Consider the following 57,671-nt stretch of genomic DNA (forward strand, 5'->3'; position numbering starts at 1 on the left):
AGGTCGAAGAACAGTTCGAGTGGCGTCGATGCTCGATGGTCCTCGTCGCGGCTGCGTGCGCGCATCCGGATGATCGGCATTACGGCCCGGCCGTGGCCCGCGCCTGTACTGGTGTGTTCTGTCATCGTCCCCACCTTGCTCCGACGTCTAGTGCAGGAGCGCAGTCTAGGGCGAATTCCGTCGGGTCGACGAATGAGACATTTCGCCCCTCACCACACGAGAACGGGTTTGATGACGCGCCCCGACGCTTGATCTTCGACGGCTTTGTTGATGTCGGAGAAGGCGTAGCGCGTCACCAAGCGGTCAATCGGAAACCGGCCACCAGTGAAGAGTTCGACGAGTTCGGGGATGAACGTCGAGACTTCCGACTCTCCTTCGATGCATCCTCGAATTGTCTTTCCGCTCAGCATGATGTCGGCCATGTTCATCTCGACCGTGGACGCTCCGAGTCCGACTACCGCCAGTGTTCCCCGTGCTCGAAGTGATGTGACGGCTTGATTGATCACGGAGCCGATTCCGGTGGTGTCGAGGGAATGTGTCGAACCTCCGTCGGTGGCGGCGCGTACTGCTTCGACCGCGTCCTCGGTGGTCGGATCGACAGTGACGGCGCCGAATTCCTCGGCGAGTGCGCGCCGCTGCGCAACGGGGTCCACGGCGACCAGGGTGGAAACGCCGGCAGCCCTCGCTGCCAGTAGCGCTGCGAGTCCGACGCTGCCGGCTCCGAAGACGACAAACGTCGAGTCGGGCTCGGGGCGAAGTAGATTCAGCACGGCACCCGCGCCGGTTTGAAATCCGCAGCCGAGGGGAGCCGCGACGGTCAGGTCCACCGCAGGATCGACGACGACGGTGTTGTCGGCAGTGGCGATGACGTATTCCGCGAAGCTGGACTGGCCGAAGAATGCGGACCGTATCGGAGTTCCGCTTCGCCGGACCGGCGTCGAGCCGTCGGTGCGTGCGCCAGAGCTGTTGAGCCCGTGTGAGCTTTCGCAGTACGCCCGATGGCCGCTGAGACACTGCCTGCACACACCGCAACTGCGGTAGCTCAGCAACACGTGATCACCGGGCGCAATGCTGTCGATCGACGAGCCGACGGCCTCGACCACCCCCGCCCCTTCGTGCCCGAACACGCAGGGGCCGAGCCTTTCCGGTAGCACCGACTTCGTGAACAGATCTGTGTGGCACAGGCCGGTAGCGACGATGCGAACCAGGATCTCGTCTGCGCGGGGTTCGTCGATTTCAACGGTGTCGAGTGTGAAGGGGGAGTGCGGGCCGTGTGAGAGCGCCGCTGTCATCTGCATGGAGGATCTCGAATTCTGTTCGGCGCGAATCACGCTCGCTCGAGCAGGAAGTAGTAGTGCTGCCCACCGTCGAGAACCAGCGCCGACTTTCCGTTCATGATGCCCATCAGTGTCGAGTCGTCGACCTTCTTGAAGTGGTCGAAGATCGGCGCACCGTCGTAGACCATCGTTGCCGTGACTTCGCCACGAAACTCGATGTTCCACAGGCTTGCTTCGCCATTGCCGCCCTTGACGTCGGAATAGAGGTTGCCGTCTTCGTCTCGGCAGATCAACGGCTTGGCGTCCTCGACCGAGTTGAAGGTCTTGCCGTACCAACGGCTCGCGAACAGCTTTTCGTGAAGCCGGTGACCGGTGGCGAAGTCGTCACCCTTCCACTCGCCGAGGATTTCTTCGGCGGCGACGGTTTCCAGCGCGGCCCACACTTCGTCGAGTTCTGCTGGTGATACACCACTTTCCGCAGCACGGAGCCGGGCGAAAGCAGTTCGGGCTTCGTCGAGATTCATGTCTCTCCTCGAGTCGACGGTAAGTGGCACGACTTGTTCGCGAACCAAATTGTTCGTCAACTCTGCACGCTACGCCGAACCGGATGGTTCGGCAACGGTCGATTCGTTCTAGGCTGTCAACATGCGCTCAGCAGGGGAAGCTACGAGGGACCGCATTCTGGCGGCCGCAAAGGACGAATTTGCCACGTACGGGCTGGCCGGCGCGCGGATCAATCGGATCGCCGCGCAAGCGCGTGCCAGCAAAGACCGTCTCTATGCGTACTTCGCAAGCAAGGAAGAGTTGTTCGCTGCCGTGACCGAACAGTGGACGTCCGAAACAACAGCGGAGACAGCACTTCGAGGTGACGACTTGCCGGGCTATGCAGGTCGCCTCTTCGACAACTACGTTGCCCATCCCGAGAACGCCCGATTGCAGCAATGGGCGGATCTCGAAGCGCCGGACGTCATGAGCGAGGACGACATACGAAGCAAGACCTTCCGGCCTAAAGTTGCGGAAATCCGCAAGGGGCAGCTCGAGGGACACATCGACCCCGCGTGGAATCCCACGGAGTTGATCCTGCTGATCACGGATATCGCCCGGATGCTCGCGCTCAAGTCGTCTCGTTCCATCCCTCGACGTCGGGAGGCGGCAGTCGAGGCGGTTCGGCGTTTGATTGTGGCGTAGCGAGTCCAAACGCGAACGTCCACACCCGTCGCTGTGTGGTTGCCCGGATTTACGGATTTCTCAGTAACGGTGCGTACGTTGGGCGTCGGCTCGTTGACGCCCTCGGGATGTTGACGTGCCGCCAAAACTTTTGTCGTCGACTGTTCAGATGCTGGTGAGCAAAAGGATCGCGGCCGGCCACCCTGACTGAATATCGTCGACGCCGAGCGTGTTCCTTCGGTGCGCGCACCTGTTCAGCATCTGGAGTGGACCCGTGTCGAAGTGGCCGTGCATATGAAGATCTCGAAGAAGGTAGCGCTGGTCGTTGTGGCTGCTTGCGCCGTGACGTTGGGATCGGCGCAAGTCGGAACCGCCCGCGCGGATGCGCCGGTCAAGGTCAGCGTGGCCGGTCATGTGGTGAGCGCCGGGCACTTCGAGCAGGTGCGGCGCCCCAACCGGTGTGTGAAGGCCGGGACGGGGAAGTCGAAACCGAGCGAGCAGAAGTCCACGAATCGCAGTGGGCGTCGAGGCAGCGGGGGATGCTTCTGACGGTGGTTGCGAAGTTCCGCAATCAGCCGTCCTGGATCTGTAACACGTTCTAATCTTGCGTGATGGACGTGACCTATGAGGGGACCAAACGCGAAGTCGCTACTGACAAGGGGACTTTGCGCTATCACGAGGCGGGCGATGGTCCGCCGTTGATCCTGTTGCACGGCTCAGGGATCGGTGTGAGTGGTTGGCGGAACTATCGGGGGAACCTCGAGGTGTTCGCAAAGCACTTCCACTGCTACCTCCTGGAGTTCCCGGGGTTCGGCGTGAGCGATGCCGTCGACGGTCATCCAGCTCTCACGGCAACCTCGGCGGTGGTTCGATTCATGGATGCGCTGGGAATCGAATCCGCTGCGATGATCGGCAATTCGATGGGCGGAGTTGTCGGGGTCAACGTCGCGATGAGGTTCCCTGACCGCGTCCGCAGATTGGTCACCATCGGAGGCGTGGGCCCGAACATCTTCAGTCAGAACCCGAGCGAAGGTACGCGTCTCCTCCAGGAATTCGCCGACGCTCCCAGCCGTGAGAAGTTGGTTCGCTGGCTCGAGTGCATGGTTTACGACAGATCCGTGATCACCGAGGAGCGGATCGAGGAACGATGGCAAACGGCCAACGATCCGGCCTCGCACCAGGCATTGACCGCGATGTACGGATCCAAAGCCTTTGCCGCTCAGCAGCAGATGATGTCCAACTCGGATGTGCCGCCGTACTGGTCGATGATGCACAAGGTGCAATGCCCGACCTTGCTGACATGGGGGCTCGATGATCGGCAGTGTCCACCGGACATGCCGATGATTCCGATGCGACTGATTCCGAACGCCGAACTGCATGTATTTCCGAACTGCGGGCACTGGGTGATGATCGAAGCCAAGGAGGCATTCGAGCGCGTGACCCTCGAGTTCCTGCTTCGATGACCTGCTGTTGCATTCATGTGGCACGAATCGATGTGGCACGAATGCACAAGACCCGGCGCCTCTGAATGAGGCGCCGGGTCTGTGTTTGTGCCCCCAGTAGGACTCGAACCTACGACCTGCGGATTAAAAGTAGGTGAGGGGTGTGATTTCTGGGTTCCGGCGACCGGCGGAGATTCCCGCGAGTGAAGAGCATTGCCGCAGCTAGGCGTACGTTCTAGGGCGTTCGGGTACGCGTTGAGTACGTCGCTAGAACGATCGAACTACGCCGCACGTCACGCTAATCTCACGCTCGTTTACTCGGGCGCTCGTCTCGAGTAGGCTCGATTCGTACGTCGGATTCCCGCTAGTTAGCGACCCGACAAACACGATGCTTCATTGGCCTGTGGCCTACAGATTCCCGCGCTGAGCGCGACCCTCAATCCACATATCCGATGGAGCATTCGCATGTCTACAAATCCGCTGTCGTCCGCCCGCACACATGAGTCGTTCTATTCGTTCTGGGGTGCTGAAAGCGGCACCAACACCCTCGGTGATGTCCTTGTCAATCAGACTTCGGATGGAGTCGATCTCAATCAGGTCTGGGCTGAGTTCGCGACCACTCTGGAGTTGTACAACCAACAGCGAACCGCGCTCGCCGCATTGATCAGCTACCAGACCACACGACAGATCGACGCAGTCCCGCAGGCAGTAGCAGGTGCTCAGTTCGAGATTGCGTCGGAGTTTGGCGTGCCGCAGGGGCATCGCGTTCCCAAGGACATTCTCAAGCTCGCATATGGCTATGAGGATTACGACCTTGCCAGCCGGTTCACGTGGAAGTATCTGCGCGACGCAGATTCGCGGCAGGTCGGTGCTGTCCACAATTCGATTCTTGAGGGTGCGAATCGGGCGACGACGACGGCGGTGCTGGAGCGGTTGTTTGATCCGACTCAGAGCCAGTCGCCCGAAGGCAACACCATTTACGGGCTTTACAACGGCGACGGCATGTTCATTCCGCCCTACCTCGGCACCGAGTTCGATCCTGACACCGATACTCACTATCTCGCTAGCGGGTCGGCTGTTCTGGATCCCTCTGATGTCGAGACACTCCTCACCAAGGTCAGCGGCAAGGGCTTCAGCGCGGAGAGCGGTCGGAAGCTGCTCATCCTCGCCAACCCGATCGAAGCGAAGATGATCGCGACATTCCGCGCTGGTGAGCCGGGTACAGACGGCGTGGAAGCTCACTTCGACTTCATTCCATCCAGCGCGGCACCTCCACGACTGGTTACCGAGCAGATTATTGGTGACCAGGCTCCAGGCGAGTGGAACGGCCTCGCGATTCTCGGCAGCTATGGCGATGCGTACGTGATCCAAAGCGCGTTCATCCCCAAGGGATACGTCGCTGTAGTCGCGTCTGCTGGCCCTGGTGCAGAGGGCAACCCCGTCGGCTTCCGAGTCCACGCAGTACCGGAATACCAAGGGCTTCGCTTGATTCCTGGAGCAGACCAGCGTTACCCCCTCATCTCCAGTTACTACGCAGTGGGGTACGGCACAGGCGTTCGACATCGCGGAGGTGCAGCCGTTCTTCAGGTCACGACCAACGCGGCGTACGCCAAGCCGACCTTCCCGAAGTAGGCAACCGTGGCTATGAAGCGTGACCAAGAGCCTGGGCCCAGCGAGTTCAGTCACGGTCGCGGATTGGACCCGCTGGGCGTTCAACGGTATCGAGGTCGCGCAGCCAGTGAAACGGTGAGTGATGGCTTGTCTGCGGACGCCGTGCGCAGTATTGCGAGTGTCAGCCGGAGAGGTGAGCGATGAGTAAGCGGCAGTTCCGATCCAAGACTGCCTATCTCGGCCAACCCCGCGACAAGGGTGGGCGTTGGGCCGGGAAGGGTAGCCCGCGAGGAAAGTCGAACGTCGCAAAGATCGCGGGAACCGCAGCAAGGTCCGCGCTTGTGGGTCTTGGTGGGGTGAGTGGCGCGCAGGTTGGCGTCATTGCAGGCCTTGCAGTCACGCGCTCCGCCACAGGCGCTGCGGTCGGCGGTGCCCTCGGCCATACGCTCGGCTCCAGAGCAGGGGTCGCAGCCGGGAACTCACTCTTCAAGCCGAAGGCCACGCCACCCACTCTGACCAATTCTGCGGGGTCGAAAGCCGGAAAGGGTACGTCGGCCCGATCCTCATCTCGCAAGCCCGCTCCGGCACGCCGAGCTGCGGGCAATCGCGTTCGCTAAATCGGGGCTGAATCGACAACTCGATAGAGACCTTCGAGACGGGCACCCCCTAGCCCAAACCTCGAATTGCAGACCACGGACCTTTAGACGTGTCGAGGCGTGGACTGATCCTTCGGCTGTATCGCTTGACATGTCGGCACGGCACGGAAGGAACCAGATCGCCCCGACCTTCGGCAATGAACCTCCGGTGGTCGGGGCGATTCACATTCTGTACAATCTGAAGAGCTTCCGAGATTATCCTGGACCTGTTGACGGTAGGGTAAATCGACACTCGCGCAACACCTTTGGCGAGGGAGCTACTAGCGCGATCGAATCCGATCGAGTAGGCTCGACGTATCGGGTTCGAGCGATCGAATCCCGTGCTAGAACCGAAGTTACCACTGCTCCATCTGGACTCGGCTGGCGGAGACATGGATGATTCCATCACCGCACGGCCCCAGGGGTGTGAGGGACAGAGGGCGTCTCGATGGAGGCGTCCCAGCGTGCATCAGTGCACCTGGCCGGCGGTGGACACGACGTGGCTGAGCCACACAGTTCGGGCCTGTGGCCCAACCATCCCTTTCCCGGGGCGTGTCCCAATGCCGTTTTCCGCTGTATTTGGACTCACCCTGGGCTGCCGCAACCATGGAGAGAAACAATGGGCAAGATCATCGAGCGAGATCCTTCTATTCCAAACATGTCGGTTGACGATGCTGTCGCATTTTGTCACCGGATGGGGTTGAACTTCATCACGAGTCGTGCAATAAAGACAGCTATCTACTCAAAGTCTTTGCGTCGCCACTTGGTTGTCAACCGAGTTCGGTTGAGCGAGAACGATATCAGGACTTGGATCGCATCGACGGCTGACGCGGATTTCATTGTTCGCCATTCCGGGCGTGCATCATGAGCGCCCAGATGAGTCGTGAAGAGTTGCTTTCGCGGTTTCCTGCGTTGCGGGGTGATATCCATGCCTCCGATCCGCTGGTTGATCAGATCGAGGCTGCTGCTGCGCCTGACCGAGCGGTTTACAAGGCAGTCCGCAAGCGGGGGACGCACGAACTAATAGGTCATCGCGGATACTCGCAGTCGGCGCGCTTCCACCCCGAGATTAGCGCGGCAATTGACAGGTCGAAAGAAGTCAAAACAACTGTCCCTGAGATGGATTGGTTTGACGACAACGGCTTCGACTACGTACATAGCAACCTGCCAGATCGTCGTACTCTGCCGGAATGCAATGAGGGGCATGTACTAGATGCAGTGGGGTCTGAGCATTCCGAGCGCGTGGATGAATTCCGAGACGGTATGGCGACAGCCACCACCGGCCCGGTTGGAGTGCGTGGTGTCCTCCTGATCGACCCGCAAGCGCCTGTCCGTGCTCCGAGTCTGCCCTGGACCTTCACACAAGGCGAGGATGTGTCTCCGAGTGTAGTGGTATTCCCTGTAGCACATGGCTATTCGACTGAACGGGTTGCCCGCGCGGCAATGTGGAGGTACGCCTCGACTTGTCACTGGTGCTCTTCTGGGTCACCGGACTGGGGGCTTCTGTACTCAGCAGGAGCTACAACGTACGTCCTGCCTACATGCGGTGGGTGTAGGTGGAACCTAGATGAAGACTTGCGTCTGGACTTCATTTGCAATGACGGCTGGGACTTCCGCACAGGTTTTCCATCCGACCAACACCGCTGAAACGAATGATGCCCCGGTCCGTAGCCGGGGCATCATTCCTGCTTCATGAATCCCAATCACTTTGCCTCAGTGAGGAATCCTGTGTCCTATTCTAGTCGATCGCGGTCCGGTCCGCGAGTATCAAGCTTCAACCCTCCTCCCGTGCGACCCGATATCCACGACGTATTGACTGTTCTCGGTCACCGAGCCAATGAGCGTGTCAGCGTGAACCACAAAGCTCCAGACGGCCGGTTCGTCTCCAGACTGGTCTCGGTCGGAGAGTTGGAGTTTTGGGAAGCGCCCCACGACTGCGACGTGTGGTTTGGTATCAACCCGATCAACCGCAATGTCACTCGCGGACGTGGTACCGATGCTGACGTAACGCAAGTTCGAGCCTTGTTCGCCGACCTCGATGTGAAGCGTGGCGGTCTGGAATCTCTCGATGAATGCCGCGAGGTTGTCGACCGGCTCGCCCAGGTCGTCGGAGTGAAGCCGAGCGCCGTGGTGGAGTCCGGCCATGGCATCCAGCCCTACTGGCGGCTGTCCTCTCTTCGCGCCGCCTCCGCGCGGATCGGCGAAGAGCAGTCGGATGGCAGGCGGTGGTCTCGCCAGGAGTGGCGCGAGGTCTACGCGCGCTGGGGTGGCCTGGTGCAGCAGGTTGCGCGCGAGGTTCGTCCTGGAGCGAGGATCGACAATGTCTATGACCTGAGTCGGATTCTTCGGTGCCCTGGCTCGGTGAACTGGAAGAGCGATCCTGTGCCGGTGGTAACCCATGTCTATCCCCGCTCGGGAGCGGTTCGCCGTGATCGCCTGGTCCGAGTGTTGGATTGGCGTGATGCTCAGGCCCTCGGTGGCCCTGTCAGCTCTTTCTCCGCGCGGATACCGACGAACACAGCCGAAGCCGACGCGTGGATCGCGAGTCAGCCCGGCGCAGACGCAACCTTCGAGGAAATGGTCAAGCTCGAGCGCTATCGCTCGATGCTGGGCCACCTCGACTACGAGAGCACCGTGCGACTGTTTATGGACGGGTCGGATGACGAGTCTTCGGCCCACTCGCTGATGACGCGGAAGGTCCAACACGTCATCTTGCTTTCCACCGAAGGGCGAGCCGGATTGAAGTTGGCGCTCCTGGTGATCCGCGAGGCATACCTCGAAGTGATGAAGATGCGGAGAACCGGGGAAATCCCCGGCGAAGCGCGTTCGGAGAGTGCGGCATTGCACGACTTTCACCGCGCCGTACGCGGGTCTGTGAGTAAGGCGCGGCCTCGGGGAAACGCCCCGGAACCTCAGCGCGACACACAGGGCCGCATCGACTTTCGGCATATCAGCGAGAATGGACAATCCGCATGAGCATCACCCTCACCCCAGCGCGCCCCTACCGTGCAACTTCGCGACGATGTGGAGACCTGACGCGGTGGACCTTCACCTTGCAGGCATCGAATAGAGATTCGGTGGCAGAACAGATTCAATCGGTGCGCGATGGATACCGCGAGATAGTCGATCCGAACAACTACAGCCCCAACGATCTGGGCAATGCGAATATGTTCACCGACTACCACGGCGACAACCTTCGCGGGCTACGGGGAACCAGCTCGTGGGTGGCGTGGGACTCTAGTGAAGGTCGATACTCACAGCGCATCGCAGACCAATCTCTGTACAACGATTTCTGCGCTCCGGCGGTCGAGCGACGGTTGCGGAAAGCCGCTGAAGCAGAACGAAATCTAGCGCGAAGCACTGGCAAGGAGGACGACGCGAAGGCTGCAAACGCCCGCGCGAAGAATCTGGAGGTTCGGGCGAATGCGACCGGACAGCTGGCCGCGATGGAGAAGTACCTCAAGATCGCACACACCAACGCTGCAGTCACCCGCACGGACTTCGACGGCAACCCGAATCTGCTTGGGGTTGGCAAGGGGAAGGTGCTCGACTTCGCTGGTCTCATGGCGGGTGATGGGTGGGGTTCCGCGCTCCGGCCGGCCACTCGCGAGGATATGGTGCTCTACCACACACCCGCCGAGTTCGACCCGAACGCTCAAAGCGATTGGGTGGAAGACTATTTGGAGAAGTTCTTGCCGGATGAGGGGTATCGACGTGAGGTGTTCCGGTTTCTCGGCTACACGCTCCAACGCGGCAACCCGGCGCGGTTAGCCCTCTTCAGCAAGGGCGACACCGGCAGCGGCAAGTCGACGTTGTTGCGGTTGTTCCGCGAGGCAATTGGAGACCTCGGCGGCACAGTCAACCTGTCGGTGTTCCGCAGTAAGGCCGACGGACCTGCCCCCGAAATCCTCAGCGCGATTTACTTGTTCGTGACGTTCTCCTCCGAGTTGTCGACGCGCGCGAAGATGCACGCCGATCACGTCAAAATGATCACCGGCGCGGGAGACGAGGTTGCAGCGCGGGATATGTACCAAAGCGTCGTCCACAAGGTGCAGCCGTGGTTCACGCCGATCATCGCGACGAATGAGATGCCGACAATTGTCGATGCGGACGAGGCTCTGAAACGTCGTCTCGTGGTCTTGCCGTTCGACAAGCAGCTCCGCGACTCGGAGCAGTCCGACCACACGATCACGACCGCCGACCGCCAACACTTCCTGCGGTTGTTAGTCGAGGGTCGGTTGGACTACCTACAGAGCGGGATTGATCTCAGTAATCTCCATCCCGACATACGCACAGCCACCGAAGAAGGTCACTCGGACCTGTCGTTCTTCCAGTCGTGGCAATCTTCGGCGCTGAGGAAGGTCACGGAGACTCCGAGGCAGGGGTGGGCAGTGACTCCGGGTGACGCGTGGACCCACTTCGACAGGGAGCAAAGGGAATCGGGACTCACCCACGACAACAGGCTAGACCGAACCCAATTCACCAAACGGATGCGGGATGCGTTCGGAAAACCCCAATCGCGCAAGCGCAAAAGGGATTTGAAGAAGACGCATACTGCCGCGAACACGCAGGGAAAGAGCATCTATCTCACGCTCGAATGGGCAGATCGACTCTCCGCAAAAAACTTTGGTTGTTAACCGCGCAGGGCGAAACCGATCGACCTGCGCAATGGTTTCGCCCTGTGGTCGGAACGTCGAGCGGATTACCCTCGCGAATACCGAGGCGAAATAGGTCCGAAAACTCACCCTGACCAGCGGTTACCCCGGTACCGAGGTTACCGACCCTCCGGAAAACTCTTATAGGAGATTTTATAGGAGCCCCTATATAGATCCTTTATTACTACTTCTTCTTACTACTTTAAAGAAGAAAAGAGAGGGTAATCGGGTAAGAGGTGGTCAGGGTGGGTTTTTGGGAAAAGCTTGCTCGGGTACGTACGGGTATTCGCAGGTCCGAGAGTCGGGGAAGTCGGGTCGGTCGTCGGTAACGGAAATGCTCGGGAAATCGGGCGAAACTGAGCATTGGAGCGAGTGAACGTGTATTACGAAACCCCGACGCGTGCTGCGGAGAAGGAACGCAAAAGGCTGGCTGGAGATCGGGTGAAGTGGGAGAAGGCTGAGGCGGCGAAGTGGGCGGAAGTCGATGCGCTTGCAGAGGTGGTGGTTGTGAAGAACAAGCTGACCGATGAGAACTTCGGAGCGTTAGTGCCGTGGGATGGGGTGGACCCTGGACCTCAGGCATTCTAGAGGGTTCCCTACCTTGAAGGTAGGGATTGTATACTCATCGGCCTAGGCGGTTTTCTGCCTCGTCTCTCCGCTCAGCTCTCTCCTCGCGGAACTTCCCGATCGGGCTTGTCTTCCAACCCAAGAGATTCTGACCACCCGGCACATCGCTTTCGTCGTCGCGGAGCGCCTATCGTCCGACCCTCGCCCCGCTCGATAGCCGACGACACAAATTGCACCCACCTGATCCACAGCCTCGCCAGCTCGAACGCCCTCGGCTAGGGATCGGAGGGTACGGGACCTTCAGCTCCTTAGAAACAAAATGTGCTGTGTGGCAATGCAATTCGCAAAACCCCTTGTCGCCATTCGGTGGCGGCTGGCGTAGCTTTCGGGGAGTCGAAAGCGTCGTTACCGACCCCTTTAGACGCTTTCGACTCCCGTTCGTCGTCCCCATCGAACGGTTCAAACGAACTGAAAGGTAGTTGCAATGACTTCAAATATCCAGTCTCTCAGTGGTTTGCGGGTTGTTGGATACGCCCGAGTCTCGACACAAGCGCAGGGAGAGAAGGGTTATGGCCTCGCTGCTCAGCAGGACGTGATGGGGCAGTACTGCGCTGCGAACGGTTTGCAGCTCCTCACGATCACTTACGACGTGGTGAGTGGCGGAAGCGTGGAGAAGATGCACGGACGAGCGACAGCAATCGCAGCTATTGAGTCTGGCCTTGCTGACGCTCTCTTGGTGCGCGCTCTCGATCGCGCTACGCGGGACCAGCTCGACGCGGCATCAATATTTAAGCGCGCCAACAAGAACGGGTGGAGGCTCTTGGATTGCGACAGGGCCGATTCCGGCGACCCGAGCCAGCGTCTCCTCGCGGATATCAGGATCGCAATGGCCGCAGAGGAAAAGCGCAAGATCAGCGAACGCACCCGAGAGGGTATGCGGCGGGCCAAAGCTCAAGGCAAGCACATCGGTCGCCCATCGCGGATCGACCCTGTTGTCGTGGAGGGAATCGTGGAGATGCGGAAGCAGGAAGGGCTGAGTGCCAAGGCAATCGCGGAAGCGCTCGATGACACGAACATTCAACCGCCTGGTGGTGGTCGTGGGTGGTCGGACTCGACCATTCGGCGCGTACTCGCACGAGAGGGAGTGGCGTGATGAGCGACTTCTGGATCTGGGTGCTCGTCATCCTCAGTTTCATCGGTACCGGCGTACTCGGCTTGATCTTCGGCAACAACGGAAAGAAGTAGGCGCAATGGCATTCGTGGAGAAAGCAGCAACCAAGCGCACGAAGGACGGAAAGCCGCAGCCCAGCTATCGCGTGCGGTGGATGGAGAATGTGCGCGACGAGATGGGCCTACCGATCCCGCTCGACCCATCTCGACCAGACGGCCAAAAGAAGCAAGTCCATCGCCGAGAGACGTTCCCGTCCAAGGAACTAGCGCAGGAGCGTTGCGACGAGCTCAATGCGGCCCGACACAGAGCAGCGCCGCACACGCCCTCGGAGTTGCGGAAGCTAGGGGATCAGCCGCTCGGATACTTCGCTTCGGCATTCTTCGATGGGATGCTCGGGACGGTTAAGCCGCGCACGCTCAAAGAAACCAAGGCCGTGTACCACCGATACCTCGCGGAACCATTCGGCCCGAAAGCCGTCGCCTCGATCACTGCGGCGGACGTTCGTCGGTTCCGCGCGAGCTTGCTCAGTCCGCGACTGAAGCGGAGGTATCGCCCCGACGAGCAGCCCGAGATGGTGACGTTGGCGCGCTCGACGGTGAAGCACGCGTACGACGTCCTACGGCGGATTCTTGACGTTGCCGTTGTGGATGGGGCGATCCCCGCTAACCCATGCCACTCGGTTCGCCTCCCACGGAAGACCAGCGCTGAATCGGACAAGCCAGAGTTCGCGCCTCAACCGCTCACGTCCGAGCAGATCTCTTCCGTCACGGACCATATTGCCCGAGTCCAGGGCTACCCGATCTACGCGTTGGCCGTCACATTCAGCACTTTTACCGGCGTCCGCGCCGGTGAATTGGCCGGCCTCAACGTCGGAGACATTTTGCTCCCGGAGGTGGAGGGGAGGGGAGGCGCGGTGAGGGTGGTGCGGACTCGTCGCCCCATTCGCGGAGGTTGGGAGACGGGCACGCCCAAATCGAAACGGTCGCGCCGAACCGTGCCGATGGATGGGTGGTTGACCGACGACATTCGGCGATATCTGCTCGACGTTCACCCGCACGGCGACCCCGAATCATCGAACTTTGATCCGGAAGCCCCATTGTTCCCTGGTCGGTACGCGAAAGGGGAGGCGTTGCCGGACGGGTTGACGCGAGAAGCGATCGGCTCGGAGCGGGCGACGACGTTCAGCGCGGAGGTTCGGAGGAAAGACGGCCAGCTCGACCGCCGCAATTCCGTCGCGGACCCGACCGCGACATGTCTGCGGGTCGCTCCACCCGACGGGTACAAGTGGACCGCACCGATCAATCCGGCCAACGTCGCGGACCACTATTTCGACCCGGCGTTGAAGGCGCTTGGGCTACCCCATAGCCGCTGGCACGACCTCCGACACACCTTCGCCGTTCTGAGCTTGAGCGCCGGGGAGCACTACATGGCCGTATCGAAGTGGCTAGGACACGCGTCGTTCGTGACCACCCTCAACGTCTACGCGGACTACATCGCGGAAGACGAGGGTGGGAAGAAGGCCCCGTTGCTGCGCCCCGGTGGGGTTGCGGCCGAACCCGAAGCTACCCAGGCTCAGCCGCAACCGTCTAACGTAGTTCCGCTATTTGGTCGGAGGTCGGTCGGCTAGCGAACCAACTTCCAAGGGCCGCATTTTCTGCTTGTGAAGGCACCATCGGATTCCTCGATAGTGACGGTGATCGATTGCGAAATGCTAACCATGTTGTTGTCGATGATGTTTCCTTGTGCATCAGCGCGTTCCCAGTAGCAATCAGATACAGGCCCGGTGCTGTAGGTGCCGGGTGCTACGAGGTGAGGTCCTGACGGATTGTATCCAGTACCTACTATGTATTTACCGTCAATGAACCGCTTCATGACGGCATTACCGGAGAGCGCTTCGTCAATCAGTGGCTGCTGGTCTGGGCAAAGGATTGGGACCATCGTGACGATCCGACGTCCATTATCCGTCTGTGCAGCAACCTGCTCCCGTCCGGCAAGGCCGTATGCATCGAGAGTTCCGTCTCTCATGGATTTGCAAATGCTTTGGTCGCTGCTGAAAGCTCCAGAGCCAAGGCCCGAACCTGGCCTAAACGTGATCCCCGCAGCGGTCAGTGCGGCTGCGTACTTGTTGTACAGCGCTTGTTCGGTGCTGGCTGTGGTGGTGGGTGCGAGGGTAGTTTTGGGCGCCGCCGCGGTTGAGGAAACGTCAGCTTTGGTCTCTTCGTAGAAACGATCCCACACTGGGCCTGCACACTCCGCATCCGTGGACTCGTTCACGGGCATTGCTAGTAGTTCTTTGTACCTTGCAGCCGCTTCGGTGCGTTGTGCCTGCGATAGGGACGTGTCTCGGGCGTCATCGGCCGCCTGTCCTGATTCGACCGAGTGCGTCGAGTTTTCCATCCTCTTGAAAGATTCGCACCATTCCGCAGCCTTGGGGTCGTCAGGGAGGGAATTTGTTGATTCCTCGCCCCCGCAGGAAGCCAGTGGAAAGATAAGGGCGACGCAAACCGCCAGCAAAGTTCGTCTCATGAGAGAACTTTAGGCCAATTGTCGCGAAAGGACTGCCCCCCCTGATTCTTTGAGAGGTGGCCGATTCGGAGTTAGTTGGCGAGTGCATTGAAGTCGACTACAACTCCAGCATTGTTAAGTTCCTTGGCGAGAGGTAGCTTCCAGCCATCATTCTGGTCGAGGAGGATGTAGACGATGCCCTGGGCATCTGAAGGAGTTTCGACGCCTTCTTCGAATAGCAGTGCTACGCGCGAACGCCCTAGCTTGCCGATGAAGTAGCCGAGCTCGAAAACTACGTTCTGACGCGCGCGCGGCTGGAGTTCATCGGTGCCGCGAAGTCTTCCCTCATCATCTGCACTTGCAATGACGATCGCATAGGCAGCCTCCGCCGCGGCATGCTCGAACTTCTCAATCAGAGTGCGCCCGCCATTGGGGTACTCGCTCAAAATTGCGGCCTTGGTGCCTGTCAGGTCACGTACCAAGGTGGCGATTTCCAGTTTGCGAACCTCATCGCGACCGTGAACGATGAAAACTCGGGTTCCGCCAGGTGCTGTCATTTCGCCTCCGAGTGGCTCAAGTAGTTCGATCTCGCCAATTGCAGCCTTCATCAGCGCCACCGAGCTTGCAATGCCGGTTCGGCGCGCTCGATGGTAGACCGACTGCTCCATCCCGGCCCATGCGACTTGGGGCGTGAAATGCACCTTTATGAGCTTTAAGTAGGTCGGGTTGGTATCCCCGAGGCTATTTCTCAGCACGACCTCATTTGTATGCTTCCAGGTGTTGACATCCTTGACCTCGCCATCCTCGACTGCATCGAGCTGCCGTTGGATGGCTGCGATCTTTTGGTCCCTGTTCACCGCTACATCATGCCGTATGAAACCGACAAGTCGGATCAGCGGTCCGCGCGTCACGCTAATTTCACGCTCTTCCGCGACCTGCGAAACGAAGAAAAGCCCCAGGTGAGCGGTGGTGACCTTCTCGACCTGGGACTTTATCGGTGCCCCCAGTAGGACTCGAACCTACGACCTGCGGATTAAAAGTCCGTAGCTCTACCAACTGAGCTATAGGGGCGCGGCGCAGAGTCTAACGGGACCGCAGAGTCCGTGAAAACACCACCCCCACCAGAAGGGCGATTCCGATGACGGCGATGGTCCCGCCCGTGCGATGCAGACCCGCGTCGTCGATGGTTCCGCGCATGGTCAGCTCGATGACGACGGCCGCAAGGTTGGCGCCGATGTACTGGATTGTTCGGTACAGACCGATCGCAGTTCCGACGTCGGCGGAGGTGGTCACCGAGTTGATCAGGTTCTGGTTTCCCATGTTGTTGAAGCCGTTGGGAATGCCCAGGATCGCCGCAATCAGCAGGAGTGCCACTAGGGGAGTCGAGCTCGATTCGACAAAGGCGATCAGAACGCCGCCGACGGCCAAGGCCGCGGTGCCGATCAGCAGGGTGATCCGTGCGCCGAATTTCCCGTACACCCTGGACGCGGACATGGTCGCGAAGATCTCGACCGCAGCGACAGGCAGCATGAAGAGTCCGGCGCTGATCGGTGACATTCCGCGGGCTACCTGTAGCCACTGGGGGAGCCCGAAGAAGATGCAGTAGAACGCCGTGTACGTCAGAAGCGTCCGGCCGAGAGTCATGCTCAGTGCGCGGTTTCGAGCGACGGCACGGACGTCGATGAACGCCGAGGCCGTTCGACGTTCCCACCAGACGAACAGGAACGCGAAGAGGGCCGTCGATGGCACGAGGTACCACTTCGCGTGCTCGGCGAGAGAGAGGAGAAAAAGCATCGTCGATGTCGTCAGAGCCAGAAACAGGGTGATACCGAGTGGGTCGAGAGACTTGAACAACGCAGCGGCGCCGGCCCGGTCGGGCAGGGCGGAGTCGCTCGGGGCGGCGAAGAAGACCCATACGGCAGTGACGACGACAAGTGGGAGGTTCACCCACATGATCGATTGCCAACCGAGTGTGCCGACCAACAACCCGCCGAGAGTGGGCCCCAGCGCGACGACCGATTGAGCGCAAATGGTGAGTGTTGCTATAGCTGAACGGGTTTGAGTCCGGTGGCGGTCAGCGTATTCGCGGATGACGGTCATCGCGTTCGGATACTGTGTCGCCGTGCCGATTCCGAGCAGGATTCGTGCGGCGATCAGCCAGCCCAGCGACGGGGCGAGCGAGCCGAGGATCGATCCGGCAGCGATCAGGCCCAATCCGGCGAGGTAGACGCGTTTGGCGCCGAGGATCGATCCGAGTCGACCAGCCGCCGGCGCCGTGACCGCAGTCGCGATGTAGAGGGCCGAGATGACCCACGCTGTGCCTGAACTGGAACCGAAGTATGTGGCGATCGGGACGATTGCCACGGCAATCATCGACGAGTTCAGCGCTTGAAGAACGGTTCCGGAGCCGAGAGCAAGACTCAGTTTCAGTGGAACGGGAGTTTGGGGGGTCGGCGTTTCGACGACGGTGGTCACGAGTTCATCAGTGACTCCTCTGATATCGATGTCGATGCTGGGGACTCGCCCTGGCCTAGTCTGCGCAGGATTCGGCCGGCGATCAGAAGCAAGTCACGCTCGGCTTCGGTGCACTCGGCGTCGATGACCTCGGCCAGCCACTCTGTTCGTTTCGTTCGGTCTTCGTGAAGGGTCGATGTGCCGAGTTCGGTCATCGTGACCAAGACCGCGCGGCCGTCCGATGGATCCGCCCTTCGCGTCACCATGCCCTGTTCTTCGAGCGCGGCCACGGTCTTTGCGATTGATTGCGGTGTGACGCGCTCGAATTTTGCCAACTCTTTGGCGGTCGACGGACCTTGTCGGTCGAGGTGGCCGAGGGCCTGGATCTGGCTCGGTGTGAGCTTGTGGTCGTTGCGTTTGGTGCGTAGACGTCGGACGAAGGCACCCAGATCGTCCCAAAGTACGTCGATCTCGTCTCGAACCTTGCTGTGACCCTCTCCATCGTTCATTTAGACAGTCTAACTGTGTTGTTTCGCTGCTGCCAGTACGGTTTCGACGGAAAAGGGGGAATAAACAATTGCACTAGTTGTTTAAAACCTTGGGACTGCCGTCCATCGGTCGGCGAAGCAGTTCCGTCTGCGAGGTCGAATTGTCAGAATCTGGGGCACGAAAAAGCTCGGATGCGCACCCCCTGCGGCGCACCCGAGCGGCCAAAACCATACCACTTGGTGTCTTTTGGGCATAAAGTCGGTTCTTGTCCCCTGAACAGCCGATTGCGTCTAGTACTTTTGGCGGGTATGGCTCTAGTCCTTACGTAGGGTGTGTTGGAGGGGATATTGTGAAGTTTCGGGGGATGACAGGCGCCGATCACGGCGGCTCTGCGTACCAACTCTGCGAGAGGCACAACACCGTAAATGGCACGTCAACAAGAGCGTGCGCGGCGCACCCGCGCCGCCCTGGTCGAAGCGGCTGCAGTCGAATTCGCCAAGCGCGGCTATGCAGCTGCGTCGGTGAACACGATCCTCGAGGGCTCCCGCGCCACCAAAGGCGCCATGTATTTCCATTTCCAGTCCAAGGAAGAGTTGGCGCGAGCGGTTCTGACCTCGGCTATCGAAACCTTCACTGGAATTACTGATCGTTGGGCCAAGAGAACAGACCTCGATCCATTCGTCGCTTTGCACGGTCTCGTGCTCGACATTGCCGAGGTCTTCCGTGCCGAGGTAATCGTGCAGGCGGAATTCCGGCTGATCATCGAGCCCGAGTTCTACAAGGATGTGCAGTCCGGTGGTGGGCAGGTCTGGGGAAAGACCGCCTATGAGTTGGCATTGCGTGCCAAGGACGACGGTTTGCTCCGAGAAGACGCCGACCCGGACAAATTCACGCGTGTACTGGCAGCGAGCCTTGCCGGTCAGCGGTACATGGCAGACCTGATTGCCTCCAGTGGAGATCTGGGCGAGTGGTTCGAGGAGTCTCTCGAAGTAGTCCTCGAAGCCATGGCTACACCGCAGTGGTTGGAGACGTTCCATCGTGACGGGTGGCCCCAAGTCGAGTTCCCTGACACTGAATAGTGCACTTTTCTGCCCGTGAACAGGCGATTTGTGATTTCCGAATGCCGTGCCATAAGCTATCCAAGCTCCCAACGGAACGCCGTTGGGGTACTAGTTCGGAGAGATCCGGCGGGCCCCCTTCGTCTAGCGGCCTAGGACGCCGCCCTTTCAAGGCGGTAGCGCGGGTTCGAATCCCGTAGGGGGTACGTTTTGCGAAAGCGAAACGATGCAGTATGGTTTGACCCGCACGACACGCTTTGAGATGCACAAATGCCAGGCCAGGACAGTGGTTTGGGAGCGGCTCGAAGATGTAGTACGGTTTCACAGCAAGGAAAAAGCAAGGCCCTGTGGCGCAGTTGGTTAGCGCGCCGCCCTGTCACGGCGGAGGTCGCGGGTTCGAGTCCCGTCAGGGTCGCAAAGCTTTGTTCTCAATCAATCGGTTGAGAACAAAGCAATGCGATAGGCATTCGGTTCGGGTGCCGTCCGGCCAGGTAGCTCAGTTGGTACGAGCGTCCGCCTGAAAAGCGGAAGGTCGCCGGTTCGATCCCGGCCCTGGCCACCATAATTCTTATCGACAAGCTCCAATCTCATGTTCTTCGAACATAAGGTTGGAGCTTTTTCGTATTCGGATGTCAGTCGCCGTCAACCACTCGGCCCGATCATCTCAGTTATGCGCATCCTTTGTCTCCGTGAATGATTCCGGTCACCGGGAACGTACTGCGCGTCACTCCGTCAAGAACCTCACTATTAGCCGGTTGCGGCCGATCCCTGGCCGCGTCTACTGGAAGTGAGGTGGAATCTCCGTGTCGCACTCGAGATCTTGGCCTATCGGGAAAGTCAGCCGGGTCGCCGTCGCATTGTTCGGCACCGGGGTTCTGTTGGTGGGCTGCGCGAGCAACGGTGACGACAGCGGGACCGATACGACGACCGCGTCGGCGGACGTCGTGACCGGCATGGTCAACGAGCAGCCCGATCCGGGAACTGCGGTGGCCGGCGGGACCATGACGTACGGCGTACAGGTGCTCGTTCCCTCACTCGACCCGACGAAGACGGCCGCTCGCGGCGGTTCCGGCGGTGAGGCCTTCGCTGCTGTGTACGACGTCCTGATGAGTTACGACACTGCGAGCGGCGAGTTCGAGCCCAAGTTGGCTGAATCGCTCGAGACAGCCGACGACGGAGCCACCTGGACGCTGAAACTTCGCGACGGTGTGAAGTTCAGTGACGGCACCACCCTCGACGCCAACGCCGTGATCGCGAGCATCGATCGGTACAACGCGGGCAAGGGCAATGGCGCCGAACTGTGGCTGGCTTCGGTGGAATCGGCGCAGGCAAGCGGTCCGACGACGGTGGAATTCAAGCTGAAGACGCCGTGGATGCGCTTTCCGTCGATGCTCGCACTCGGGCACGGGATGATCGTCGCCCCGAGTTCGCAGCAAGGCGACAAGTTCACCGCCGTCGGAGCCGGACCTTTCACCGAAGATGTCTTCACACCGAGCGTCGAGCGAATCTTCAAGGCCAACCCGTCCTACTACGGCGGCGCTCCCAAGCTGGACAAGTTGCGGATGGTTGCGCTCAATGGCCCGCAGGCCAATCTCGAATCATTGAACAGCGGTCAGCTCGATGTCGCCTACATTCGCGGCCTCACGTCGGCGATCAATTCCGCCAAGTCCGCTGGTTACCCCGGCTACATCGACGTGCTCAATGCCGGCAGTGCCGAGATCGTCAACAACCGTGAAGGCCGACCGGGCTCGGATGTTCGCGTTCGCCAGGCCATCGGCTACGCGCTGGACACCACGTTGATCGATCAGCGAGTGGAAAACGGTGAGGGACTGCCGGGCTCGGAGTTGTTCGGTCCGACGTCGCAATGGCATGTAGAAACACCGGGTATTGCCTACGACCCCGAAAAGTCGAAGGAACTTCTGAATCAGGCAAAGGCAGACGGGTACGACGGCAGCCTCGACTACGTCGTTCTCAGTGAGCCGAAGGACCACGCGATCGGCCTCGCCGTGCAGTCACTGTTGCAGGCCGTCGGGTTCGAGGTGAACTTGATCTTGGCCAACAACGCCGGCGACATCGTGCAGAACGTCTACGTCAAGCACGATTTCGACCTCGCGCACGCGGGCATCGGAATGTACGAGTCGATTCTCGATCTCGGATTGTTCTCCACGACCAACAGCACCTCGATGGCGAATACTGCTGGATATGCGAACCCGGCGATGGATCAACTGATCGCAGATCTACAACAGGCCAAGGACAATTCGTCGACCCTGGCGATCATCGGCAAGATTCAGACGCTGTGGAACGAGACGGTTCCGTCGGCGCCGATCGGCGGGCTCACGTCGTTCTGGGCTTGGCAGAAGAACGTGCACGGTGTGGTTCCGACTGCAACCGGCATCATGCTGTTCGATCAGGCATGGATGGGCGCGAAGTAGCGTTCCAGCGCACACCGAGAGCCCCGTCCGACGCGAGTCGGGCGGGGCTCTTTCGTGTCTACGTCGGCTAGCGTTGCGCAACCCTTTCGATCAGGATGATTGTATTGAAATATGTTGTAGGTCAATGTGATTCGACAAGCGTGATTTGACTTGCCCAGCGTGGCCCGCATAGATTGCATCCACCATCCAGAGTGGCTGAGAGACCTGGCTCGATGATGCCGCAGCAACCCGCTACCTAACCGCAGTGTGGGTGCTACCGCCAGGACCGATGGAGGACACATGACTGTATTTGCCGTGGGTATCGAACTGGACGGCGAGGGCACTCACCCCGCTGCCTGGCGCCGAAGCTCACACCGCCCGGACCAGCTGCTCACGGGCAAAGCCGTGCGCGATCGCGTCGCGGCTGCCGAGAATGCCGGCTTCACGTTCGCGACGTTCGACGATTCCATCCTCCCCCCGAGTGGTGACGTCGTCGGCCGCATCGATGCCGTCTCGAGGGCGTCGTACGTGGCGGCGACAACCAGCACGATCGGGCTGGTCCCCGTCGTCGGGACCACGTACGCCGAACCGTTTCATACGTCCTCGCAATTGGCGACGTTGGACTACTCCTCGCGTGGGCGTGGCGGCTGGCTTGCTGTTCCGGTCGAAGACGATGCCGCGGCGAGGGCGTGGGGGAGGGCTCCGGTAACAACGGAGTCGGCGCGTCAGCAAGAGCAGCGGGATTCGGTCACCGTTGTGACCGATCTCTGGGACTCGTGGGAGGACGACGCCGTCGTTCGTGACTATCTCAGTGGGCGTTTCCTCGAACGTGATCGTCTGCATTACGTCAATTTCGAGGGCGACACGTTCTCGGTGAAGGGGCCGGCAATCGTTCCGCGGCCGCCTCAAGGCCAGTTGGTGGTGTTCGGCCGCTACGGCGAAATCGATCCACGCCAGCCGGATGTTGTTCTCGTTTCCGGTGATTCGGTGGAGACCATTGCACAGTCGGCTGCCAAGGCGCGCGATGAGGGCGCGTCATTGGTGTTCGCCGAGGTCGATGTGGCATTCGATACGCCGAATCTGTCTGCGGCGCAGCGGAGGACCGAGCTGAACTCGTACGGGAATGCCGTCGTCACCGGCCGACTGCTCCTGGCTGCAGATCCGGGGGAAGCGGCCGTGGTTCTGAAGGAATTGGCCGGACACCTCGACGGTGTTCATTTCCATGCTCTCGTGATCGACGAGGACCTTCCGGTGCTGGCCAAATTCGTGCTTCCGACGCTGTCCAAGGCCGGGTTGACGCGACGCCCGGTTCCGGGATCGACCCTGAGGGGCAACCTCGGTCTGCAGCGGCCCGCAAATCGATTCGCCCACTCCTCCTGACTTGACTTCGCGCTAAGGATATTTCGGCCATGACTGCATCACGCTCCGCCGTACCTCGACCCGACGCTCACGTTCACTTCGGTGTCTTCTTCCAGGGGGTCAACCACACCACCATCTGGTCCGATTCCGCGAGCGGATCCCAGATCGACTTCGAGACGTTTCGGCGGTTGGTACTCACCGCCGAGCGAGGTCTGTTCGACGCCTTCTTCCTCGGTGAAGGCCTGCGGCTTCGTGAACAGAACGGCAAGATTCTCGATCTGGATATCGCCGGCCGCCCCGACGCCATTGCGCAGTTGGCCGCCCTCGCCGGTATCACCGACAAGATCGGGTTGGTCGCGACACAGAACACCACGTACAACGAACCGGCCGACCTTGCGCGTCGACTCTCCGGCCTCGACCTACTTTCCGACGGACGGGCCGGCTGGAATGCGGTGACCACCGACAACGCGTGGACGGGAGAGAACTTCCGTCGCGGTGGTTTCCTCGACCACTCCCTGCGCTACGAGCGTGCCGGGCAGTTCATCGAAACCGCGCGGGCACTGTGGGATTCGTGGGCCGACGACGCGATCTCGGATTCTCGCACGTCCGAGAACTGGTCTACTCCGGGTGCCGTCGGCGACGTGCGCAGGCAGACTTCACAGTTCGACATCTCCGTGACGCCGACGCTTCCCCGAAGCCGCCAGGGGCATCCGGTCATCTTCCAAGCGGGTGATTCCCCGAGTGGACGCGATTTCGCGGCGACCCATGCCGACGTCATCTTCTCGCGACACGGGACTCATTTCGACGGCGCGCTCGACTTCGCCGACGACATTCGGGCTCGGTTGCGTAAAGCCGGGCGACCGGAGGACGACGTCAAGATCTTGCCCAGCACGCAGATCGTGTTGGCGGAGAACGAGTCCGAAGTCGAGGAGAAGGCACGGTGGGTCCTCGAAGGCCAGTTCACCGGTCAGACTGCCCTCTCTCTCGTCGGACTGGTGTGGGGTAAGGACCTTTCCGATCGAGACCCCGACGGTCCACTCCCCGAGGAAGATCCGGTTGCCCGCCCGGTTTCGGAGACGCGCGGTTCCGCGCGGGACGGCAACGACCCCATTGCGATCGCACGTGAATGGCGTGCTCTTGCCGAGGCAAAGAATCTGTCCCTACGTCAGGTCGCTATCGAGACCTCGCAGCGTTCGGGTTTTGCGGGCACTCCGGGGCAGGTCGCAGATCAGTTGGTCCATTGGGTGCGCAACGGAGCTTCGGACGGCTTCAACATCTCGCCGTACCTGGTGCCGACCGGGCTCGACGAGATCGTCGACTGGTTGATCCCGGAACTGCAGGAGCGTGGGGCGTACCGCACCGAGTACTCCACGTCGACGCTGCGAGAGCACTTGGGGTTGCGACCGCCGCTCACGCGTCGGGCCACGTCTGAAGCTGCGGGGTAACGGGTCCTGTCCCACAAAGTCACAGCGACGGCCGAATCCACCAAGCTCGGTTCGGCCGTCCGCTGGGAAATCGTCGTCTGCGTAGCTGCGGGTTTCACCACCCTTCTCGATTCGGCGGTGCTCGGAATCGGGGTTCCGTCGATCCGGGCGTCGCTGGACGCGTCGACCTCGGAGGTGCAGTGGATCCTTGCGAGCTATTCGCTGACTTTCGGCTTGGCCCTGGTGCCGGCGGGCCGACTCGGTGACGTCGTCGGGCGTCGACGCTTGTTCTTGGCGGGCCTGAGCATCTTCGCGGTGATGGGAATCCTCGGAGCGTGTGCGTCGGATCCGTCGATGATCGTGTTGGCCCGGCTGGGGCAAGGGATCGGCGCAGGCACCATCAGTTCGCAGGTGCTCGGAATCATCACCGACCGGGTGTCCGGAAAGGCTCGGGCGAAGGCGTTGGGCGCGTACAGCACCGCGGGTGGTCTGGCCGGCGTTTCCGGACCGATCCTCGGTGGCGTACTGCTGAAGTATTCCGACGCCGACTTCGGATGGCGGTTGCTTCTCGTTCTCAACGTGCCGTTTGCCGTGATCACTCTGATTTTGGCGTTTCGCTTTCTGCGCCGTGATCGAACTACCCGATCGGGCGCATCGATCGATCCGGTTGGGCTGTGTCTGCTGGCGACTACGACCGGGCTCCTGTTGTGGCCCATCGTGACCCGAACCAGTGTCACTGTGGCTGCGGCTTTCCTGATCGGTGCGTTCGGCGCTGCCGTTGCCTTCTGGTTCTGGGAACGTCGGTACGCCGAGCGCGGCGGGACGCCGGTGCTGCTTCCGTCGTTGATCGCCTCGCGGGGCTTCCGGTTGGGTACGACGGTTGCACTCTTCTGGTTCGGATCCATCCTCGCCGTCAACGCGGTGCTCAGCCTCTATCTGATCGAGGGTTTGGGCTTCGCCCCGCTGAGTGCGGCGTTGATCATGACCGGTAGCTCACTCGCGATGGCATTGACGTCGGCTTTCGGATGGCGGCTGGTTGCCAGGTTCGGCCGAAGTGCGGTGGTTTTTGCCATCGTCGGCGAGATCCTTGTCATCCTCGGCTACATCGCAGCGGTCAATCTGATTCCGCGGGAACATCTGATCCCGGTGCTGGTGGTCCTGGCGGTGTTGTCGGGAGTTGCCAGCGGTTTGGTCGACGCGCCCAATCGGGTGCTGACTCTCGAATATGCACCGCCGGGCGCGAACGGTGTTGCGGCGGGTTTCCTTCAACTGTCTCAGCGCCTGTCAGCGACCATCTCGCTGGCCGCGGTATCGGGGTTGTATCTCGGTGTGCTCGGATCGTCGCCCGACGGATACGGACGTGCGTTCGGGATCGCGCTTGCCGTCTGCGTGGTCATGTTGACGCTCTCGTTGGCGGGAGCGGTGGCAGACCGACGCCGGCGAAGGACGTGACCTGGTATTTCGTGGGTCTACATGGACCTCGGGAGGCCGAGCCCGTGTGACTCATGGGACTTGTGTTACCCATGGGTTAGGAGTCGTGGGACGATACTTGTGTGGTGACCGGTCGCAGTGAAGACAAGCCCAACGGTCGCGGGAGTGGAGAGCCAGTTAACTCACCCCGTGGAGCGTCGGACAAACGTGACCGCACATCGACACCCTTCCGCGCTCGAACGGCGATGTGGACGAATCGGCCACTGTTCGATTTCCATATGATCGTCGGTCTGGTCGTGCTGATCGTCGCGTTCGGACTGCTGATGGTGCTGTCGTCTTCGGGCGTCGAATCCTATGTTCTGTCCGGGACGTCCTACGCCCGCTTCTGGCCGCAGTGCATGTTCGCAGCGATCGGTTTGGTGATGTTCGTGGCGGTCGTGCGGTTGCCGACCGAAACGATGCGTAGAGCCTCACCATGGCTGCTGATCCTGTGTCTTGTTCTGCTTGTCCTGGTGCTGATTCCAGGTATCGGCTCGGAACAGATGGGTGCTCGCAGCTGGTTCGTGATCGCGGGCATTTCCTTCCAGCCGTCGGAGCTGGCCAAACTTGCTCTGGCGATCTGGTCCGCAGCGACGGTTGCGTCGTTCATGAAGGCGCGGATGGACGTCAACCGCGCGCTGCCGGTGATCGGCGGTACGACGTTGCTGGTTCTGGTTCTGGTGGTGTTGGAGAAGGACCTCGGAACCACCATCACCATCGGCATCATCTTCATGTCGGTGCTGTGGTTCGGGCTGTTCCGGATGAAGACATTCATCAGCCTCACACTCGGTTCCGCAGTCGCATTTCTCGTGCTCGGGCTTACTGCTGGTTACCGCTCGGATCGCATCAAGGCTTTCCTCAATCCTGATCTCGACCCGCAGGGTTTGAACTTCCAGAGCACTCAGGCCAAGTACGCACTGGCGAACGGAGGCATCTTCGGGCGCGGTCTAGGACAGTCCGACGCCAAATGGAGCTATCTCCCGCAGGCGCACAACGACTTCATTTTTGCCGTGATCGGTGAAGAGTTGGGTCTGGTCGGCGCGCTGATCGTCGTCGCTCTCTTTGCCGCGGTTCTGATCGTCGGGCTGCGGATCGCGAAACGGTCCACTGATCCGTTCCTCAAAGTCATGACAGCGACGGCAACGACGTTGATCGTCGTGCAGGCGTTCATCAACATCGCCTACGTCGTCGGCCTGATTCCGGTGACCGGTCTGCAACTACCGCTCATCTCGGCGGGCGGAACGTCGATGATCACCACCCTGCTGATGTTCGGGCTCATCGCGCACGCAGCCTTCCGTGAGCCCGAGGCTGTCGCCTCGGCCGAGAGCAGCGGTCGCGGTTGGATACCGCTGGTCTTCGGCAAGCCTCGGTTCGGCATTGCCAAGAAGCCACAGACCGATCGACGGAGGCCGCCAGCTCGCCGCGCCCAGCCTGCTCCAACTGGGCAACGCCGACCGGAACGACGGGCACCACAACCCGACAGACGCCGGACTCCAGCTCCGGGCCGACGCGCACCCTCTCGCGACTGGTCGGAAGATCCACGTAGACGCGGCCGATCCGATCGGCCGCGGCGCGCTTCCTGATCTGGGCCAGTTCCACTGGCGGGCAGTTCGGAAGCGGGCAGTCATGCACCCGACAATTGCGTTGGGCGGCTACATTGGGAGTCGGCAAAACGACGTCTAATAAGGGTTGTGGACATGGCAGGTGGCGACAAGGCAGACCAGTCGGTGGTCGAACGTAGCTCGGTGACCGGACGTCGTACGACGCCGTCGCAGCGAGCGCGTTTTCGCCGGATTGTCGACGCCGCAATGGAATCCGCCTCCGAAGGCGGCTACGACGCGGTGCAGATGCGATCGGTGGCCGATCGCGCCGGCGTCGCGATCGGCACTGTTTACCGGTATTTCCCGTCCAAGAACCACATGCTTGTCGTCGCATTGTTGTGGATGTTCGAGGGTTTGCGTGACAGATTCCAAGACTTTGTAATCCCGGGCGAGACTCCGTCGGACCGGATTCTGTTTGTGCTGCGCAAGAATACGGAGGTCCTCGAGACCGATCACCTCCGTTACGAAGCGTTGGTTCGGGCGTACATGTTCGCGGACGCGTCGGCGACCCCGGAACTCAACGCGCTCGGTGGGGTCGTGACCGAGATGTTCGCGAAGGCGATCGGTGTCGAGGAAGTCTCGCAGCAGCAGTTGGACGCGGTGAAGGTGATCGACGACGTCTGGATGTCGAGTCTCGTCTCGTGGGTTGCGGGCCGGATGACGACGGACGAGGTGATGGCGCACCTGGAACTTGCCGTGCGACTGGTCTTTCGCAAGTTGGGCGGATAGCGCTCAGACGGTGTAGCCACCGTCGACGTTGAGCTTCTGACCGCTGATGAATCCGGCCGCGTCGCTTGCGAGGAAACATACTGCTTCGGCGATGTCGGCAGCTGATCCGAAGCGCTTCAACGGGATTCGGCTCATCGTCACGTCGAGCGCGCCTTGGTCGAGTTCGGCGGAGCTGATCAGGCGCTCCGCCATTCCGTCCGTCAACATGCCTGGTCCTACAGCGTTGAACCGGACGCCGTAGCGTCCTTCCTCTGCGGCGAATCCGCGAACAAGTTGTTCGACAGCCCCTTTGGTGCCAGCGGAGAGTCCGTCGCGCACGGGAAAGCGATCCGTTGCCGCGGTTGTCACCGCCACCACCGAACCCGAGGATGCACGCAGCGCAGGCAGGGCGGTGTGGACGAGGGTGAAGAACGCCGCGGCCTCCTGGTTGAGTTGTTCGGTGAAGAACGCCGGCGTCACACGTGAGAGGTGCGTCATCGGGACGTGCGGTCCCGCAGCGTGGACCAGCGTCGTCAATGTGCCCAGATCATCGACCGCATCGTTGACGGCGGCGCTGATCGACAACTCGTCGGTCAAGTCGAGAGCGTACGAGTGGGCGCGCACGCCATGCGCTCGAATCTGCTCGCTCAGTTGCTCGGCAGCGCCCTTGTTGTTTCGGTAGGTGAAGGCGACGTCGTGTCCGCGTTCGGCAAGGGTCAGGGCGATCGCCGACCCGATTCCACCGGTTCCGCCGCTGACAAAAGCGGTGCGTACTGCGCTCACAATGCCTCCAGATGTCTGCCGATTTCAAACCTAACAAATGCTTGGTTGGGGTGCCAATCGGAATATATCAGTGCGCGAAGGACAGGCTCAGATTGCTATCGCAACCGGACTGATCGTCCTAATCTGTTGCCATGTCCGGAGACAGTGTGCAGTTGACCGACGGGGCGCCCGGTGGGGAATCGGAACCTCACGCACCGAGTTTGAACAATCGCCTCAACTGGCTGCGTGCAGGTGTTCTGGGTGCAAACGACGGAATCGTCTCGACCGCAGGTCTCGTGGTCGGTGTTGCGGCAGCCACGACCGAGCGCTCCGCGATCTTCACAGCAGGTTTTGCTGGACTGGTTGCCGGCGCTGTGTCCATGGCGTTGGGCGAGTACGTCTCGGTCAGCGCTCAGCGGGATACCGAACGCGCACTCCTGCAGAAGGAGAAGAAGGAACTCCTCGAGACCCCGGAGGCTGAACTTCAGGAACTGACCGAGATCTACGAGAACAAGGGATTGAGTCCGGAGACGGCCCGCCGCGTCGCCGAAGAATTAACCGAGCACGACGCCTTCGCGGCGCACGTAGAAGTCGAATTGGGTATCGATCCAGACGATCTCACCAATCCGTGGCACGCGGCGATTTCGTCGGCAATCTCGTTCACGATCGGCGCGGCGATCCCGTTGGTCGCAATTCTGGTGCCGCCGACAGGCATCCGCGTCCCTATCGCATTTTTCGCGGTGCTGATCGCACTTGCGCTGACCGGGACGATCAGCGCGACGCTCGGCGGAGCTCGCAAGACCAGAGCGGTGCTACGCGTGGTGATCGGCGGCGCGCTGGCGATGGCCGTGACGTACGGAGTAGGTCAGTTGGTGGGCACGGGTCTCGCCTGACCCCTGCTGTGCGCCTTTCTTAACCGCGGGGGGTTAATAAAGGCGCACAGCAATTCAGGCGCGACAGATCATGACCGGCCCTGGCGCATGGTGCAGCAGATTCTGGCTGGTGGAGCCCATCACGGCGCCCGCCATCGCACTGCGGCCGTGACTTCCGACAACTATCAACTGTGCGTCGTCGGCGTATTTGAGCATGACGGGAGCAGCGGCACCGGGTTCACTGATGCGGGTGACCGGCACGTCCGGGTACTGGTCGGCCATACCGGCTAGATTTTCCGCCAGTAGCGCCGATTCCTCCTGCTCGACAGCCTCCCAGTCGATCAGGATTCCCGCTCCGCCTTCGCGGAAGGTGGACGAACCCTGCCAGGTGTGGACCGCGATGAGCGGCGCGTCGAACTGATCGGCATAACGAAACGCGTACTCGACGGCCTTCTTGCTCAACGCGCTTCCGTCGACTCCGACGATGACGGGACGCTGATCCGGACCGGGATTCTCCGCCGAACCACGCCACACGGTGACCGGACAGGTTGCATGATTGGCCACCTTCAGTGCGGTCGATCCGAGCAGCCGTGAGCGCAGTGCACCCGATCCGGTCGACCCCATCACGATCAGGCGTGCGGTACCCGAGGATTCGAGGATATGCGTCGACGCCGGCCCTGGCGCGATCTCGGATTCGATGGTCAGTCCGGGGAATTCGGCCGAAATCACCGTGGCGGCGGCCTCGACGATCGCTTCGCCGTCTTCGCGGATCTGGCTGAGGAACTGTGACTGCAACATCACCGCAGCGGGACTGTAGATCGGGCCCTCTTGCGGCAGGGCGTGCGCCAGAATCAGCCGTGAGTTCACCGCGTTCGCGACGGAGGCCGCCCACCGGGCCGCCGCCGTCGAGGCCTCGGATCCGTCGATACCGGCGACGATATCCTGGTGTCCTGCAAGTGTGTTCATGTCTACTCCCTCTGAAATGATCGAGATCGGTCGACTGGTTACAGCGACGTCACCAGAGTGACGATGCTGACTTCACGGCTTCCTTCCACGTCTTGCGTAGCAGGGTCGATTGCCCGTCGGCTATTTCCAGTTCTCGTCGGTAGGCCATGCCCAATCCGAAACTGGTGAGCGAGGTATGCTCCTGCTCGGCTGCCATTGCAAGTAGATGATGTTGGGCGACAACGGAATCCTGGTGCTCGCCGAGAACATCCTGGAAGTGGCTGAAATGCTTCAGTGCACGCTTCGCTCGGCTCTTCGACACGGGTTCCATGACCTCGATCGCGTACTTCATCCGCTTGGCTCCCTTGCGGGCGCGGTGCATTCGCTCGTCACGCTCGGTGCGGCTATCGGCATCGAAGACGTGATCGACCCGCTTACCGACCTTGTGTGCCAGGTGCCGCAGGGTATGGGCCAACTCTCGTGCCGATGCCTTCTTTCCGACGCGGTGGGTGGCGGTGTCGAATTCGAGGTCGCCGACGTACTCGTCGAGGCGATCGAGCAGCGTGGTGTATCGCTCGGAATCGAGCGCCTCGAGGGCTGTTTCCTGGGCGGTTTCACCACGTGCAGAGAAGAACTCGTCGATTCGAGCTCGCACAGCTTCTCGCTCGGGCATCTCGTCGATTTCGCCGAGGCGTTCCACAAGACGCTCCCACTGGACCTCGACGTCGCGGGCGTCACCGAACTTTCCACCGATCCACCGCAGATCCGTGATGAGATCGTCGGTCTTGGGGGAGTGGCCGGCGTACGACTGCAGAGCGCTGCGGATGCGACGTGCCGCAACCCGGAAGTCGTGAACGGCTTCGTCGTCGGCCCGACGCGTGCCGAGATCCGCGGCGACCAGTGCGCGCAATTGTTCGATGAGGTAATTACGCAACAGAATCCGCGGATTCGACGCCTTGCCCGAGGTGACCTCGTGACCGGCGTACGGTGTGACCGACGTGCCCAGTGCTCGTTTGAGTTTGGACGGACTCGCAGAGCGCTCCAGCCCGGCGTCCAGTAGAACCGACTCGATTGCATCGGCCAGCTCTTGCCCGCCTGCGCCTTGTTCGACCTCGACTTCCTGCCACGTCGACTCTCCGGAACCGTCTGCCTTGCAGGCGATGACGGTGTCGGAGACCACTTCGGCAAGCAGCACACCGTTTTCGCCGTTGAGCCTGGTGCGCTCCCGATCGGTGATGATCAGGGCGACCGGCACCAGATCGTGACCGCGAATGATCGCCCGGATCAGACTCGACAGCGGCGAGGGCACATCGGTGCTCTCGTCCGGGGGAAGTTGGATTTCGGTTCGAGCGTCCTGGCCTGCGGGAAGTTTCATGTGCCACCCCGCGTCGTCGCCACCCTCACGCTTGCGCAGCGTGATCTTCTCGGCCAGCAACCGGTAGTCCGCGGTGTCGAAGTAGGTGGCAGAGAGCTGTATCGAGTCGTGGACCGGTTCGCCGACAACACCGGGAAGTCCGCCCAAGGCGGGAACTTCCTGCTCGGCCGGCGCCTCGTACTTGCGCTCGATCTCCCGTACGGCTTCGGGTACGACGGCGGTCTTGCTCATCTGGTCTCCTCTTGCGGTGCGGTCTGCGCTTCCATCCTCCCGGTATCGGAGGCGCAGTGGAAGGGTCCGGGGTCCCTACGGCGAGTCGCCACTGCCTGATTCGTCCGGCCAGGACAGGGTCCGCCGACTTTCGAACCGTTGCAGCCGGCCGGTCGTGGGATCCTCGAACTCGAGAACCTTCGACAGCAGGCGCAGCGGGTTCGAATAATCCTCTGCGGCAACGTCGTAGAAGTCGGGATAGAAGTTGTCGCCGTGGATCGGTAGCCCGAGCGAGGTCATGTGCAGGCGAAGTTGATGGGTCTTGCCGGTATGGGGAATCAACCGGTACCGCGCGAAGCCGTCTCGCGTTTCGATCAGTTCGATCCGCGACTCGCTGTTGGGTTCGCCCTCGATCTCCGCGGCCTTGAGCACGCCGCGTTCTTTCACGATGCGACTGCGCACGACCACGGGAGTGCTCACCTGCGCGTCGTAACGCGCGATGGCCTCGTATTCCTTGGCGACGCGGCGCTCGGCGAACATGGTCTGATAGCCGCGCCGGGCCGACTGATGCACGGTGAACAGCAGCAGTCCCGCCGTGACGCGGTCGAGGCGATGCGCTGGACTCAACTCCGGCAAATCGAGATCTCGACGCAACCGCACCAAGGCCGATTCGGCGATGTATCGCCCGCGGGGCGTGCTCGCGAGAAAGTGCGGCTTGTCCACGACCAGGATGTTTTCGTCCCGATAAAGGATGTCGATCTCGAACGGCACCCGCGTTTCGACGGGAGGGTCGCGGTACAGGTAGACGAACCGCCGGGGAGCAAAAGCGCTCGTCTCGGTGATTCCGACACCCTTCTCGTCGACGACCTCCCCGGCTGCGACCTTCTCCCGCAATCGGACGGCGTCCTGGGGGAACCGTTCGAGCAGGTAGTCGAGCGTCGTCGTCCACATGCCGTCGTCTGGCTGACGGATGCGACTGGGGTTCAGGCCGTCGCGGACGGGAAGCGGTGATCGTGACACATCTTCAAAGCTAGCCGTCCGGTCGGCATTCAGACCTATTGACGACATATGGGACGGAAGTTACTATCCGGTAAGTTCGTGACACCGGTCACTGTCGTGGGGGCAGGGCTGGGTCATCACAACAGAAAATTGGGGTTTTCGTGAGGACACGACTTCTACGTCGAAGGTCGACAACGATTGCGGTGGGGCTGTGCGTCGTGGGATTGACGGTGCCGAGCGCCGTCGCTTCTGCGGATCCGACGGGAGGGTCGGACGGGCAGGCCTGGCTCGCGGCAACGGAGGCGACGCCGCAGTATCCGGGGGTCTCCATCGAGTGGGACGTGCCCATCACGATGAGTGACGGCACAGTTCTGCAAGCGAATGTGTACCGACCGGCGGATGCATCCGGGCGGGCCGTGGAATCGAAGACGCCTTCGGTCCTCAACATCACGCCGTACACGAAACTGCTGGACACACTGGTGGATTCAGCTCTGTCGATCCCGCAGGTCGGTGAGACGCTGATGGACGTTGCGAACTCGCTCGACCTCGCGGCGCCGTTCGACGGCGTGTCGGAGTTGACGGGCGTCATCGCCGGCGGAGGCGCCAGGGTTCTCGGCGTCAACCGTGATCTGGTCCAGAACGGATACACGCAGGTAGTGGTCGACGCACGTGGAACCGGCTTCTCCCAAGGTAATTGGGACGTGCTCGGTAAGCGCGAGCAACAGGATTCGGTCGAGGTCATCGACTGGATGAGCAAGCAGGGGTGGTCCGACGGGAAAGTAGGGATGGCGGGCATCTCGTACTCCGCGATCAACTCGGTGCAGGCGGCGAGCAACAATCCATCTGCACTGAAGGCGATCTTCCCGGTCGAACCTGGCAACGATCTGCTGCGCGACATCGTCGGAACCGGTGGCGGCCTCGGAGTCGGGTTCATGCCGTTGTGGTTGACCGCGGTCAACGGGCTCAAACTCATCCCGAACGTTCAGGACATCCTGCAAGGAAACTTCGATCCCCTGTGGTTGGCGAGCCGCCTCGAGGATCCCGGTACGCTGATTCCCGAACTGGTGCAAGCGATGACGGCTCAGAGAATCGAGGACGTGTCACCGTCGACTCTGCAAGTCGCGCAAGACGGGCAGTTCTATCAGGACCGAGCCGCTGACGTCGGCAACATCGCCGTTCCGACGATGGTCTACGGCGGTTGGCACGACATCTTCGCCAACAGTGAGCCGCGGATCTACAACGGAATCGATCTGCCGCCCGGGCAGAAGCAGTTGATCATGGGGAACGGCTATCACGTCACTCCCGGTGGAGGATTCGGCAAGGACGGTGCGCCGCCGCGCCTCGACGTGCTCGAACGTGCGTGGTTCGACAAGTGGCTCAAGGGCATCGACAACGGAATCGATCGTTACGGTCCGGTGACGATGTTCCAGCAAGGCGGCGGATGGATCACGGACGATCAGTTCCCGCGAGCCGGTGCGAGCTACGAACGTATGTATCTGAACTCTGCGCCCAGCGGTACTGCCGCCCACGCAGCGCACGACGGTTCGCTGACGAATGACCCGCCCAGTGCCGCAGCGCGATTGACAGTCGCACCAGGACTGCGAGGCTTCTGCTCCGGTGACGGAACTCAGGGAACTGCCGGGATCTCCGTGGTGCTCGGTGCGACGTGTTCCAAGGATTCCCGATTCCAGGAAGCGGAGGGCCTGACGTTCACCGGTGAGGCAGTGACGGAGCCGACCTCACTCTCGGGCCCGATCAACGTCCACCTCGAGACCGTCCTGGACGCGACGGACGGATTCTGGGCAGCGACGGTCAACGACGTAGCACCGGACGGAACATCGACACCGATCACGAACGGCGCTCTGACTGCGTCGCTGCGGGCAGTCGACGATTCGAAGAGCACTCGCTCGGCCAACGGTGACTACAGTGAACCGCACCACTATCTGACGATCGACACGCGTCAGCCGGTGGTTCCCGGTGAGGTCACCACCGTCGACATCAACATGCTCCCGACGGACGCAGTGCTGCAACCGGGGCACCGGCTCCGCGTCGACGTCTACGCTGCCAGCGTGCCGCGATACCTGGCGCTCGGCCCGATGCTCGCCGACAGCCAACTCAAACCGCAGCACATCGAGTTGGCTGCAGACCGGCCGAGCTTCGTCAACGTTCCGTTCGTCGGGGGCCGCTGACTCGGATTGGATCGGCGGCGTGAGAACCTGCGGGCTCGCGGACGTTCTGAGAAGATCGTCCGATGACAGAATCCCGACTCTCCGCCGCCGTCCACGATCGTCTGGACGGACTTCTGGATCCGGTGGACGAGCGGCTCGCGGCGCAGTACCCGGGAAACCGTGACGAGATCCAACCCGTGCACACGATTTACGTCAGTGCCGCGGATGCAACCGTCGACACCCCTCGACTCTGGGGTGAGCAGGCGATCGCGCTTCTCGATTCCCATGCTCATGTGTTCGCCGATCTCGACACGGAGAATGCGCTCGCTGATGTGCGAGTTCAACTCGGCCGCAAGCCGGTCCAAGACTTTCGGATCGATTTCGAGGACGGGTACGGACGCCGCAGCGACGAAGAAGAAGACGATGCAGCGACGTCGGCCGGACAGACGCTTGCCGCGCTCAGCGCTGATCCTGCCGGGCCGAACTGGAGTGGAATCAGGTTCAAGGGGTTGCCGGCCGGTGAGCGTCGGCGCTCGATCAGGACGCTCGAGCTTGTGCTCGACGCGGCCGGCAGAGTGCCGGACGGATTTGTCTTCACCGTTCCCAAACTGCGCGCGGTGGAGCAGGTCACGGCGACGGTGTTGCTCTGCGAAGAGCTGGAGAAGGCGCACGGACTCGAGCTCGGTTCGCTTCGGTTCGAGTTGCAGATCGAGAGCCCGCAGGCGGTCATCGCGGCCGACGGAACGGTGGCAGTTGCTCAGGCCATCCATCGCGGTGCCGGTCGTCTGACCGGTTTGCATTACGGCACTTACGATTACAGTGCAGCTTGCGGAATTGCATCGCGTCATCAGTCGCTCGAACATCCGGTGGCAGACCACGCAAAGGCTGTCATGTTGGCTGCTGCCGCGCAGACCGGCGTCTGGGTGTGCGACGGGTCGACTCAGGTCGCGCCTATCGGGAGCGCCACGGCGATCCGCGACGCGATCACTCGGCACCATCGCCTCGTCACGCGGTCCCTGGAACGCGGTTACTACCAGGGGTGGGACATGCACCCTGGGCATCTGGTCACCCGCTGGCTCGCCACGTTCGGCTTCTATCGCAACGCGCTCGGCGCCGCTGCCCCGCGCATCCAGTCGTACTTGGGGCGCCAAGGTGGCGACGTGATGGACGAACCTGCAACCGCCCAGGCGCTCGCAGCGGTGGTACTGCGCGGGCTCGACGCGGGGGCTTATCCGGAATCCGAAGTTCTCCGGCTCGCCCCGAGCGCCGACACCAACGCACTCCGTCACCTCGTAGGACGCACCACACCGATCACAGGAGAACACTGACCGATGAGCACCACCGAATTCACCTTGCTGCCCGATCTCGCACTGCGCACCCTCGGCGGAGCCGTCATCTGGGCGAACGACGAGGCGTTTGCCGAGCGTGAGGCCCTGATCCGCCCAGGCAAGGCCGGGTACCAGCCGGCGACGTTCGGTCACAAGGGGCAGGTGTACGACGGTTGGGAGACGCGTCGCCGCCGGGTGGCAGGCCATGACGAGGCGATCGTTCGACTCGGTGTTCCCGGAGTGGTGCGAGGCGTCGTGGTCGACACCGCGTGGTTCAAGGGCAATTACCCGCCCGAGATCTCGGTGGAAGCAATCTCGGTCGACGGGTATCCGGATCCCGCCGACCTGGCCGGATCCGGCGAGTGGACAACCATCGTCGAGCGCTCGACCGTGCACGGTGACTCGGAGAATCCGTTCTCGGTGGCGTCGGAGGAGCGGTGGACGCACGTCAAGCTGACCATTTACCCGGACGGCGGCGTGGCGAGATTCCGTGTTCACGGCGAAGCGCGGCCGGACCCGCGTTTCCTCGATGCCGGGCCGTTGGACCTCGCAGCACTCGAAAACGGTGGCCGCGTGACCGATTGCTCCAACATGTTTTACAGCTCACCGCAGAACATCCTGTTTCCCGGACGCGCTGCTTCGATGGGTGACGGGTGGGAGACCGCCAGGCGCCGCGACAACGGAAACGACTGGGTGCAAGTACAACTCGCGGGTGAAGGCGTGCTGAGTTTCGTCGAGATCGACACCTCGTACTTCCTCGGAAACAGTCCAGGTGAGGGCGCTCTGACCGGGCGGACGTCGGAGGGGGAGTGGATCGAACTGTTGCCGCGCACGACGCTGCGTCCGGATACGCGCCATCGCTTTCCGATCGATTCCGAAGTCCAGGTCACCGATGTTCGTCTGGACATCTTCCCGGACGGTGGCCTGGCGCGGCTGAGAGTCTTCGGCGTACTCACCGACGCTGCTCGCGCTGTGATCTCCGGGCGCTGACGGTAAAGTTGTTGGCATGAGCGACTATCCGCGCGACGACTATCCCCGGGACATGGTGGGGTACGGCCCTCATCCGCCGCATCCGCACTGGCCCGGCGACGCGCGGATAGCGGTTCAGTTCGTGCTCAACTACGAAGAGGGAGCCGAGAACAACGTCCTGGACGGGGACGCGGCTTCGGAAACATTTCTGTCGGAAATGACTCCGGCAGAGGCATTTCCGAATCGACACATGAGCATGGAATCGCTGTACGAGTACGGCTCACGGGCCGGGTTGTGGCGTGTACTGCGAACCTTCGAGCGGCGAAACCTGCCTCTCACGGTCTTTGCGGTGGCGCGGGCGATGCAGCGTAACCCCGAAGCAGTCAGTGCTTTTCAGGAGTTGGGCCACGAGATCGCGTGCCACGGATTACGTTGGAAGTCTTACCAATCCGTGGACATCGAGCGCGAACGCGCTGACATGGCCGAGGCGGTGCAGATTCTGCGAGATCTGACGGGTTCGGCGCCTCTCGGTTGGTACACCGGGCGCGATTCACCGAACACCCGCGAATTGGTCGTCGAGCACGGCGGCTTCGTCTACGACTCCGATTCATACGCCGACGATCTGCCGTACTGGGTCGACGTTCCGCGTGGCGCAGAATCGGTGAAGCACCTGGTCGTTCCGTACACCCTTGACACCAACGACATGCGTTTCGCCTCTCCCGCAGGATTTCCCAGCGGTGATCAGTTCTTTGCGCACCTACGCGATGCCTTCGACGTGCTGTATGCGGAGGGGACGGCCGGATCGCCCAAGATGCTCTCGATCGGGTTGCACTGCCGCATAGTCGGCCGCCCTGCCCGTGCGGCCGCTCTCGAGCGATTTCTGGACCACGTGCAGTCACACGAGAAGGTCTGGATCGCGCGGCGCATCGACATCGCCGAGCACTGGAAGACCGCGCACCCCGTTTAGATCACGGTCGGTCGACAAAAGACTTCATTCGAGCAGTCCGGGTACTGGTTCGACTGCCGCGTATTCCGCCATCGAATTCTAGGCCATTGACAACTGGCACGGTTGTGGATGACTCTTTGTAGATGGAGAAACACACAGCAGTCGAAGCGTCTTCGAGGTGAGCCGACCGGTGCCGACCAAGAAACCGACCAAGAACCGCGGATCGAAGTTGTCCCACAATGCCCGCGCAGTGGTGACCGGCGCCGGCAGCGGAATCGGCCGTGCCTTTTCGTTGGAGTTGGCGCGCAGAGGCGGTGAGGTGATCTGCGCGGATATCTCGCTGGAACGGGCCAAGGACACAGTGGCACTCATCGATGAGATCGGTGGTACCGCGCACGCCGTCAAATGCGATGTGTCAATTCGTGAGCAGGTTCAGGACCTGGCGTTGTTCGCGGAACTCGAACTTGCGGGTCCGCTTTCGTTGGTGATCAACAATGCCGGGGTGGGTATCGGTGGAAAACCGGTGGGCGAGATCGGTTTCGACGATTGGGAGTGGGCACTCGGGATCAATCTGTGGGGTGTCGTGCACGGCTGTGAGATATTTGCTCCACAACTGCGTGCGAGCGGCGCCGGGGGATTCATCAACGTGGCCTCGGCTGCTGGGTTTGCGGCTGCGCCGCTGATGGCGCCCTACAACGTCGGTAAAGCCGCCGTGATGTCGCTCTCGGAGACCTTGTCCGCTGAACTTGCCGGTACGGGAGTGCGGGTGACGGTGCTGTGTCCGACCTTCGTCAAGACAAATGTTGCTCTCGACGGCCGAATCACCGCGGAAGCAACACAATTGGCGCAAGCGTTGATGCGGCGAACCGGCTTTTCGCCGGAGCGCATCGCCGTCACCACTCTCGACGCCTACGACAAGGGTCGACTCTACGTGGTGCCGCAGTTCGATGCGAAGGTGATCTGGCGACTCAAACGGTATCTACCCGTTGCATACACGTGGGGCTGTGGAGTTCTCAATCGCTTTGCACCGAAACAGAAGTCGGGATCATCTGGAACTTCGGCGGCGCCGGAGACGAACTCGCCGAGCACGAAAGGAGCGTGACATGTCCTTCGATTTCGACGGCATGCTGCACAAGATCAAGGACCGCCAATGGGCTCTGGTGGACATCGACTGGGATGCTCCGGGCGCCGAGACGATCAGTCCAGAGCTTCATGCGAAGCTGAAACCGTTCATGTCGGACCTGATGTGGATCGAGAACGTCGGTGCCCGTGGCTTCTCTGCGATGGCTCTCAAGGCGCCGACTGAAACTCTCCGAGACATCTATCGGCATTTCCACGCCGAGGAACAGAAGCACGCCAACGCCGAACTCGCGCTGATGCGTCGGTGGGGAATGCTGGACGGCGACGAGATGCCCGAGCCCAACATCAACGTCAAGCTCGTCATCGACTGGCTGGACAAGCATTCCGACGGTTTGTCGCTCTCGATTCTCGGGACCGTCATACCGATGCTCGAGGTGGCGCTCGACGGAGCCCTGGTCAAGTTCATCATGGACGAGATCGAGGATCCGGTCTGTCAGGCTGTGTTCAAGAAGATCAATGCAGACGAGTCCAGGCATCTGGCGGTCGATTTTGCGGTGATCGAGATGCTCGGGCACTCGACGACGCGCAAGCTCGTTGTCGAAACCGTCGGCGCCTGGTTGAATCCGGCGTTGATCATCGGGACACTTCGCTACATCCCGCTGCTGAACAAGATGCGCGACAACATCGTCGACATGGGAGTGAACGAGGAACGGCTCTACACCGCGATGAAGCGATTCAGGAACGTAGGCGAACGGAGTCCGGCCGCGCTCCGCGTCCCGATGTATCGGGTGGTGAAGTGGCACGGCAACATGGTCATCAATCGCAACCATCCCTACCATCTGCTTGCCGATCGGATGGTCAAGGTCACTGGCCGACTTTCCGGCAGCAGGCTCAATTCCGAGCCGACCTGGGCCAAGGAACTTACGTACGAGCCACTCGCATGAGTACTGCCGAGCCACTGTCAGTGGCGATCATCGGTGGAGGTTTCGCAGGAATCGGAGCGGCGATTCGGTTGAAGCAGAACGGTATCGAGGACTTCGTCGTTCTCGAACGCGGCACGGAGGTCGGCGGGACGTGGCGCGACAACACGTATCCGGGAGCTGCGTGCGACATTCCGTCCCGTCTGTACTCGTACAGTTTCGCCCCGAACCCGGACTGGTCGCACACCTACTCGGCCAGCGCGGAGATCCTCGGCTACATCCGAACGATGGTGAAAGAGTTCGGCCTCGAGCCGAAGATTCGGTTTCGGTGCAACGTCACGGGCGTCGAGTGGGACGAGCAGACAGGTGTCTGGGCGATCGCGCTCGAGGGCCGTGAAGCGGTCATTGCCCGGACCGTCGTCATGGCGTCCGGTCCGCTGGCGAACGTCAGCTTTCCTGCTGTTCCGGGTTTGGAGAGCTACGAAGGACACAAGATTCACAGTGCTCGCTGGGACCATGACTACGACTTCACCGACAAGCGGGTCGCAGTGATCGGAACCGGGGCCAGTGGCGTCCAGATCGTCCCTGAACTCGTGAAAACTGCACGATCAGTGAAGGTTTTCCAACGAACACCGGGATGGGCATTGCCGCGAGCAAACCTACGCACCCGATCTCGCACGAAGGATCTGTACCGTCGTCATCCGGTCGTCCAGACTCTGGCGCGTCGGGCTTGGTACTGGGGACACGAATCGGTAGCTCTCGGGGTGGTGTGGGAATCCCCGTTGACGAGGGTGGTGGAAACAGTCGGGCGTCTTCATCTGCGCATGCAGGTGAAGGACCCGTGGTTGCGGCGACAACTCACTCCCGACTTTCGGGCAGGGTGCAAGCGGTTGCTGATGACCAGCGAGTATTACCCGGCTCTCCAGCAAGACAATTGCACACTCGTGACCTGGCCGATCGCGAGATTGGCGCCACATGGCATTCGCACGGTCGAAGGGATCGAGCATCAATTCGACTGCATCGTCTTCGCCACCGGCTTCGACGTTTGCAAGACCGGAACACCGGTCCCGATCATCGGCCGGGACGGACGTGTGCTCGCTCAGGAGTGGAAATCCGGGGCGCGTGCGTACAAGAGCATTGCGGTATCCGGTTATCCCAACCTGTATTTCACCTTCGGACCCAACTCGGGTCCGGGGCACAGCTCCGCCCTTGTGTACATGGAAGCGCAACTCGACTATCTCGCCCAAGCGATCAAGATCGTTCTCGAGCGCGACCTCAAGGCACTCGATGTTCGTCAAGATGTCGAAGATGCGTACAACGTCGAGTTGCAGCGTCGGCTGTCGAAGACCACGTGGAACTCGGGATGTTCGAGTTGGTATCTCACCGACGAAGGATTCAATGCCACTATGTTTCCCGGTTTCGCGACCCAGTACGTGAACCAATTGAAATCGGTGGATCTTCGGGACTACACGAGCACGGTGCGCGAGAAAGACACCGCGCAGACCTGATCCCGGGTTCTGATCGGCCTGGTGTTGCCACTAAGTTGGAATCGTGACGACCGACGCGGCAGAGGAGACGAGGCGGTGACCGAGTACCGCATCGACGATCTAGCGCGCGCTGCGGGCACCACCTCGCGGAATGTACGGGCATATCAGGAACGTGGATTGCTTCCTCCGCCGGAGAAGCGTGGGCGGGTAGGCATCTACGGCGACGCGCACCTCGAACGCCTCAAGCTGATCGACACGCTTCTTCAACGAGGTTTCACCACTGCGCATATCGACGACTTCATCACCGGGTGGGAAAGCGGGAAAGACCTGACAGAGGTGCTGGGTCTGCAGCACGCGGTCACCGAACCATGGTCCCGCAGCGACACCGTGAGTATCGAGATGGCCGTCGTACGCGAGTTTCTCGGGGGAGATGCAGATGGTCAACTGGATCGTCTCGTAGATCTCGGACTGGTACAGATCGAAGGAGAGAACTGCGTTTTCACCGATCCTGCTTTGCTCAGCGGATTTTCGAGTCTCCTCGACTACGGTTTCACTCTCGATCAACTGGTCGATGTGCACGAAAAGCTTCACAACGCTGTGGACGGGATCGCCAAAGACCTGATTCAGGCGGCGAAGGATCGCATCGTCGATCAGCACGGGGTCGGTTGGCTCCCGGAGGGCGACGAGGTTGCCGGAACAGCCGAGATGCTCCAGACGATGCGTGAACTCGGTGTGGCGTCGGTACATTCGGCACTGGCCCGGGCACTCGACGCGAACCTTCAGCGTGAACTCGGCGACTATCTTGCCGCTGCGATCGGCTCGCGGAGCGACGCCGACGAGTCCGACTAGCAGCATCGATCACGTTCGGGATGTGCGGCCCGTCGCGGTGCGCTCAGCTCTTGCGTGCCTCGATCAGGAATCGACTCGAGTGCGCGACAAAAGATCCGTCGCGACGGATCTGCTGATCGAGTTCGCGGAGCCGGTCCCGATACTGCGCGACGGTGAATCCCGGAACCATCCAGATCACCTTGCGTAAGAAGTAGACAACGGCGCCGATGTCGAAGAATTCCATGCGCAGACGCTCGAAACGAAGGTCGACGACGGTGAGCCCGGCCTCAATCGCGTCGGCAGTTTCGTCCTCGTGGTGCCGTCCGCGACGAGCCTGCGGCTGAGGACCGAGAAAGTACTCGACCAGTTCGAACACGCTGGCGTGACCCACATGTTGAGCGAAGTACGTTCCTCCCGGTTCGAGTACCCGCGCGATTTCGGTCCACCACACCGTCGCTGGGTGTCGGCTGGTCACCAGGTCGAAAGCCGAATCGGCGAACGGTAGCGGCGGCTCGTCCGGATCGGCGACCACCACCACACCTCGGGGACGCAGAAGGGCGGTGGCCTTGGCGATGTTCGGTGGCCAGGATTCGGTTGCTGCCATCACCGGCGGGAGTGACGGTGCAGCGGCGAGGACTTCGCCGCCGGTCTGGATGTCCAATGCGGCGCCGGCGCGGCCGAGACGTTCACCCATCAGCCTCTGGTACCCCCACGACGGACGCTGCTCCGTGGCGCGTCCGTCGAGCCACGAGAAATCCCACCCGTCGACGGAGGCGGATTCCGCTTCGGCGACAAGTTCGTCGAAACCTCGTGACATGCTCTGTGACTCGCCTTCAGGCGTTCCTTCCGACATCACATCATCATCGTCGCGGAGGGTCGACGGTGCCAGTTGTTTACGGCTACTTCGGGGTGGCGCCGAGCATCGGTGCGAGTTGAGTGGCAATCGGGTTCAGGTTGAGCTTGTCCGGGTCCACCTTGGGCTTGCTGTCCCACGGTTGCGAGGTGTTCGGGTCGGCGAACGCGATGCGGTTGGCGCTACGAACTCCCGTTTCGCTGCCCTGAGGTGCCTGGCAGTTGGCGGCAGTGTTCAACGGGAAGTTCTGCGTCGTGTCGTCGAAGTTCGGGTCCTTGCGCTTCATCTCGTCGAGGATCGCCATGGTCCCTTCGTAACCGACGGTGCACGAGAGCGGGTTGTTGGTCTCGAGTACCAAGCCCAGATGTACTGTGCCGTCTCCCGGTGCAACGGTGGGCGCCGCCCCGGCGAGCGCAGGCAGGAAGAGCAGGAAGGGCTGCAGCGAGGGCAGTGTCGGTGCGGCTGCCGCTGCAACGGCGGAGAGGTTGGAGAGGTTGGTCGTGAGCGCGGGGCCGGCTTCGGTGACGAGAGAGCCGACTTGTTCGCTGGCCGGTATGCCGTTGTCGATCACGCGTCGGATGTCGGGGTCGCTGGTGCGCAATTGCGCCGTCAGTGCGTCGAGGTCGGTGCTGAACTGCTTGATCGCCGACGATTGATCGGACTGGGTCGTGAGCACCGTCTGGCTGTCGCGGATCAGTCCGAGGGTCTGGGGAAGGGTGTCGAGGCCCGACTGGGAGATCCCCGACAGCGAGTCGGCAAGTACCTGCAGATCTTCGCCCTTGCCGTTGAATGCCGCGCCGAGTTCTTTCGCGACGGTGTGGAGTGCGTCGACCGGAACGGAGTGCACCAGACCGTTGGCGCTGGTCAAGACATTCTCGATCGGGATCGGCGTGGTTGTGTCGCCCACGGCGATCACCGAGCCGTCTTCGAGGAACGGGCCCTGGTCGGTATCGGGCTGAAGGTCGACGTACTGCTCGCCGATGGCTGAGCGATTGGCCACCACGGCCCGCGCGGATGCGGGAATCTGCGGAGCACTGCTGTCGATCAACAGGTCGACTTCGATTCCGTCGGACGTGAGCGACATGTCACCGACGCGTCCGACGGGTACACCGCGATAGGTCACTTCGGCGTTGGTGAAGATGCCACCGGACGTCGCCAGTTCGGTTTTGACCGTGTATTGGCCGAATCCCAGAAGATTGTCCAGCCGTACGTATTTCGCTCCGACATAGATCAAGCCCAGGAGTGCAACCACGACGAGGGCGACCAGCTGCCATTTGGCGAGCTTCGACATCACCATGAGGTGACGACCCTGAACTGATGCGGTGTGTTCATGGTTCGACTCCCGAATGACAAGCCGGGTACGGCTGGTGTTGAGCGAATTGTGTTCACCCACGGACGTTCTGAGGTGAACCGGAAACTTCCGGCAATTCGTTGTTGGCGATAACTATAAACAAGTCGTCACAGATAGAAAGTCGACGCTGAGATTTCCGCAGGTCGTCGAAACGTAAGTGTCGCAGCTCACTTCGAATGCTTCGATGTGATGCAGACGGCTTTCGGTCCGGATCGGGCTTGACTTCGCCAAACATATCCATAAAAGTAGATGCGTTCCGGTTGTCGTGCAGAGGGGTGTGGTCCATGGATGCTTTGGCGATCTTCAAGGCGCTGTCCAACCCGACTCGCCTGCAGATCATGGAGTGGCTCGCGCACCCGGCGAAGTATTTCGACGAGGACTCGTATACGCAGCAGGATCTCGGGTTTCACATCGGAGTCTGTGTCGGTGACATTCAGGGGCGATCGGGACTTGCCCAGTCGGTGATCTCGGGGTATCTGCAGGGCATGAAAGACGTGGGTCTGCTCGAGTCCGAGCGCATCGGGAAGTGGACGTATTACCGACGAAACGAATCCGTGATCGGCGAGTTCAGGGAATTCGTTCGCGAAAAGCTGTAGCGGCCGAATTGCCCTCGTCGGTCGGGTTGTTCAACCAAATATATCTACATATATAGATATGTAACTGTCTTGTGTGGCGAAGTAGTGAGGAGTGTGTCGTGAAGTCGAAATTGTTGATACCGGTTCTGGCGTTGGGTGTATTCGGAATCATCACTACGGAGATGGGCATTATCGGGGTTCTGCCTCAGATCAGCGAAAAGTTCGGTATCACCGCGTCGACTGCCGGGTGGTTGGTCGGTGTGTTTGCACTCGTCGTGGCGGTGACCGGTCCGTTCACAACGCTGATCACCTCGGGAATCAACAGGAGAACCGTTCTGTTGGTAGCGATTGCAGTCTTTGCGGTCTCCAATGTGGTGTATGCGACCACATCGAGTTTCGAGGTGATGTTTGCATTTCGGATCATCCCCGCCGTGGTTCATCCGGTCTTCTTCGCTGTCGCGCTTGCAAGTGCGGTTCGTCTGGTATCGCCGGAACAGGCGACCGCCGCGGTGACCAAGGTATTTGCAGGCGTCACAGTCGGATTCGCGTTCGGCGTGCCCTTGACGTCCTATTTGGCCGAGAACTTTTCGGTGTCGACAGCATTCGTGTTCGGCGCCGTGGTCAACGTTCTCGCGTTTCTCGGGATTGTCGTACTTCTGCCCTCGGCTCCTGTGACACAACGCCTGTCGTACGGTGCACAGGTCGGGATACTTCGCCGGCCGCGCGTGTGGTTGACCATTCTTTCCGTCACCTTCGTCTTCGCAGCCATGTTCTCGGTGTACGGATACTTTGCCGAATACCTCGGCGAAGTGACCGGCATGAGCGGATCGTGGATCAGCGCGATGCTCTTGGCTTTCGGTGTCGTGATGATCTTCGGCAACTTCGTCTTCGGGGCTCTGCTCGCCAAGGGGGTGGTGCGCACGGTTGTGGCTTTTCCCTTGCTGTATATCGTCGTCTACGTGATGCTCTATCTGGCGGGCCCGTACTTCGGCGCGATGGTTGTAGCCGTGTTGGTTTGGGGTGTACTGCATTCCGGTGGACTGGTGGTTTCGCAGAGCTGGATGGGGCGAGACGCAGTCGACGCGCCTGAATTCGGCAACAGCCTTTTCATCTCGTTCTCCAACCTGGGGATCACGCTCGGCACTGCGGTCGGTGGACTGTTTCTCGCGCATTTCGAAACCCGCCAATTAGTCTGGGCTGGAGTATTGTTCGCGGTCCTGGCGCTGCTGGTGACAGGTGTTCGACTCTCGCTCAGGCACGCTCACAGCGAGAACGGTGTCAGTGTACCGGTGTAGTTCTTGGGAAGTGGGCGTGCGAACTCGCCGCGCGAACTGGTCGACAGCCCGAGGGTGACCAACGACTGAACCACCGTGACCCCAGCGGCAACGCCGTCGACTACCGGGACACCCAGTTCGTCGGACAAGTCCTGGCACAGGTCCGCCATGCCGGCGCAACCCAGCACGAGGACGTCCGAGTCGTCTTGCTCCAATGCGTCGAAACAGGCTTCCAAGATCACCTTTCGCGCGTCGGGATCACGATCGAGTTCCAGAACCGGAATCTCGCAGGAGTGGATACCCCGGCACCGAGCCTGCATGCCGTACCGGTCCACCAGATCGGCTGCGCGGCCGCGGGTTCGACCGAGAGTGGTCACGATGCTGAATCCGCGACCCAGGAAACTTGCGTAGTTCATTGCCGCTTCGGCAACAGCTACGACGGGGCCCTTGGCCAACTCTCGGGCTGCATCAAGACCTGGGTCACCGAAGCAAGCGATGACGTAGCCGTCGACTTCGTTCTTTTCTCCGGCGGCGATCTCGGTCAGGATTCCGGGGACGCTGAGAGCTTCGTCGTAGTGGCTTTCGATCGACGCGGGACCCATGGCAGGGCTGACAGCCTCGACGAATGTGCCCGAGCCTGCGACGGTCCGGGCACATTCCTCGATCTTGGCGGTCATCGCCCACGTGGTGTTGGGGTTGATCACCTTGATTCTCATGACGATCAGTCGACCGTCACAGTGTCGGGAGAGGAAGCATTCCGGACAGCTGAGGAAGAGCGCGCGGCGAGTAGGTAATAGACGGTGAATCCGAGCCCACAACCGATGAACCAGCTGTACTGCGCTGCGGTGTACATCCCGGTGAGGTCCTTGCCCAGGACCGGGACCATCGCGACGACGGCTCCCACCACGGTGGCGATCACTGCAGCAGGGTTGTATCCCTTGCTGTACCAGTAGGTTCCGGTCGGCGACATGCTGAACAGTTCGTCGACGATGACCTTCTGCTTGCGCACGAGGTAGTAGTCGGCAATCAGAATTCCGAACAGCGGACCGATGAAGGCTCCGAGGGTTTCGAGTGTGTAGTGAATAACGTCCGGATTGTTGTACAAGTTCCACGGCGTGATGAGGATCGAGCCGATCGCTGCGATCATTCCGCCGGCGCGCCAGCTGATCTTCTGCGGACTCACGTTGGAGAAGTCGAAGGCCGGGGAAATGAAGTTGGCCACGATGTTGATGCCGATCGTGGCGATGGTGAAGGTGAGTGCTCCGAGAACGATGGCGAAGGTGCTGTCGATTCGTGCAACGGTCGCAACGGGATCGGTGATCAGTTCGCCGTACACCGGCAGCGTCAACGATGCAGTGACGACGACCAACACCGAGAATACGAGGAAGTTCAACGGCAAACCGAGGAAGTTGCCCTTCTTGACGGCAGCGAACGACTTTCCGTAGCGGGAGAAGTCGCCGAAGTTGAGCATCGGTCCGGAGAAGTACGAGACAACCAGAGCGATCGCACCGAGCATGACCGGCACGGCGTCGAAACCCGAGTACTTGACGTCGCCGAGCGTGAGATCGATGGCGCTCCAGCCTGCCTTGTAGATCAGGTAGCCGCACAGCATGAACATCACGACATACACAGCCGGCCCGCAGAAGTCGATGAAGCGGCGGATCGATTCCATGCCTCGCCAGAAGACACAGGCCTGAAGTACCCACAGGAGCATGAAACTTCCCCAGCCCAGTGCGGAGAGTCCGGCGAATCCGTAGTCTTCGACGACGGCATAGGGCGCGAGTGACGGAAAGAGTTTGATCAGTACGACATCGAGGGCTGCTGAAGCGAGGAAGGTTTGAATTCCATACCAAGCCACGGCAATCAGGCCACGAATGATTGCCGGGATGTTCGCGCCGAGGACGCCGAACACGCTGCGGCAGATCACCGGATACGGCACGCCGGTAACTTGGCTGGGCTTGGCGACGAGATTGCAGAAGAAGTAGACGATCGTGATACCGACCAGCAGGGCGACGAGTACTTGCCAGCTGGCCAATCCCAGTGCGAAAAGACTACCGGCAGTGACATATCCGCCGACGCTGTGTACGTCGGACATCCAGAAGGCGAAGATGTTGTACGACGACCAGGTCTGCCTGCGAAGCGGCGCCAAGTCCTCGTTGGTCAAACGAGGGTCGTAGCCCGGCTTGATCAGGCCGCTTCCGACAGGGTGACCCGCGGCTTCGACAAGGTCACCCGATCCGCTTTCCTTTGGGGGAGTGGGGGTAGTGGTCGTTCGGGACGGAAGAATGTCGGTCATGACAGCTCCTGTGCATCAGTGCAGGAAATCAGCGGACGGTGCCACGAGCTCTCAGCGTCAGTGATGAAAACTGTGTTGAGAGAAAGGTATCGATGCTGTGTTGCACGACTATTGCGCGATCGGTATATCTTTTTCGGCCAATAGACCGGTGTCTGTCGGTAGAGTCGCGATCACGGTATCGAGTCGGCGATGATGGATTTCGGAAGCGCTCAGAAGTGCGGATGCGTCCCGACGCAGGAATGCGTCCAGCATCGCGGTGTGATCCGAGTGCAGAACCCGGCGATCGACGCCGGCAACATGGACCATCGGCTGTACTGGTTCGGTGATGTTCCAGGCAGCTTCGAACATGTGCAGAAGTCGAAGCATCTGAGACGGTCGGGTCAGTGCGAGATGAAAGTTTCGGCTCTCGCAGTGATAGGACTGAGAGTCGTCGTAGCGCAATGCGATCTCCAAACGGGAGTTCACCTCGACGGCGTGTTCGTGATCCTCTTCGGTTGCCTGCTCGACAGCGACGGCCAATGCAGCTGATTCGAGAGTTTCGCGGACGATGTACATCTCTCGCAGTTCTGCCGGCGTCAGCTGAGCAACGGTGTAGCCGAATTGATGTCGATGGTCGACCAAGGACTCTCCGACCAGTGTTTTCAGTGATTCCCGCACAGGTATTCGACTGACACCGAACACATCAGCCACGTCGCCGAGAGGAATCGGGGTACCCGGAGGCGCCGAACCCGACAGAATCACTCGCCGCAGTTCGTCGAGGATCGTTTGTTGCGGACTTCCGGGAGCATCGATTACCAGTTGCGTCAGCAGTACCGATCTACGGCGCGGCGGCATGTCGGTCTCCCTTCGTCTGTCTGCCAGAGTAGGAATACGTTGTTTCGTCTGCGTGACACCGGTGTGGCCGTCGTGCATCTCGCACTCGGGGGAGAACAAGTGGGCTCCGATCACATGCTCGCGTGAGTGCTGCTCGGGAGGCCGATCGTGGGGGTAGCGTTGTTGTGTAGTGGTATGGCAGAAAGCGAGTCGGTCGATGGCATCCGCTGTGCGCTCAGAAGCCGACCAGCGAGTTGTCGGCAACCTGCCCTTGGAGCTGACGAGTTTCGTCGGTCGTCGGCGTGAGTTGGCCGACGCCAGGAGATTGTTCGAGACGTCCCGTTTGTTGACACTCACCGGGATCGGTGGCGTGGGCAAGACACGGCTCGCGATCCGACTTGCGGGCGCGTTGCAACGGGTGTTTCGAGATGGTGCCTGGTTGGTGGAACTGGGGGAGCAGACAGATTCGGATCTCCTCGAAGATCATGTCGCCGTGACCCTTGGTGTCCGGTCGGTCTCGTCGGCGGACCCGCTGCAGGCATTGATCGACTACTGCGCCGATCGGAGTCTGCTGTTGGTGCTCGACAACTGTGAACATCTGGTCGATGCCGTCGCTGTGTTCGTAGGCGCGATCCTACGGCGATGTGCCGGCGTCAAGATCCTGGCGACGAGCCGCGAATCGCTGGGCCTGGGCGGTGAGGTGACGATGCGCGTTCCCTCACTCACCACACCGCAGCAACAGCCGCCCGAATTCGAGGGAATTGCCCAGTACGAATCGGTGTCGTTGTTCACCGAGCGTGCGGCTTCCGTCGTACCTGGTTTCACCCTCACCGAGGAGAACAAGCGCGCCGTTGCGCATATCTGTCACGACTTGGATGGACTCCCACTTCCGATCGAACTGGCGGCAGCTCGCCTGCGTGGTATGTCTGCTGAGCAGATCATGAACAGGCTCTCGGATCGATACCGACTTCTTACAACGGGTGGACGCGACGTTCCGAGTCGTCAACAGACGCTGCGATTGTCGATCGATTGGAGTTACGACCTCTGCTCGCCAACCGAACAGCAGTTGTGGGGGAGGTTGTCGGTGTTCTCGGGTGGGTTCGATCTCGATGCCGCTGAGGGCGTGTGTGGGCAGGACATGAATTCGACCGAAGTGCTCGATCTCGTCACCGCGTTGGTCGAGAAGTCCATCCTGATTCGTGAGGAAACCGACGGGGATGTTCGGTACCACCTCCTCGACCTACTCCGGGAGTACGGACATGAAAAGTTGGAGTCCGCCGGTGAGTATTCCGCTCTGCGTCGAAGCCATCGTGATTGGTTCGAGGCACTGGTCGTTCATGCGGAAGCCGAGTGGATCAGTGGCCGGCAAGCTGCCTGGATCGCAAGGCTCGGTCGTGAACAGCGCAACGTCAACGATGCGTTGGAGTACTCGATTTCCACTGCCGGAGAGGCGCGATCTGCAACGCGAATGGTCGGTGCGTTGTACAGATTCTGGCTTGCAGGTGGATTACTTGTGCAGGCGCGTTATTGGACGGATCGAGCCTTGAATGCACAGGATCGAGAGCTGGATCCGTTCCGAGTGGATGTCTTGGCCATCGACGCCGTGAATCACGCGATGCAGGGGGAACTCGAACGGGCAGAAGAGTTTGTCGACGAGAGTTGGCGCCTGGCAAACGACTTGGCGGATGTGCGCTCGCGCGGCTTGGCGACGTGGGGAGACGGATACGTCGATACCTTCAGAGGTAACTTCGATACCGCTACAGCCAAGCTGGAATCCGCGTTGACGCTGTTTCGACTCGACAAGAATCTGCTGCATGTTGTGATCGGGCTGGACACCTTGGGAGTCGCGTACTTCCTGTCCGGCGCTCTTGATCGCTCTGTGGAGTGCAACGAAGAGATTCTCGCGATCACCGTGCCCGCCGACGAGATGATGTTCCAGGCATTTGCGCTGGGAACTCTCGGGCTCGTGAGCTGGCTCCGAGGTGAATTGGATGCCGCAAGTGACTATTTGACTCGAAGTCTGAGAATTCTCGATGCCCCGATGAACTCGGCGTGGTGTATCGAGCCGTTGGCGTGGATTGCTGCAGCGCAACGTGATTGGAAGCATGCAGCGGTTCTGCTCGGCGCGGCAGCCATGTATTGGCAGAAGGTCGGGGGACGGCTGGCGGGCCTGCCGGGTTTGTCAGCTCATCACGACACTGCTGCAGAGACTGCTCGCAAAGCCATGGGTGACGATGCTTTCGACAAGTCGTTTCGCAGCGGGTTTGCGATGTCCGAAGGTGAAGCTGTCGCATATGCGCTCGACAAGCGCTCCAGTGTCACGACTGCGTCGTCGGCTGAAGGGCCTCACCTCACTCCGCGTGAGCAACAAGTTGCGGAACTGGTTGCCCAAGGGTTGACCAATCGCGCGATTGCGGAGCACTTGGTAATCTCGCTGCGCACCGCTCAGGGACACGTGGAACACGTACTGACAAAACTGGGATTCAGTTCCAGAGCGCAGATCGCAGCGTGGTACGTCTCGACCGCGCAGGAGCGTGACTCGCGTGAGGTCAATGGTTCAGCAGGCCGGAGTTGACGTCCGATAGCAGTTCACCACGGTCGTCGCCGCACAAGCAGAACACCGGGTAGCGCTTACCTTCTTCACGCCCCTGAAAGAACACTCGTAGCGGTGCAGGCGCATCCACGCGAGGAGATTCGGTGAGGAAAGTGTACAGCCACGGCCCCTCGTCCAATTCCACGATGGCGAGAACGGTCGAGGGGTCGCCGTGAACCGTTCGCCAGGACACGACAGTGCCGTCTCCGCAACACCTCGTCACGTCCAACCGCTCCCCACGACACCTGGCGCAGACCGCGCTCGCGGGTGAGAGGATGACATCACATTCCGCGCAATGGGGGAGTGTCAATCGTTCGGCTCGCGACGAGCGATTCGAATATCGCCGCGATACACGCTGTTTCATCGAGCTTGCGGGATTCATGTCAGTAACGTCGGGCGAGGTAGTACGGCATCGAGTCCACGGGTGCGCGTTCGACCGACTCCCCGGACGTCGGGGCGTGAACGACCTCACCGCCTCCGGCGTAGATCCCCACATGCTCCCCGCCGTAGTACAGGACCACGTCACCCGGCTGTAGATCGTCCCGGGAAACTGGAGCGCCGCCAACCGCCTGGTCGGAGCTGGCTCGCGGAATCGAAACGCCCGCTTGTGCATAGGCCCATTGAACGAGACCGGAGCAGTCGAACGAGTCCGGCCCGGTCGCGCCCCAGACGTACGGAGCGCCGATCTTGGACTCTGCGGCTGCCAATACGCGGCCTGTATCCGAGGAAGCGAAAGCTGACACCTTCGCCTGATTCGTGTCGACGGAAACTGCGGCGATGTTCCAGTCCCGAAGCACGGGGGCCTGAGCGTTCGCGGTGTCGATACTCACGGCAAGGGTTGTCAGGGAAAGAACGCCGACGACAAGCGCCCTTCCGAGTGCATGCTTCCTCGTGCGGGGGTCGGTGAATCGGTGGTGCGACATTTCTCGTGTTGCCTTTGCGTCGATGCGTCCCGAAGCAGTTGTCCAGCTGGGTGTGATCGGGCTTCGGCTTGCGACACTCAGCCTGGTTGCGCCTCGACGTGTTCGCACCGGTCAGTTGGACGGGGTGCATACCTGTTTCGAGTGGCGTTGTGGGTGCAAGGCCTGTTGATCGATCGCGAGAACTTCGACGGACTTTCGTGATCCGAATCAAGGAGGGCACGGCGGCCGGCGTCCCCCGGCTCCGGTCAGGCGATTCGCAGCGGGAGCGCCGAACGCTCAACAGTGGCACGGTCGGATGGACCACGATCCTGCGCACAAATGGCTGCGCGAACAAGTACGTGAGGCAACGTCTGGCTGGATTCGGCAGACGTTCTGTACTCTCGCAGTCATGCAACAGCGGAGCACAGGAACGGTGACACGGTCACTGTTGCTGCTTCTGCTGCCGTTCATCGCTCTTCTCGCAGTGCCTCCGCTTGGTTCCTCGGGTAGCGCCGCGGTGCTGGGAACTGCGATTGCCGTCTTCGTGGTCGCTGCGCTCGCAACCTCCTCGAAGTACGAACTTCTGCAACTGTGCGCGGTTTCGGCCACTGGCCCGTCTGATGACGAACGCTGCCTGCGTGGTGCTTTCCGCAGGCAGAGCAGCCCGGACGCGCCCGGTCGTCCGCAACCTCGAGCTCCGGGAATCGGTCTGTAGATCGGCAGTCGACGGGTGTGAACTCGTCGTAGGTCGGTCAGACGTCTTGCGTCCACAACCATTCCCGCGCTCTCATCTCTCTGAGCGTGCCTCTCGGTGAGGTTCATTCGTCATGCTCGATTTTGTCTACTACCCCGTGTCCGGAATCCTCTGGTTCTGGCACAAGGTCTTCTCACTGGTCTCCGGATCACCCGACAACGGCGTCGTGTGGGCGTTGTCGGTCGTATTTCTCGTCTTTACGCTCAAAGCCCTGCTGTTCAAACCCTTCGTCAAGCAGGTCCGCACTCAACTGGTGATGCAGAAGCTGCAACCTCAGATCAAGGCGTTGCAGAAGAAGTATTCGGGTGACCGGCAGAAACTCACTGTAGAGATGGCCAAGCTGCAGAAAGAACATAATTACAGTCCGTTGCTCGGCTGTCTGCCGATGCTGGTTCAGGCACCGGTGTTCATTGGTCTTTATCACGTCCTGCGATCGTTCAATCGGACTGGAGCGGCATCGCACGTCCCGTTTCTGAGCCCGACCGAACCGATGTCGGTGGCGGACAACGCGAACACGGCCAACTACTTCTTCAGTGCCTCGGACGTGCAGTCTTTTCTCGACGCCAAACTGTTCGGCGCACCGTTGTCCGCCATGATTTCGAGCCCGGCAGCACAACTGGAAGCATTCGGCGACGTCAGCCGTATCTCCATCATTCTGGTAGCGGTACCGCTGATGATATTTGCCGCCGTCGCTACACATTTCACATCGCGGGCATCCATCGCGCGCCAAGTGGACACCGGAACCGTCAACCCTCAAACAGCGATCATGAACAAGCTCGCATTGTGGGTGTTTCCGGTGGGGGTGATCGCTTTCGGTGCGTTCGCGCCCGTGGCGATCCTGCTGTATTTCGTGAGTAACAACTGCTGGACGCTGGGACAACAGCATTTTGTGTACGGACGCATCGCTGCGGAGCAGAAGGAAGCCGAATCGTCGCCGACTCCCGGAATGACCGCGCCCCCGTCGCCCAGAGTGGCTGCACCGCCGCTGCCGGGCGCCAAGCCCATCCGCGCCAAGCGCAGGCGATGACGGAAAGCGACCCCTCCCTACCGGCGAGTAAGGCACGTACGCTGGAAAGCATGACCAAATGGACCGCAGAAGACGTAGTCGATCAGACCGGCCGCACATTTGTCGTCACGGGGGCGAACAGCGGACTGGGTGAGGTAGTCGCACGAGCGCTGGGCAAAGCCGGGGCCGACGTCGTCCTCGCCTGTCGTGACACCACGAAGGCCGACGCCGTAGCCGCCGAGATCGGGCCCAACGCGGTTGTCCGCAAATTGGACCTCTCGGATCTGTCGTCGGTACGAGCCTTCGCCGACGCAACGGAGAAGGTCGACGTCCTGGTGAACAACGCCGGCGTGATGGCGGTTCCGTTCCGCCGGACGGTCGACGGATTCGAAATGCAGATCGGCACAAACCATCTCGGACACTTCGCATTGACCGGATTGCTGAAGGACAAGCTCACCGATCGTGTCGTGACGATGTCCAGTGCCCTGCATCAGCTCGGAACTGTCGATCTGGACGATCTCAATTTCGAGCGTCGGAAGTACAACCGATGGTTGGCCTACGGGCAGTCCAAGCTTGCCAATCTGTTGTTCACGTACGAACTTCAACGCAGGTTCGCGGCGTCGGGATCTTCGCTCAAAGCGCTCGCTTCGCATCCGGGATACGCGTCGACGAACCTGCAGGGGCACACCGAGTCGATCCAGGACAAGCTGATGGGAATCGGCAATTCGATCTTCGCGCAGTCCGCGGAGATGGGCGCCCTTCCCGAACTGTGGGCGGCAACCGCGCCGGATGCCTTCGGCGGCAGTTACATCGGACCGGACGGTCCGTTCGAGCAGCGAGGGTATCCGAAGGTCGTGGGGTCGAACAAGAAGTCACACGATACGAAGACAGCCTCGGGTTTGTGGACACTGTCGGAGAAGTTGACCGGAGTCTCGTTCGGGATTTGATTCAGATATGAAGGTGGCCGCGAACTTCGAGAAGTTCGCGGCCACTTTCATATCCGTTCGAGCTAGATGTTGTTCGGGTTACAGCGTGACAACCATCTTGCCGGTGTTCGCGCCGCGCATCAGGTCGATGAACGCTTGCGGTGCATTCTCCAGGCCTTCGACGATGGTCTCGTCCCACTGAATCTTGTTGTCGGCGAGCCACCCTGCCATGTGGGTGCGGAATTCGCCACCGAGGTGACGGTAGCCGCCCACGAGGAATCCGCGCAGTGTGAGCTGCTTGCCGATCACCAGTGCCAGGTTGTGGGGAGCGGTGGGCTTCTCGGTGGTGTTGTACTGAGCGATGGCTCCGCACAGGGCAATCCGGCCACCCTGGTTCATGGCATCGATTGCGGCTTCGAGATGCTCGCCACCGACGTTGTCGAAGTACACGTCGATGCCGTCAGGGGCGGCAGCGGCGAGTAGTTCGGTGATCGGGCCGTCGTGGTAGTCGAATGCCGCATCGAATCCGAGTTCGAGAAGTCGGGCAACCTTCGCCGGTGAACCGGCGCTACCGATTACTCGCTTCGCTCCGAGCAACTTGGCGATCTGACCGACGAGCGATCCGACGGCACCTGCTGCGCCGGAGACGAATACGGTATCGCCTTCCTTGAACTCCGCAACCGCGGTGAGGCCGGCATACGCGGTGAGGCCAGTCATGCCGAGGGCACCCAGGTAGGCCGTCGCCGGCGCGATGGACGTGTCGGCCGGAGTCACTGCGGATCCGTCGAGGATGGCGTATTCACGCCATCCGAGGCCGTGGACGACGACGTCGCCCACGGCGCGATCAGCCGACTTGGATTCGACGACCTCGCCGACGGCACCACCGTCGAGCGGCGCACCGACCTGGAACGGCGGAAGGTAGGACTTCACGTCGTTCATTCGGCCGCGCATGTACGGGTCGACGGAGATGGCGATGTTGCGGACCAGGATCTGGCCGTCTTCGAGTTCGGGGAGTTCTACTTCGGCGGTGGCGAAGTTCTCCGACGTGGGCCAACCGTTCGGGCGTGAAGCGAGACGGATTTCCCGGCTGACAGTGGTAGTGCTCATTCGTCGTCCTTACTTACTTCGAGGGTGACCTCGATGTTGCCGCGAGTTGCATTGGAGTACGGGCACACCTGGTGTGCCTTCTCCGTCAGCTCGACGGCCTGATCATGGGGTAGATGGGGGAGTGAAACCTCCAGCGTCACAGCGAGTCCGAAGCCTCCTGCACCGTTGGGGCCGATGCCGACCCGCGCGCCGACTGCGGAATCAGCCACGTTGGCCTTCTCGGCACGGGCGACCATCTGCAGAGCGGAGTGGAAGCATGCTGCGTATCCGGCGGCAAAGAGCTGCTCGGGGTTGGTGCCTTCGCCGCTGCCACCCATTTCCTTGGGAA

The 57,671-nt window shown here is 61.0% G+C and carries 53 protein-coding genes, 4 tRNA genes and 1 riboswitch (2 of these 58 cut by a window edge); of the genes, 36 read left to right on the forward strand and 21 right to left on the reverse strand.

Features of this window, described 5'->3' with window-relative positions; genetic code table 11:
* The 3 genes from V3587_RS03105 to V3587_RS03115 form a co-directional block, all read right to left on the reverse strand.
* A protein-coding gene (locus V3587_RS03105; RefSeq protein WP_075834255.1) for a low temperature requirement protein A crosses the window boundary here: on the reverse strand, positions 1–125 show its 5' end (the start). The gene continues 1,075 nt to the left of window position 1, outside the view; the window shows 125 of its 1,200 coding nt (coding positions 1–125); the start codon lies at positions 123–125; its stop codon lies off the left edge, out of view.
* Positions 126–209: 84 nt separating this feature from the next.
* Positions 210–1,298 carry an NAD(P)-dependent alcohol dehydrogenase gene (locus tag V3587_RS03110; protein WP_054188965.1) on the reverse strand — a complete coding sequence of 363 codons (1,089 nt, stop codon included), beginning with the start codon at positions 1,296–1,298 and terminating at the stop codon, positions 210–212.
* A 29-nt stretch (positions 1,299–1,327) separates the two neighbouring features.
* A complete protein-coding gene (locus tag V3587_RS03115) occupies positions 1,328–1,801 on the reverse strand; it encodes a DUF4334 domain-containing protein (RefSeq protein ID WP_047271067.1) in 474 nt (157 codons plus the stop codon).
* 121 nt (positions 1,802–1,922) lie between these two features.
* On the opposite strand from V3587_RS03115, the gene V3587_RS03120 reads away from it, so the two are divergent.
* From V3587_RS03120 to V3587_RS03170, 11 genes are all read left to right on the forward strand, one after another.
* The gene (locus V3587_RS03120) at positions 1,923–2,465 is read left to right on the forward strand and encodes a TetR/AcrR family transcriptional regulator (protein WP_030535258.1); all 543 of its coding nucleotides are present in this window, start codon (positions 1,923–1,925) and stop codon (positions 2,463–2,465) included.
* Positions 2,466–2,684: 219 nt separating this feature from the next.
* Positions 2,685–2,993 carry a hypothetical protein gene (locus V3587_RS03125; RefSeq protein ID WP_143173070.1) on the forward strand — a complete coding sequence of 103 codons (309 nt, stop codon included), beginning with the start codon at positions 2,685–2,687 and terminating at the stop codon, positions 2,991–2,993.
* Between the two features lie 62 nt (positions 2,994–3,055).
* Entirely contained in the window at positions 3,056–3,907 is an 852-nt protein-coding gene (locus V3587_RS03130; protein ID WP_283376105.1) for an alpha/beta fold hydrolase, read from the forward strand.
* A gap of 444 nt (positions 3,908–4,351) precedes the next feature.
* Positions 4,352–5,518: a hypothetical protein gene (locus tag V3587_RS03135; RefSeq protein WP_283376106.1), complete on the forward strand. Its 1,167-nt coding sequence runs from the start codon at positions 4,352–4,354 to the stop codon at positions 5,516–5,518.
* Positions 5,519–5,697: 179 nt separating this feature from the next.
* Positions 5,698–6,114, forward strand: a complete 417-nt coding sequence (locus V3587_RS03140; protein ID WP_283376107.1) for a hypothetical protein — start codon at positions 5,698–5,700, stop codon at positions 6,112–6,114.
* 637 nt (positions 6,115–6,751) lie between these two features.
* Positions 6,752–7,000 carry a hypothetical protein gene (locus V3587_RS03145; protein WP_283376108.1) on the forward strand — a complete coding sequence of 83 codons (249 nt, stop codon included), beginning with the start codon at positions 6,752–6,754 and terminating at the stop codon, positions 6,998–7,000.
* A gap of 983 nt (positions 7,001–7,983) precedes the next feature.
* The gene (locus V3587_RS03150) at positions 7,984–9,108 is read left to right on the forward strand and encodes a hypothetical protein (RefSeq protein WP_283376109.1); all 1,125 of its coding nucleotides are present in this window, start codon (positions 7,984–7,986) and stop codon (positions 9,106–9,108) included.
* Positions 9,109–9,209: 101 nt separating this feature from the next.
* Complete coding sequence (locus tag V3587_RS03155) at positions 9,210–10,769, forward strand: hypothetical protein (RefSeq protein WP_283376110.1); 1,560 nt, start codon at positions 9,210–9,212, stop codon at positions 10,767–10,769.
* 390 nt (positions 10,770–11,159) lie between these two features.
* Positions 11,160–11,375 (forward strand): hypothetical protein, encoded by a 216-nt coding sequence (locus V3587_RS03160; protein ID WP_209920620.1) that lies wholly within the window; start codon positions 11,160–11,162, stop codon positions 11,373–11,375.
* A gap of 463 nt (positions 11,376–11,838) precedes the next feature.
* Positions 11,839–12,507 carry a recombinase family protein gene (locus tag V3587_RS03165; RefSeq protein ID WP_283376111.1) on the forward strand — a complete coding sequence of 223 codons (669 nt, stop codon included), beginning with the start codon at positions 11,839–11,841 and terminating at the stop codon, positions 12,505–12,507.
* A gap of 97 nt (positions 12,508–12,604) precedes the next feature.
* Positions 12,605–14,152 (forward strand): tyrosine-type recombinase/integrase, encoded by a 1,548-nt coding sequence (locus tag V3587_RS03170; RefSeq protein WP_283376112.1) that lies wholly within the window; start codon positions 12,605–12,607, stop codon positions 14,150–14,152.
* Here V3587_RS03170 and V3587_RS03175 read toward each other — a convergent pair.
* From V3587_RS03175 to V3587_RS03195, 5 genes are all read right to left on the reverse strand, one after another.
* On the reverse strand, positions 14,149–15,051 hold the full coding sequence (locus V3587_RS03175) for a hypothetical protein (RefSeq protein WP_283376113.1): 903 nt from the start codon (positions 15,049–15,051) through the stop codon (positions 14,149–14,151). The two genes, V3587_RS03170 and V3587_RS03175, sit on opposite strands and share 4 nt — an antisense overlap.
* Positions 15,052–15,122: 71 nt before the next feature.
* Positions 15,123–15,887, reverse strand: coding sequence for a nucleotide-binding protein (locus tag V3587_RS03180; protein WP_283376114.1), 765 nt, complete (start codon positions 15,885–15,887; stop codon positions 15,123–15,125).
* Positions 15,888–16,028: 141 nt separating this feature from the next.
* Positions 16,029–16,101: transfer RNA gene (locus V3587_RS03185), tRNA-Lys, on the reverse strand.
* Positions 16,102–16,113: 12 nt separating this feature from the next.
* Positions 16,114–17,505 carry an MFS transporter gene (locus V3587_RS03190; protein ID WP_283376115.1) on the reverse strand — a complete coding sequence of 464 codons (1,392 nt, stop codon included), beginning with the start codon at positions 17,503–17,505 and terminating at the stop codon, positions 16,114–16,116.
* A complete protein-coding gene (locus V3587_RS03195; RefSeq protein ID WP_073512768.1) occupies positions 17,502–17,993 on the reverse strand; it encodes a MarR family winged helix-turn-helix transcriptional regulator in 492 nt (163 codons plus the stop codon). Before V3587_RS03195 ends, V3587_RS03190 begins: the two co-directional genes overlap by 4 nt.
* Positions 17,994–18,398: 405 nt before the next feature.
* Between V3587_RS03195 and V3587_RS03200 the strand changes: the two genes are divergently transcribed.
* The 10 genes from V3587_RS03200 to V3587_RS03245 all read left to right on the forward strand — a co-directional run bounded on the left by V3587_RS03200 (position 18,399) and on the right by V3587_RS03245 (position 28,025).
* Complete coding sequence (locus tag V3587_RS03200; RefSeq protein ID WP_003940323.1) at positions 18,399–19,052, forward strand: TetR/AcrR family transcriptional regulator; 654 nt, start codon at positions 18,399–18,401, stop codon at positions 19,050–19,052.
* A gap of 112 nt (positions 19,053–19,164) precedes the next feature.
* Positions 19,165–19,237: transfer RNA gene (locus tag V3587_RS03205), tRNA-Glu, on the forward strand.
* Positions 19,238–19,372: 135 nt separating this feature from the next.
* Positions 19,373–19,446: transfer RNA gene (locus V3587_RS03210), tRNA-Asp, on the forward strand.
* Between the two features lie 70 nt (positions 19,447–19,516).
* Positions 19,517–19,593 (forward strand) — tRNA-Phe (locus V3587_RS03215).
* 241 nt (positions 19,594–19,834) lie between these two features.
* Complete coding sequence (locus tag V3587_RS03220) at positions 19,835–21,463, forward strand: ABC transporter substrate-binding protein (protein ID WP_283376116.1); 1,629 nt, start codon at positions 19,835–19,837, stop codon at positions 21,461–21,463.
* 179 nt (positions 21,464–21,642) lie between these two features.
* A riboswitch (SAM riboswitch) is annotated at positions 21,643–21,738 on the forward strand.
* A 4-nt stretch (positions 21,739–21,742) separates the two neighbouring features.
* Positions 21,743–22,822: an LLM class flavin-dependent oxidoreductase gene (locus V3587_RS03225; protein ID WP_073512769.1), complete on the forward strand. Its 1,080-nt coding sequence runs from the start codon at positions 21,743–21,745 to the stop codon at positions 22,820–22,822.
* A gap of 29 nt (positions 22,823–22,851) precedes the next feature.
* Positions 22,852–24,246 carry an NtaA/DmoA family FMN-dependent monooxygenase gene (locus V3587_RS03230; RefSeq protein WP_003939710.1) on the forward strand — a complete coding sequence of 465 codons (1,395 nt, stop codon included), beginning with the start codon at positions 22,852–22,854 and terminating at the stop codon, positions 24,244–24,246.
* 69 nt (positions 24,247–24,315) lie between these two features.
* Positions 24,316–25,677, forward strand: a complete 1,362-nt coding sequence (locus V3587_RS03235) for an MFS transporter (RefSeq protein WP_211921066.1) — start codon at positions 24,316–24,318, stop codon at positions 25,675–25,677.
* Between the two features lie 224 nt (positions 25,678–25,901).
* Positions 25,902–27,278: a putative lipid II flippase FtsW gene (ftsW, locus tag V3587_RS03240; RefSeq protein ID WP_064687643.1), complete on the forward strand. Its 1,377-nt coding sequence runs from the start codon at positions 25,902–25,904 to the stop codon at positions 27,276–27,278.
* 114 nt (positions 27,279–27,392) lie between these two features.
* Positions 27,393–28,025: a TetR family transcriptional regulator gene (locus V3587_RS03245; protein ID WP_007733896.1), complete on the forward strand. Its 633-nt coding sequence runs from the start codon at positions 27,393–27,395 to the stop codon at positions 28,023–28,025.
* A gap of 3 nt (positions 28,026–28,028) precedes the next feature.
* On the opposite strand, the gene V3587_RS03250 is transcribed toward V3587_RS03245, so the two are convergent.
* Positions 28,029–28,787, reverse strand: coding sequence for an SDR family NAD(P)-dependent oxidoreductase (locus tag V3587_RS03250; protein ID WP_030535265.1), 759 nt, complete (start codon positions 28,785–28,787; stop codon positions 28,029–28,031).
* A gap of 131 nt (positions 28,788–28,918) precedes the next feature.
* Here V3587_RS03250 and V3587_RS03255 point away from each other — a divergent pair, with 131 nt between their 5' ends.
* Positions 28,919–29,659, forward strand: coding sequence for a VIT1/CCC1 transporter family protein (locus V3587_RS03255; protein WP_007733901.1), 741 nt, complete (start codon positions 28,919–28,921; stop codon positions 29,657–29,659).
* A 54-nt stretch (positions 29,660–29,713) separates the two neighbouring features.
* Here V3587_RS03255 and V3587_RS03260 read toward each other — a convergent pair whose 3' ends face one another.
* The 3 genes from V3587_RS03260 to V3587_RS03270 all read right to left on the reverse strand — a co-directional run bounded on the left by V3587_RS03260 (position 29,714) and on the right by V3587_RS03270 (position 33,236).
* On the reverse strand, positions 29,714–30,604 hold the full coding sequence (locus V3587_RS03260; RefSeq protein ID WP_054188924.1) for a universal stress protein: 891 nt from the start codon (positions 30,602–30,604) through the stop codon (positions 29,714–29,716).
* A 49-nt stretch (positions 30,605–30,653) separates the two neighbouring features.
* Positions 30,654–32,189, reverse strand: coding sequence for a CYTH and CHAD domain-containing protein (locus tag V3587_RS03265; RefSeq protein WP_030535267.1), 1,536 nt, complete (start codon positions 32,187–32,189; stop codon positions 30,654–30,656).
* A 75-nt stretch (positions 32,190–32,264) separates the two neighbouring features.
* Complete coding sequence (locus V3587_RS03270; RefSeq protein WP_051649588.1) at positions 32,265–33,236, reverse strand: pseudouridine synthase; 972 nt, start codon at positions 33,234–33,236, stop codon at positions 32,265–32,267.
* Between the two features lie 92 nt (positions 33,237–33,328).
* Here V3587_RS03270 and V3587_RS03275 point away from each other — a divergent pair, with 92 nt between their 5' ends.
* The 8 genes from V3587_RS03275 (at position 33,329) to V3587_RS03310 (ending at position 42,914) form a co-directional block, all read left to right on the forward strand.
* Positions 33,329–35,356, forward strand: a complete 2,028-nt coding sequence (locus tag V3587_RS03275; protein WP_054188923.1) for a CocE/NonD family hydrolase — start codon at positions 33,329–33,331, stop codon at positions 35,354–35,356.
* A gap of 62 nt (positions 35,357–35,418) precedes the next feature.
* Positions 35,419–36,663, forward strand: coding sequence for a DUF6986 family protein (locus V3587_RS03280; RefSeq protein ID WP_030535270.1), 1,245 nt, complete (start codon positions 35,419–35,421; stop codon positions 36,661–36,663).
* A 3-nt stretch (positions 36,664–36,666) separates the two neighbouring features.
* Entirely contained in the window at positions 36,667–37,653 is a 987-nt protein-coding gene (gene alc / locus V3587_RS03285; protein WP_030535271.1) for an allantoicase, read from the forward strand.
* Positions 37,654–37,669: 16 nt separating this feature from the next.
* The gene (puuE, locus tag V3587_RS03290; RefSeq protein ID WP_003940421.1) at positions 37,670–38,599 is read left to right on the forward strand and encodes an allantoinase PuuE; all 930 of its coding nucleotides are present in this window, start codon (positions 37,670–37,672) and stop codon (positions 38,597–38,599) included.
* A gap of 169 nt (positions 38,600–38,768) precedes the next feature.
* Positions 38,769–39,680, forward strand: a complete 912-nt coding sequence (locus tag V3587_RS03295) for an SDR family NAD(P)-dependent oxidoreductase (protein WP_050654767.1) — start codon at positions 38,769–38,771, stop codon at positions 39,678–39,680.
* A 1-nt stretch (position 39,681) separates the two neighbouring features.
* Positions 39,682–40,602, forward strand: coding sequence for a ferritin-like domain-containing protein (locus tag V3587_RS03300; protein ID WP_283376117.1), 921 nt, complete (start codon positions 39,682–39,684; stop codon positions 40,600–40,602).
* Entirely contained in the window at positions 40,599–42,086 is a 1,488-nt protein-coding gene (locus V3587_RS03305; RefSeq protein ID WP_007733920.1) for a flavin-containing monooxygenase, read from the forward strand. Before V3587_RS03300 ends, V3587_RS03305 begins: the two co-directional genes overlap by 4 nt.
* 75 nt (positions 42,087–42,161) lie before the next feature.
* Positions 42,162–42,914 (forward strand): MerR family transcriptional regulator, encoded by a 753-nt coding sequence (locus V3587_RS03310; RefSeq protein ID WP_030535276.1) that lies wholly within the window; start codon positions 42,162–42,164, stop codon positions 42,912–42,914.
* Positions 42,915–42,957: 43 nt separating this feature from the next.
* On the opposite strand, the gene V3587_RS03315 is transcribed toward V3587_RS03310, so the two are convergent.
* Entirely contained in the window at positions 42,958–43,710 is a 753-nt protein-coding gene (locus tag V3587_RS03315) for a methyltransferase domain-containing protein (protein WP_283376239.1), read from the reverse strand.
* An 82-nt stretch (positions 43,711–43,792) separates the two neighbouring features.
* Positions 43,793–45,043, reverse strand: coding sequence for an MCE family protein (locus V3587_RS03320; RefSeq protein ID WP_020908890.1), 1,251 nt, complete (start codon positions 45,041–45,043; stop codon positions 43,793–43,795).
* Between the two features lie 338 nt (positions 45,044–45,381).
* Between V3587_RS03320 and V3587_RS03325 the strand changes: the two genes are divergently transcribed.
* Positions 45,382–45,693: an ArsR/SmtB family transcription factor gene (locus V3587_RS03325; protein ID WP_007733929.1), complete on the forward strand. Its 312-nt coding sequence runs from the start codon at positions 45,382–45,384 to the stop codon at positions 45,691–45,693.
* Between the two features lie 98 nt (positions 45,694–45,791).
* Entirely contained in the window at positions 45,792–46,967 is a 1,176-nt protein-coding gene (locus V3587_RS03330; RefSeq protein WP_064687638.1) for an MFS transporter, read from the forward strand.
* Here V3587_RS03330 and V3587_RS03335 read toward each other — a convergent pair.
* The 3 genes from V3587_RS03335 to V3587_RS03345 all read right to left on the reverse strand — a co-directional run bounded on the left by V3587_RS03335 (position 46,934) and on the right by V3587_RS03345 (position 50,076).
* Positions 46,934–47,662 (reverse strand): aspartate/glutamate racemase family protein, encoded by a 729-nt coding sequence (locus tag V3587_RS03335; RefSeq protein WP_064687637.1) that lies wholly within the window; start codon positions 47,660–47,662, stop codon positions 46,934–46,936. The two genes, V3587_RS03330 and V3587_RS03335, sit on opposite strands and share 34 nt — an antisense overlap.
* A gap of 5 nt (positions 47,663–47,667) precedes the next feature.
* Positions 47,668–49,242 carry an NCS1 family nucleobase:cation symporter-1 gene (locus tag V3587_RS03340; RefSeq protein ID WP_064687636.1) on the reverse strand — a complete coding sequence of 525 codons (1,575 nt, stop codon included), beginning with the start codon at positions 49,240–49,242 and terminating at the stop codon, positions 47,668–47,670.
* A 108-nt stretch (positions 49,243–49,350) separates the two neighbouring features.
* Positions 49,351–50,076: a GntR family transcriptional regulator gene (locus V3587_RS03345; RefSeq protein ID WP_064114424.1), complete on the reverse strand. Its 726-nt coding sequence runs from the start codon at positions 50,074–50,076 to the stop codon at positions 49,351–49,353.
* A gap of 196 nt (positions 50,077–50,272) precedes the next feature.
* Between V3587_RS03345 and V3587_RS03350 the strand changes: the two genes are divergently transcribed.
* Positions 50,273–52,630, forward strand: a complete 2,358-nt coding sequence (locus V3587_RS03350; protein WP_283376118.1) for an ATP-binding protein — start codon at positions 50,273–50,275, stop codon at positions 52,628–52,630.
* Here the strand turns inward: V3587_RS03350 and V3587_RS03355 are convergent.
* A complete protein-coding gene (locus V3587_RS03355; RefSeq protein WP_283376119.1) occupies positions 52,605–52,841 on the reverse strand; it encodes a hypothetical protein in 237 nt (78 codons plus the stop codon). The two genes, V3587_RS03350 and V3587_RS03355, sit on opposite strands and share 26 nt — an antisense overlap.
* A gap of 190 nt (positions 52,842–53,031) precedes the next feature.
* Positions 53,032–53,571: a C40 family peptidase gene (locus V3587_RS03360; RefSeq protein WP_283376120.1), complete on the reverse strand. Its 540-nt coding sequence runs from the start codon at positions 53,569–53,571 to the stop codon at positions 53,032–53,034.
* A gap of 388 nt (positions 53,572–53,959) precedes the next feature.
* Between V3587_RS03360 and V3587_RS03365 the strand changes: the two genes are divergently transcribed.
* The 3 genes from V3587_RS03365 (at position 53,960) to V3587_RS03375 (ending at position 56,257) form a co-directional block, all read left to right on the forward strand.
* The gene (locus V3587_RS03365) at positions 53,960–54,265 is read left to right on the forward strand and encodes a DUF6412 domain-containing protein (protein ID WP_029256089.1); all 306 of its coding nucleotides are present in this window, start codon (positions 53,960–53,962) and stop codon (positions 54,263–54,265) included.
* A gap of 112 nt (positions 54,266–54,377) precedes the next feature.
* Complete coding sequence (gene yidC / locus V3587_RS03370) at positions 54,378–55,331, forward strand: membrane protein insertase YidC (RefSeq protein ID WP_003939695.1); 954 nt, start codon at positions 54,378–54,380, stop codon at positions 55,329–55,331.
* Positions 55,332–55,381: 50 nt separating this feature from the next.
* Complete coding sequence (locus V3587_RS03375; protein WP_030535283.1) at positions 55,382–56,257, forward strand: oxidoreductase; 876 nt, start codon at positions 55,382–55,384, stop codon at positions 56,255–56,257.
* A gap of 78 nt (positions 56,258–56,335) precedes the next feature.
* On the opposite strand, the gene V3587_RS03380 is transcribed toward V3587_RS03375, so the two are convergent.
* Together V3587_RS03380 and V3587_RS03385 are read right to left on the reverse strand one after the other, a co-directional pair.
* Positions 56,336–57,343 carry an NADP-dependent oxidoreductase gene (locus V3587_RS03380; RefSeq protein WP_019745038.1) on the reverse strand — a complete coding sequence of 336 codons (1,008 nt, stop codon included), beginning with the start codon at positions 57,341–57,343 and terminating at the stop codon, positions 56,336–56,338.
* A protein-coding gene (locus tag V3587_RS03385; protein ID WP_003939720.1) for an organic hydroperoxide resistance protein crosses the window boundary here: on the reverse strand, positions 57,340–57,671 show its 3' portion. Its footprint extends 97 nt past the window's final position; only the last 332 of its 429 coding nucleotides appear in the window; its start codon lies off the right edge, out of view; it ends in the stop codon at positions 57,340–57,342. Before V3587_RS03385 ends, V3587_RS03380 begins: the two co-directional genes overlap by 4 nt.

It is taken from the genome of Rhodococcus sp. IEGM 1306 (assembly GCF_036541985.1).
In the GTDB taxonomy this organism is placed as follows: domain Bacteria; phylum Actinomycetota; class Actinomycetes; order Mycobacteriales; family Mycobacteriaceae; genus Rhodococcus_F; species Rhodococcus_F qingshengii.

Coding starts and splice junctions, on each gene's coding strand:
- V3587_RS03135 (WP_283376106.1), top strand. CDS start 4,352: ATGTCTACAAATCCGCTGTCGTCCGCCCGCACACATGAGTCGTTCTAT.
- alc (WP_030535271.1), top strand. CDS start 36,667: ATGAGCACCACCGAATTCACCTTGCTGCCCGATCTCGCACTGCGCACC.
- V3587_RS03265 (WP_030535267.1), bottom strand. CDS start 32,189: ATGAGCAAGACCGCCGTCGTACCCGAAGCCGTACGGGAGATCGAGCGC.
- V3587_RS03270 (WP_051649588.1), bottom strand. CDS start 33,236: ATGTCGTCAATAGGTCTGAATGCCGACCGGACGGCTAGCTTTGAAGAT.
- V3587_RS03200 (WP_003940323.1), top strand. CDS start 18,399: ATGGCACGTCAACAAGAGCGTGCGCGGCGCACCCGCGCCGCCCTGGTC.
- V3587_RS03165 (WP_283376111.1), top strand. CDS start 11,839: ATGACTTCAAATATCCAGTCTCTCAGTGGTTTGCGGGTTGTTGGATAC.
- V3587_RS03345 (WP_064114424.1), bottom strand. CDS start 50,076: ATGCCGCCGCGCCGTAGATCGGTACTGCTGACGCAACTGGTAATCGAT.
- V3587_RS03245 (WP_007733896.1), top strand. CDS start 27,393: ATGGCAGGTGGCGACAAGGCAGACCAGTCGGTGGTCGAACGTAGCTCG.
- ftsW (WP_064687643.1), top strand. CDS start 25,902: ATGTGGACGAATCGGCCACTGTTCGATTTCCATATGATCGTCGGTCTG.
- V3587_RS03375 (WP_030535283.1), top strand. CDS start 55,382: ATGACCAAATGGACCGCAGAAGACGTAGTCGATCAGACCGGCCGCACA.
- yidC (WP_003939695.1), top strand. CDS start 54,378: ATGCTCGATTTTGTCTACTACCCCGTGTCCGGAATCCTCTGGTTCTGG.
- V3587_RS03380 (WP_019745038.1), bottom strand. CDS start 57,343: ATGAGCACTACCACTGTCAGCCGGGAAATCCGTCTCGCTTCACGCCCG.
- V3587_RS03260 (WP_054188924.1), bottom strand. CDS start 30,604: ATGAACACACTTGCAGGACACCAGGATATCGTCGCCGGTATCGACGGA.
- V3587_RS03195 (WP_073512768.1), bottom strand. CDS start 17,993: ATGAACGATGGAGAGGGTCACAGCAAGGTTCGAGACGAGATCGACGTA.
- V3587_RS03320 (WP_020908890.1), bottom strand. CDS start 45,043: ATGGTGATGTCGAAGCTCGCCAAATGGCAGCTGGTCGCCCTCGTCGTG.
- V3587_RS03335 (WP_064687637.1), bottom strand. CDS start 47,662: ATGAGAATCAAGGTGATCAACCCCAACACCACGTGGGCGATGACCGCC.
- V3587_RS03350 (WP_283376118.1), top strand. CDS start 50,273: ATGGCATCCGCTGTGCGCTCAGAAGCCGACCAGCGAGTTGTCGGCAAC.
- V3587_RS03120 (WP_030535258.1), top strand. CDS start 1,923: ATGCGCTCAGCAGGGGAAGCTACGAGGGACCGCATTCTGGCGGCCGCA.
- V3587_RS03300 (WP_283376117.1), top strand. CDS start 39,682: ATGTCCTTCGATTTCGACGGCATGCTGCACAAGATCAAGGACCGCCAA.
- V3587_RS03225 (WP_073512769.1), top strand. CDS start 21,743: ATGACTGTATTTGCCGTGGGTATCGAACTGGACGGCGAGGGCACTCAC.
- puuE (WP_003940421.1), top strand. CDS start 37,670: ATGAGCGACTATCCGCGCGACGACTATCCCCGGGACATGGTGGGGTAC.
- V3587_RS03115 (WP_047271067.1), bottom strand. CDS start 1,801: ATGAATCTCGACGAAGCCCGAACTGCTTTCGCCCGGCTCCGTGCTGCG.
- V3587_RS03110 (WP_054188965.1), bottom strand. CDS start 1,298: ATGCAGATGACAGCGGCGCTCTCACACGGCCCGCACTCCCCCTTCACA.
- V3587_RS03280 (WP_030535270.1), top strand. CDS start 35,419: ATGACAGAATCCCGACTCTCCGCCGCCGTCCACGATCGTCTGGACGGA.
- V3587_RS03130 (WP_283376105.1), top strand. CDS start 3,056: ATGGACGTGACCTATGAGGGGACCAAACGCGAAGTCGCTACTGACAAG.
- V3587_RS03365 (WP_029256089.1), top strand. CDS start 53,960: ATGCAACAGCGGAGCACAGGAACGGTGACACGGTCACTGTTGCTGCTT.
- V3587_RS03170 (WP_283376112.1), top strand. CDS start 12,605: ATGGCATTCGTGGAGAAAGCAGCAACCAAGCGCACGAAGGACGGAAAG.
- V3587_RS03360 (WP_283376120.1), bottom strand. CDS start 53,571: ATGTCGCACCACCGATTCACCGACCCCCGCACGAGGAAGCATGCACTC.
- V3587_RS03340 (WP_064687636.1), bottom strand. CDS start 49,242: ATGACCGACATTCTTCCGTCCCGAACGACCACTACCCCCACTCCCCCA.
- V3587_RS03315 (WP_283376239.1), bottom strand. CDS start 43,710: ATGTCACGAGGTTTCGACGAACTTGTCGCCGAAGCGGAATCCGCCTCC.
- V3587_RS03325 (WP_007733929.1), top strand. CDS start 45,382: ATGGATGCTTTGGCGATCTTCAAGGCGCTGTCCAACCCGACTCGCCTG.
- V3587_RS03305 (WP_007733920.1), top strand. CDS start 40,599: ATGAGTACTGCCGAGCCACTGTCAGTGGCGATCATCGGTGGAGGTTTC.
- V3587_RS03230 (WP_003939710.1), top strand. CDS start 22,852: ATGACTGCATCACGCTCCGCCGTACCTCGACCCGACGCTCACGTTCAC.
- V3587_RS03145 (WP_283376108.1), top strand. CDS start 6,752: ATGGGCAAGATCATCGAGCGAGATCCTTCTATTCCAAACATGTCGGTT.
- V3587_RS03175 (WP_283376113.1), bottom strand. CDS start 15,051: ATGAGACGAACTTTGCTGGCGGTTTGCGTCGCCCTTATCTTTCCACTG.
- V3587_RS03140 (WP_283376107.1), top strand. CDS start 5,698: ATGAGTAAGCGGCAGTTCCGATCCAAGACTGCCTATCTCGGCCAACCC.
- V3587_RS03255 (WP_007733901.1), top strand. CDS start 28,919: ATGTCCGGAGACAGTGTGCAGTTGACCGACGGGGCGCCCGGTGGGGAA.